Genomic DNA, 41,180 nt, shown 5'->3' on the forward strand with positions numbered 1-41,180 from the left:
TTCGCGCTGTTCGCCTTCTTCGAGCGCCGGCTGGCCGCCCAGGGCGGTTCCCCGCTGATCGACCTGTCCATGTTCAAGGAGCGCGCCTTCACCGCGGGCCTGCTCGCCCAGCTCGTCTTCTGGATCGGCCAGGCCTCCTTCTTCCTGGTGTTCGCGCTCTACGTGCAGGAAGGCCGCGGCCTCGACGCCCTCCAGGCCGGCCTGATCTTCATCCCGCTCGGCTTCGGCTACATGGCCACCTCCACCACCGCGCGCTGGTTCGCCATGCGGCTCGGCCGCCAGGTGATCGCCCTCGGCGGCGCCCTGCGGCTGGTCGGCCTGACGGCGCTGCTGCTGCTCGTCGCCCACTTCGGTGTCGGCGGACACATCGCCTGGCTGATCCCGGCCCTGGCGATCGACGGCGCCGGCATGGGTCTGGCGGTCGCCCCGCTGGCCTCCACCGTGCTCACCCGGATTCCCCCGAAGCACGCCGGTTCGGCCACCGGTGTCCTCACCACCGGGGTCCAGGTCGGAAACGCCCTGGGCGTATCGATCATCGGTGTGATCTTCTACCGCATCGTCAGCGACACCCACGGGCTCATCGGTTACGCGCACGCCTTGAACTGGAGCATTGCCTTCCTGCTCGGTGTCGCACTGGTCCTCATCGCACTGGTGCAGCTCCTGCCGAAGGTTCCCGGCGCGAAGTGAATCGGTACAGCAAGGTTCTGGGAAAGTTCAGGGAAAGAGGAATCAGCCGACATGCGTGACGACAACGCTCTGGTGGAACGCTACATGGCGATCTGGAATGAGCCCGACGAGGCGGTGCGCGCTTCGGAGATCGCCGAATTGTGGGCCCCGGAAGGCGTCCACCAGATCCTCGACTTCATCATGAAGGGCCACGCCACCATCGCGGGCCGGGTCGGGCGCGCTTACGTCCAGTGGGTCGAGCAGCAGAACCATCGGTTCCGCTCGGCGGGCGATGTCATGAGCTACGACAATGTGGTGACCTTCCACTGGGAGATGGTGCCGGCCGGGAAGGAAGAGGTCATCTCGGTGGGCTTCGACTTCCTGATCCTGGACGACGAGGGCCGTATTCTCGTCGACCACCAGTTCAACGAGCCGCCGGTGCTCTCCGCCCGCCTCAATGCCCTCGCCGACCGCTGCGTCGCCGTGTGGAACGAGCCGGACGCGGAGGCGCGCGGCAAGGAGATCGCCCAGCTGTGGGCGGCGGACCGGACGCTGGCGGCCGAGACTTCGGTCACCGAGGCGTACACCGCCGCGCAGGCCGAGGGCCTCGTCCTCAGCCGCAGCGGCAACGCGGACGGTCACCCGAACGCGGCCCGGTACTCCTGGCGGCAGGCGCCCGCCCTGGGTACCGGTCCGGCCTCGACCGGCTTCGACTTCCTCCTCCTGGACGACGACGGACACATCGTCCAGAACTACCGCTTCACGCACGCCCCCACCCCCAGCGCGCGGATCCTCGCGCCTGAGGCAGTCTGACCCCACGACCAACTGACCCACCCCCGCCCGGGAGGCGGCGCCCACCCCGGGGCGCCGCCTCCCGGCACGTCGTCACCCGGCCGGGCGGCGGGCCGGGACCACCGCCGGCGGTCCTCGCCGGGCGTACGGTCCCGGCTGCCGGCTCCCCGCCGGGCCCGCCGGCCGCCGCGCGTCAGTGCCCGTGAGGACGGAACCGTCCGCTCTGCGTGAACACCGAATACCTCAACCTCCCCATGGCTACTACTCCGTTATGCGCACTGTCGAACTTTCCCTCAGCCTCTACCAACTCCGTTTCGATGTCGGGCACGCCTATCTGTGGCGGGACGCCGACGACTCGCTCACGCTGATCGACACCGGCACGGTCGGCTCCGGCGAGGCGATCGCCGAGTCGATCAGGGGGCTCGGACTGGGGCCGGAGCAGCTGCGCCGGGTGGTGGTCACCCACGCCCACCAGGACCACACCGGGGCGCTGGCCGAAATCGCCGCCTGGGGTGGTGAGGTCACGGTGATGGCGCACCGGCTGGAGGCGCCGCTGATCCGGGGCGAATCCCCGGCGGCGGAGCCGGTCTTCGACCAGTCGCCCGACTGGGAGCGGGCGCTGTACGAGAACATGCCGCCGCTGCCGCCCGCGCCCCCCGCCCGGGTGGACCGGGAGTTGGCGGACGGGGACGTGCTGGACTTCGGCGGCGGGGCGCAAGTGATCGGGGTGCCGGGCCATACCGACGGCAGTATCGCCCTCTACCTGCCCGGCCCGGGTGTGGTGTTCACCGGGGACGCGGCGGCGAACGTCGAGGGGCGGACGATGCTGGGCGTGTTCAACGTGGCACGGGACCGGGCCGTGGCCTCACTGCGCAAGCTCGCCGACCTCGGCGCGGAAACCGCCTGCTTCGGCCACGGCGAGCCGCTCACCCGCGGCGCGTCGGCGGCGCTGCGCACCGCCGAGATCCCGGTGCGCGAGTCCTAGGAGGGTGCTGAAGATCTATGCCGGGCTCCCGACGCCCGGCACTGCCATCTGCCGCGTTGGCCGGGTGCCCGGACAGAAACGCACTGTCCGGGCACCCGTCCGCCTTGCGGCTGACCGCACCGGACGCCGCTCGCTGATCCGGCCAAGATCTTCAGCACCCTCCTAGGATCTGCCGTACCCGATGCACTGGACGCGGCTCGGCCGCCGACGCGCTGATCCACGCCGGGCAACTCCTCCGATCACCAAGCACTCGGACCGGCCGCCGGAGATCCACCTCGACCCGTCCGCGCCGCCCGAGGGGAATCCGTCGTCATGACCTCCCAGGTGGAGAACATCCTGGAGCTCGACGCCGTCCTCAGCTGACCCGGTGACCCCGGGGCGGGCGGGGTTGTCCGTATATCGGACCAGTTGAACCATACAGCGGTACGAACCGTGATGATGGAGTGAATGTCGTACTCCACCGTCACCCCATGGATCGACCAGTGAACGCAGTCATCCCGCCCGCCCTGGCGGAACAGTCCGAGGCCGAGGCGCTCCACGACCTGGAGACCTCCGCGCCCCAGCACGTACGCGCCGCGCTCGGCATGGAAGCCGTCCGCCTCGGCGGCGGGGTCGTCCTCTCCATGCGCGACGATCCGACCCGGTTCTGGAGCAAGGCGCTCGGATTCGGCTTCGACGAACCCGTCACCCTGGAGCTGATGGAGGAGGTGTGCGGCTTCTACCGGAAGCAGGGCACCCCACTGGCCGTGGTGCAGCTGGCGCCGTCCGTGCTGCCCGAGGACTGGGCGGAGATCTGCGCCAGGACCGGCCTGACGGCCGGCTCCGCATGGGTGAAACTCGCCTGTGCGACACGGGACGCGCTGGCCCGCGCCGACGCGCCCGGCCGCCCCGCCGACGGGCTCCGCGCCGCACCGGTGACCGCCGCGCACGCCGCCACCTGGGGGTCGGTGATGCTGCGGGCCTTCGGGATGCCGGCGGACGGCGGCCTGGCCGACATGGTGGTGTCCTCGGTCGGCGGCCCGGACTGGCGCCCCTTCGCCGCCTGGGACGGCGAGGAACTGGTCGGCACCGGCACTTTGCGCGTCAAGGGGGACGCGGGCCAGTTCGTCGCCGGAGCCACGCTGCCGCACGCCCGGGGCCGCGGCGGCCAGTCCGCGCTGCTGGCCGCCCGGGCCCGGGCGGCCGACGAGGCGGGCTGCCGCTGGCTGGTCGCCGAAACCGGTGCGGAGGAGCCGGGCACCCATAATTCGTCGCTGCACAACATGCTGCGGCTGGGTTTCGAGGTCCAGTACGAGCGGCGGAACTGGATCTGGCGGGCGGACGAGTAGGCGGGCGCACCGGCTCCGGCCCCCGCCCACCGGGCCCGGCCCTCCCGGCCGGGCGCGCCTTGGTCGCGGCGCCGCGGGATTCCTCCCCGGCCCGCCGGCGGGTGAGCGCTGCCCAACGCCGCCGCCCGGACGAGCAGGCCGCCGGCGGGCCCGGCGGCCTGCTCCGCCCGGCCCTCCCGGCGTGCACGGATCGCCCGGCCGGTGACCTCCTCCACCGCCGACCCGGCTATCTCCCGGTCCTTCACGTACGGCCCGCGCGGTGCGGCCCCCGCTGGCGGCGGGCGTCACCGACGGTGAGCCCGGTGTCGCCGATCAACCGGCCGCAGCCGGCCGCGCGGCGGCGGCAGCAGCGGCAGACGGACCTCGCCACCCGGTCGGCGGTCCCGGTACGCGCGACGGCCTCCCGGCTGCGCCCGGGCAGGGGCCGCCGCCCCGTGGCCCGGCCGGTCCGGCGGCCGGGCCGTATCTGGCGCAGAATGGGAAACGGCGGGGGTGAATCCGGCGAGACCGCAGCTGACCGCGGCGATCGATGGGACGCAGGTGATGGCCGAATCCACCGGACGAACCACGCGGTCCGCGGCGGATTCGCTGGGCCTGGTCGGGGCGGCGACCGCGTTGATCGACGCCGGGGGAGTCGTCCTCGGATGGACGGAAGCAGCCGAGCGGGCTGTGGGCTACAGCGCCGAAGAGGTGGTCGGCCGGTCGGCCGGCCGACTGCTGGCCGGCGGCGCGTCGGCCGCGGAGCCCGCCGCCTGGGCGAATCGCGCGCTGGCGCGGGAGGCGTGGTCGGGCACGGTCCGGATCCGCCGCAAGGACGGCACCGACGCCGAGATGACGCTGGAGGCGTCGCCGCTGGCCGGCGAGGGCAGGACGGACTGGTTCGTGACCCTCCGTGACCCCGCCGCCGCCCTGTTCTGGACCCCGGCCGAAGCGTCGGTGTCATCGGCGCTGCTCGCGCGCTCGCCGATCGGGCTGTCCATCTGGGACACCGACCTGCGCTGCATCTGGCTGAACACCGCGGCCGAGCACCAGGACGGCCTGCTGCGCAGGCAGCGGCTGGGACGCCTGATGGGCGACGTGCTGCCCGGCGAGGCCGGCCGGGACACCGTGGCCGCGATGCGGCAGGTGCTGGAGAGCGGTGAGCCGATCATCGAGCGGGAGTACACCTGGCAAGTGCCGGGCGAGGACGAGGAGCGGGTGCTGTCGGCGTCCTACTTCCGCCTCGACGGCGCGGACGGGAAGCCGATCGGTGTGGTCAACATGGCCACCGACATCGACAAGTCCCGGGCCCGCCAGCACCTGCTCATCCTCGGCCAGGCGGGCAACCGGATCGGCACCACCCTGGACGTGGTCAGGACCGCCCAGGAGCTGGCCGACGCCGCCGTACCGCTGCTCGCCGACTACGTGACGGTGGACCTCGCGGAGACGGTCCCGCTCGGCGAGGAGCCCCTGCAGCGGCTCCCGTCGTCGGGGTCGGGCATCCCGGTGTTCCGGCGGGCCGGCATGGCCTCCATCCATGAAGGCGTACCGGAGGCGCTGTGGCAGGTCGGCGAGGCGGTCTTCGTCCCCCCGTCCTCCCCCTTCGCCCATGTCCTCTTCTCGGGCGAGAGCCACTTCCAGCCGGTCACGGACACCTCTCCCGGCAGCTGGCTCGACCAGGACCCCGACCGGGCCCGGATCGTCAAGGAGACCGGGATGCATTCGCTGATCATCGTCCCGCTCAAGGCGCGCGGGACGATCCTCGGCGAAGCCGTCTTCCTCCGTACGGACAACCCGACGTCCTTCTCCGGTGACGATCTGCTGCTGATCGAGGAACTGGTCGGGCGGGCCGCGCTGAGCCTGGACAACGCGCGCCGCTTCACGCGTGAGCGCGCGGCCTCGATCGCGCTGCAGCGCAATCTGCTGCCGCACAACCTGTCCGGCGGCGGGGCGGTGGAGCTGGCCTCGCGCTATCTGCCGGCCGATACGCACGAGGGCGTCGGCGGTGACTGGTTCGACGCGTTTCCGCTGCCCGACGCCCGGGTCGGCCTGGTGGTCGGCGACGTCGTCGGGCACGGCATCAACGCGGCGGCGCTGATGGGACAGCTGCGCACGGTGATGCGCACCCTCGCCGACCAGGACCTGCCGCCGGAGGAACTGCTGGCCCGGCTGGACCGGCTGGTGATCCAGATGACCGAGCAGGAGGAGACCGCCGAGGGCTTCGGCGCCCCGGTGATGAGCTGCACCTGCGCCTACGCGGTCTACGACCCGCTCACCCGCCGCTGCACCATGGCCTCGGCCGGCCACCCGCCGCCCGCGGTCCTCTATCCCGACGGCCGTGTCGCCGTCCCCCCGGTGCCGCCCGGCGCGCCGATCGGCCTGGGCACGATGTCCTACGAGCGCTTCACGCTGGAGCTGCCGGAGAACAGCGTGATCGCGCTCTACACCGACGGCCTGATCGAGACCCGTACCGCCGACCTCGACGCCGGCATCGCGCGGCTGTCCGCGGCCCTCAACCTGCCCGGGACCCCGCTGGAGCAGCTCTGTTCCCATGTGATCGACACGATGGCACCGCCCGGGAAGCGCAGCGCGCTCGCCGGCGCCGGTGAGACGGCGGCCAGGGCCGCCGAGGACGACATCGCCCTGCTGCTGGCCCGCACCCGCGTCCGCACCCGGGACTGAGCCGCCGCCCGATCTGTACGACGTACCGGAAGCGGCCATAGGGATGACGTAGCGGGCGGGGCGGAGTGTCGGGAGAGCGGGCACGGCCGATCGCCGGACCGTAGGACTCCCCATGCCTTCGCGCGGCCCCGCCCCGGCGGCGGTCGCCCCAGTACGGAGTCCTCGTATGCGCCTGCTCGCACGCGGCCTGGCCGCGGCTGTCCTGCTGATCGTCCCGCTGGCCGTCGTCCCGTCGGCTTCGGCCGAACCGACGGCGGCAGTCCCCGTCTCGCTGCACCGCTCGGGGCGGGCGGTGCCCGGGCAGTACATCATCACGCTGCACAGGGACCTCGACCCGGGCTCCTTCGCCCGGCAGTCGAAGCTGTCGACGCTCTTCACGTACAGCAAGGTGTTCCGCGGTTTCGCCGCGACGCTGACCGCGGCTCAGCTGAATCTGGTGCGTACCTCCCCCGGCGTGGAGGCGGTCGAGGAGAACGCCACCACCAGCGCGTTCGGCACCGGGACGGGAACGCGGGACGGCGCGGACCGGGCGGTCGCCACCTCATGGGGCCTGGACCGGATCGACCAGCACACGCTGCCGCTCGACAACCGGTTCACCACCGCGGGGGACGGCCGGGGCGCCACGGCCTACATCGTGGACACCGGCATCGACTTCGCGCACAGCGAGTTCGGCGGCCGCGCGGTCACCGGCTACGACGCGGTCGGCGACGGCAGGAACGGCCAGGACTGCAACGGCCACGGCACGCACGTGGCCGGCACGGTCGGCGGGGCCGGCTACGGTGTCGCCCACCAGGCCACGCTGGTGAGCGTCCGCGTACTCGACTGCTCGGGCAACGGCACCCTCGCCGGGGTCATCGCCGGATTCGACTGGGTCGCCGCCCACGCCCAGCAGCCCGCCGTGCTGAACGCCTCGCTCGGCGGTGACGCCTCCCCGGCGCTCGACCAGGCCGCCGACAAGGTGTGGGACAGCGGGGTCGTCCCGGTGGTCGCGGCGGGCAATGACAGCAAGGACGCCTGCCGGGTCTCGCCGGCCGGCGCCGACGACGTGGTCACCGTCGGGGCGACCGACCGGAACGACCAGGAGGCCGGCTTCAGCAACTTCGGCCCGTGCCTGTCGATCTTCGCCCCGGGGACGGCCATCGTCTCGGCCAAGCTCGGCGGCGGCAGCCTCGCGCTGGACGGGACGTCGATGGCCAGCCCGCACGTCGCCGGCGTCGCCCTGCTCTACAAGGCCGCGAACCCGGCCGCGAGCCCGGAGGCCGTGTCGGCCTGGCTCACCGAGCAGTCCACCAAAGACGTGCTGACCGTCACCCAGGACTCACCCAACCGCCTGCTGTTCACCGGCGGCCTGTGACCGCTCCGTCTCCGGCCCGCCCTCCCGGCACCCCGCCTCCTCCTTCACCGGGCACCGCCCGTGACGGGGGAGGCGGCGTCGCCCCCGGCACCGGGACGGCTCACAGAACGCCGGCCAGTTCGTCCAGCATGCGGTCGATCGAGCCGACACTGACCGACAGATGGCCTTCGCCCGCTTCGAGATGGGCCACCGCGCCGGGGATGTTCGGCCCGAGCCACTGGCCGTGGGCGAACGGCACCATCAGATCCTCGCTGCCCTGCCAGACGAAGGCGGGCACCGTGATCTCGTCCAGCGAGAAGCCCCAGGGCTTGACGAAGGCGAGGTCGTCGTCCAGCCATCCGTCCACGCCGGTCCGCAGTCCCTCCGAGAAGCCCGCCGCGATGTCCTCGGCGAGTTCCCGGGTCAGCACCGCGCGGTCGACTTCGGGCAGCACGGTGTCCATGCCGGCGATCAGGCCGGCCGCGTCCGCGTCGCGCAGCCCGACCGCCTCCTTGTCCAGGTAGGGGCGCAGCGCCGCCTCGCCGTCCAGGGCGCGTCCGAACTCGACGACGTTCAACTCGCCCATGCCGGCCATGAAGTCCAGCTCCGGCAGCCCGAAGGGCGCCACCCCGGCGATGCTCAGCACCCCGGCCACCCGCTCGGCGAGCCGGGCCGCGGTGGCCAGCGCGTGCGGGCCGCCCCCGGACCAGCCGCCGACCAGGCAGCGGGGGGCGCCGAGATGGTCCAGCAGCGCCTCCACGTCCGCCGCCGCGTCGACGACGGCGCGGCCGGGCAGCCGGGTGGACGACCCGTATCCGGGCCGGGAGAAGGTGACGAACCGCAGCCCCCGCCGGTGGGCGGCGCGCTCCATCGACCGTACCGGGGGCACCGCGCCGGGAGTGCCGTGGTGGAAGATCATCGGGGTGCCGCCGGCGGGACCGGAGACCGCCATGTCCAGCAGGCGGCCGTCGGGCGTGGAGATCGTGGTCATACCGGATTATGCAACGGTCGGCGGCGGCGCGGGATCGGCGTGCTCGAAATGACCGAGGCGTGCGTAGCGCTCCGGCCGCCTCGCGCGCAGCCACACGGCGATGGCCAGGCCCAGGGCGAACATCAGCAGGATCGCCTCGGGCAGGTATCTGATGAAGGGCACCTTGCCGTCGCCCGCGAGGACCGCGCGGTTGTCGATCAGCAGATAGCACGCGCCGGTCATGGCCGCGGCGCCGATCAGGGGCGCGGTCAGCGTGGTGAACCAGTGGAAGCCGTCGCGGGCGGTGGTCAGGAAGTAGCGGATGATCGCGAACGAGGTGAGGGCCTGCACACCGAGGATGCCGAGCACCCCCATCAGCGGCGCCCAGGTGCCGAGTTTGAGCAGGGCGCCCTCGGTGCTGCTGTCGTAGAGGGTGAAGCCGAGCACGATCAGCCCGACCAGGACGGTGACGGTCATCGAGGCGGCGGCCGGGCTGTGGTGCCGGGAGGTGCGGGCCAGCGGCGCCGGGGCGACGCCTTCGCGGGCCAGCGAGAAGAGGTAGCGGGAACCGGTGTTGTAGAAGGCCATCGCACAGGCGAAGGGGCTGACGACGGCCAGCACCTGCATCATCACCACCAGCCAGTGACCGACGAAGGTCTGCGCCAGCGGATAGAAGGCGGAGTCGTACTTCCCGGCGAACTGGTCCTTCACGGCCTGGACGGACTGCGTCTGCCCCCAGCCGGAGACGAAGGCGTAGGACACGATCATGTACAGCACGCCGAGCCCGATCACCGAGCCGTAGGTCGCGGCCCTGGCGATACGGTGCGGGTCGCGCGACTCCTCGGCGTAGTTCGGCGCCATCTCGAAGCCGACCCAGGACCAGAAGGCGGCGAAGAGCGCCACACCGGCCGCCGCGGTGCCGAAGACATGCGCCGCGCCGCGATTGCCGAAGACCTCGGCGGGGTTCATCGGCGCGGCGGACAGCCCGTGCGCGCCGCCGTGGACGAAGACGCCCACCGACAGGATCAGCAGGGCGAGCACCTCGAGCACCAGGGAGACGCCCAGGATCCTGGTGGTCAGCTCGATGTGGAACCAGGCGAGCAGCGTCATGACGGCCAGCGCGGTGAACATGTAGACCCAGACCGGGATCCTCGCCCCGGTCCAGGACTCGACGCTGGTGGCGGCGAAGTAGCCCATCACCCCGATCACCGAGGCGGAGAAGAGCATGTAGCACAGCGCGATCAGCACACCGGAGCCGACGCCGGGAATCCGTCCCAGGCCGCGGGCCACGAAGGTGTAGAAGCCGCCGGCGGAGGTCACCCGCCGGCTCATCGCGATGTATCCGACCGAGAAGACGGTCAGCGCCACCGTCGCCAGCAGGAAGGCGGCCGGGGCGCCGTATCCCGAACCCTGCACGGCCACGGGTACGTTGAAGAGCATCGCCGTCATGGGTGCCGCGCCCGTGACGATGCAGAAGATGACGCCGGGCAGTCCGAGCGCGCCGCTGGCGAGCCGGTGCGGCGCCAGGGGCGGGTCGGCCGCCGCCGGAGTCAGACCCTCTTGCACTGCCATGGACGGCCCCTCTCCGTGGTCCGGTGTGGCTCTGCCGCATGCGTGTCCGCGCTTGGGAATGCTGGGCCCCGCAGATGACTCCTCTACGCGCCGGACGGTTAACTCTGCGTCAACTGCGCCGCGGGAGCGAACGTCTGCGTTAACTCGGCGGCGCGTGATGGACGCCGGGCCCCCGCCCCTCCTAAAGTCCTGGTCGGACAGGCGGAACGGGAGCATCACACGGATGGGTGGCAGGACGTGAGTGGGTACGGCGTCACCCTCGGCGGCCGGAGCCACCACTTCGCCGGCCTCGCCCGGCTGCTCGCCGCGGCCGGCCCGGAGCGCTCCGGCGACCGGCTGGCCGGGCTGGCCGCCGAGTCGGCGCAGCAGCGCGTCGCCGCCCGCAGGGCGCTCGCGGAGGTGCCGCTGGCGCGATTCCTCGCCGAGCCGGTCATCCCCTACGAGGAGGACGACGTCACCCGGCTGATCATCGACAGCCATGACGCGGTCGCCTTCGCGCCGGTCGCGGGGCTGTCGGTGGGGGAGTTCCGCGACTGGCTGCTGTCGGAGGCCGCCGACGCCGTCGCCCTGGCCGCGCTGGCCCCGGGTGTGACCCCCGAGATGGCCGCCGCCGTCTCCAAGCTGATGAGCAACTCCGACCTGGTCGCGGTGGCCCGCAAGGTGCGGGTCGTCACCGCCTTCCGGTCCACGGTCGGACTGCCCGGGCGGCTGTCGACGCGCCTTCAGCCCAACCACCCCACGGACGACCCGCCCGGCGTGGCGGCCTCCCTGCTGGACGGCCTGCTGCTCGGCTGCGGCGACGCCGTCATCGGCGTGAACCCGGCGACCGACAGTCCCCGGGCGGTACGCCACCTGCTGGAGTTGCTCGACGAGGTGATCGCCCGCTACGCCGTCCCCACCCAGTCGTGCGTGCTGTGCCATGTCACCACGAGCATCGACCTGATGGACCGCGGCGCCCCCCTCGACCTGGTCTTCCAGTCGATCGCCGGCACCCAGGCGGCGAACGCCTCCTTCGGGGTGACGCTGGCGATGCTGGACGAGGCGCAGGCGGCGGTCGGCGAGCTGGGCCGGGGCACGGTCGGCGCCAACGCGCTGTACTTCGAGACCGGCCAGGGCAGCGCGCTGTCGGCGGGCGCGCACCACGGCGTCGACCAGCAGACGGTGGAGGCCCGCGCGTACGCCGTCGCCCGGCGCTATGACCCGCTGCTGGTCAACACGGTGGTCGGCTTCATCGGCCCGGAGTATCTGTACGACGGCCGGCAGATCCTGCGCGCGGCCCTGGAGGACCATTTCTGCGGCAAGCTGCTCGGGCTGCCGATGGGCCTGGACATCTGCTACACCAACCACGCGGACGCCGATGACGACGACATCGCCACCATGCTGACCGTGCTGGGCGTGGCGGGGGCGTCCTTCGTGATCTGCACGCCGGGCGGCGACGACATCATGCTCAACTACCAATCGGCCTCGTACCACGACGCGTTGTATCTGCGGGAGGTCCTCGGCCTGCGTCCGGCACCGGAGTTCGAGGCGTGGCTGGAGGGCGCCGGGCTGCTGGACGAGCGGGGCGCGCCGCGTGATGTCGCCGGCACCGGGCACCCGTTGACGGCGATCGCGGGCCCGGACGGCGGGCGCGGCGGCCGTACGCCGGTGCGCCGGGACGCGGTTCGGGAGGTGGACACCGTGGCGGGGCCAGGGGCGCAGGCCGCGATGTGGGACACGCTGCGCGAACGCACCCAGGCCCGGATCGGTCTCGGCCGGGCCGGTCCGGCGCTGCCGATGGCCCCCCGGCTCGGGTTGCAGGCCGCGCACGCCGCCGCGCGGGACGCGGTGCACGCACCGTTCGACCCCGACACCGTGGCCGCCGCCCTCCCCGGCGTGCCGACCGTGCGGGTGCACAGCGCCGCCCCCGACCGGCTGACGTATCTGCAACGCCCGGACCTGGGGCGCCGGTTGGACGAGCACGGCCGGGCCGCGCTGGCGCCCGGCGACTGGGACGCGGTGTTCGTCGTCGCCGACGGCCTGTCCAGCCGCGCGGTCCACGAGCACGCCGCCGCGATGGTCGGCGCGACCACCGCGCTGCTGGCGGGCTGGCGCATCGCCCCGGTGGTGCTGGCCGAGCAGGCCCGGGTCGCCCTGGGCGACGAGATCGCCCACGCCCTGGGGGCCACGATGGCCGTCGTGCTCATCGGCGAGCGCCCCGGCATGTCGGCCGCCGACTCCCTGGGCGCCTATCTGACCTATGCTCCCGAGCCCGGCCGGACCACCGACGCCGAACGCAACTGCCTGTCCAACATCCGCCCGCCGCTGGGACTTTCGTACCGCGACGCGGCCGCCGGACTGGCCGCCCTGATGCGACGGGCCCGCGCGTCGGGCGTCACCGGAGTGGCGCTCAAGGACGAGTCGGGCGAGCCGGAGGCTCTGGCTCCGTAGCCCGGCGGCTGCCCCGGGCCAGGTCCGCCACGCACCGAGGCGTTCCCCCAACTCCCCTGATCCCAGACGCTGTTCAGTCGCACCGTCGCCGCCGATACATGCACTGTGAACTGAGCCGAACACCCGCGAAACACCGCCGCTGCATCGATTTCACACAGCCCGCATAACTTTTCGATCCGGTCGGCCCCGCCGCCCGCGCCTTCGCCCGCCGGGCCCGAGGCGGACGGCGGACGTGTCCCATTCGCCCAGCGTAAGGACCTCTCTTGCCCCAGCTCACCCGGCGTGCGAGACATGTCGCCGCGGCACTGGCCCTCGCCTGTCTGCCCTTCACCTTCGTCAACGCGAACGCCTCGGCCGCTCCGGCCGGCTCCACTGCGTCGACCTCCGGGCCCCAGTGGTCCGTCACCCGTGTGGCCGGCGGCTTCCGGGTCGCCCTCCACCTCGACCGGCGACTGCCCGTCACCGCGAGCGCGCCCACCCTCTCGGTCGACGGCGCGAACCTCGGCCCCGCCACCGAGTCCGCCGACGGCACCTCCCTGTCGCTGCTGACCACCGACCCGTCCGTGGCGCACGCCGCCACCGTGACCACCGACGCCTTCGGCTCCGTCCGCCGGCCGCCCGGCGCCGACCTCCGCACGACCGGCCGCGCCCGCGAACGACCCGGCGGTGCTGGCCTCCGACCCCGCCACCACCGGCCCCCACCATGTCTCCGAGGCGGTCTACGACTTCGGCGACCAGGCGATCCCGCTGCTCAACATCGGCGGGGTCCGCGGTGAGATGGAGGGCAAGATCTACCTGCCGGACGGCAAGGGCCCCAAGCCAGTGGTGATCTTCCTGCACGGCCGGCACTCCTCCTGCTACGGCCCGGGCAAGGCCAATCCGGCCGGCTGGCCGTGCACGGTCTCGCCGGACAGTACCGAACAGCGCTATCCGATACCGAGCTTCCTCGGCTACGACGCCCCGGCCCGCGCCCTGGCCAGCAACGGCTACGCGGTGGTCTCCGTCTCGGCCAACGCGATCAACGCCAACGACAACCAGCGGGCGGCCGACTACGGCGCCCAGGCACGCGGCGAACTCATCCTGGACACCCTGCGGATGCTGCGGACCGCCGACGCCGGCCGCGGCGTCGTCTACCACGACGCCTTCACCGACCAGGACGTCAGCCTCGCCCAGGCGCTGACCGGCGATGTGACGCCGGCCGACCTGGTCGGACGGCTCGACCTGAACGACGTCGGGATCATGGGCCACTCGCGCGGCGGTGAGGGCGTAACCGCCGCCTCGACCCTCAACGACGCGCTGCCGCTCGGGCAGCAGTTCGGCATCAAGGCGGTGCTGCCCCTCGCACCCGTCGACTACGACCGCATCTCCCTGCCGAACGTGGCGACGGCGACCGTCCTGCCGTACTGCGACGGCGACGTGGAGAAGCTGATGGGCCAGCACATCGTCGACGACTCGCGGCACGGCTTCGACGACAACGTGCTGCGCTCGGCGGTCCTGGTGATGGGCGCCAACCACGACTTCTTCAACACCGTCTGGACGCCCGGCGGCTGGCCCTCGGGCACCTCCGACGACTGGGTCTCGCTGGCCACCGGCGCGGACGACCCGGTCTGCGACCCGGGGTCGGCCACCACCACCCGGCTCACCGCGCCCCAGCAGGTCGCGGTGGAGACCGCCTATGTGTCCGGCTTCTTCCGCCTCACGCTCGGCGGCGAGCAGCGGTTCCAGCCGCTCTTCGACGGCTCGGATGTGATCCCCGCCTCCGCGTCGTTCGCCCACGTCAGCGTGACCGCGACCCAGCCCGCGGGCTCGCGGCGGGACATCGAGACCTTCGAGCGGCCCGACCCGGCCGTACGGACCTCCGGCGGCGTCACGGCCGGGGTGTGCGCCAGCATGGGCGGGGCCGGCGGTGTCACCGTGCCCGGGACGCTGCCGTACTGCTCCACCACCCTCAACGAGGCCGCCGTACCGCACTGGTCGCCCGCCCAGTGGGCGTGGGACGTCCCCTCCTCGCCCATGCTGCACATGACCTGGACCTCGCCGGGCGGGCAGGTGCGGGTCGCCGTCCCGCCCGCCGACCGCGACATCAGGCGCTTCCAGCAGCTGTCGGTGAAGATGGCCGCCGACGAGTCGGTGTCCACCGGCACCGACCTCACCGTCAGCGTCGTCGACGGCGAGGGCCGCAGCTGGTCGGCCCCGGTCTCCACGCTGAACCCGATGGCGGTCACCCGGATGCCGGGGGTCAGCTCGCCCTGGCTGCGCAAGGTGATCCTGCAACAGGTGACGATCCCGGCGGCGTCGCTCCGCCGGCTCGACCTGTCCGATGTGCGCGAGGTGCGGTTCACCGCGGCGAAGGGGGCCGACGCCAGTGTGTCCGGCGGCGTCTACCTCTCCGATCTGTCCGCCGAGAACCGGGCCGTCGGCGGCCGGGTTCCGGTCCGGCAGGCGACGGTCGACATCGTGCCGGCCCACGTCGAGGAGGGCTCCGGGCCCGGTACGACCCAGGTGGCCGCGGTGCTGTCCCGGCCGCTGGACCACCCGGTCACCGCCTACGTCAGCGCCTTCGGCTCCGCCACCGGCAAGGCCGGGTCCGCGACGCGGAAGGTGACCTTCGCCCCGGGACGCACCTGCGTCGCGGTGCCGGTCCCGACCTATGGCGACACTCTGCCCAGCGCCACCGCTTCCACGGCGTTCAAGGTCTCGGCGACCGACGTGGCCGGCGCCGTCATGGGCGACAGCGGCTTCGGCACCCTGACCGTCCGGGAGGACGACGGGGTCACCGGCGGTGTCCCGGCGCCTGAGGTCGGGGTGCCGCACGACGTCTGCGCCGAATACGCGGCCTCCCTGTCCCCGGGCCGGCTGCGCGTCAAGGGCGATGTCGCCGCCGGAAGGACCACCGTGCTGAGCGCCGGCGGCTACCGGCCGGGCGAGAGCGTCGAATTCCGGCTGCGCTCCGTCCCGCTCGGCCGCGTCCTCGCCGACTCCCGCGGCGGCGCCTCCCTCACGGTGACGATCCCGGCCGGCACCGCGGCCGGCCGGACCTCCCTGACGGCGGTGGGCGCCGGTTCCGGCGCCACCTCGGAGGCGCAGGTGCGGGTCCGGCAGCCACGCTGAGCGGTTCGCCCCGGCCCGGACTCGACGGATCGCGTACGAGTCCGGGCCGGGGCGCGCCCCTGGGCGCCCTCGACCCGGTCTCCAGGCGTAATCGACCCCGGACTCCCACGCTGGTGCCTCTCGGGTCGCACCGGAACCCGCGGCAGAAGGAGTGTTCGGATGTCAGGCTTGGCGGTGGCCGGCGGGGCCGCGGTCTGGGACCGGTTGCGCCGCGGGCTGCGCGGGCGGCTGGTCCTGCCGTCCGACACCGGCTACGACGTGGCCCGGCAGCTGTACATGAGCGAGTTCGACCGTGTGCGACCGTGCGCGGTCGTCCGCTGCGAGAGCGCCGAGGACGTACGGACGAGCCTGGCGTTCGCCGCCGATCACCGGCTCCCCGCGGTTCCGCGCAGCGGAGGGCACAGCACGGCCGGCTGGTCCACCACCCCGGGGCTGGTGGTGGACGTGTCCCGGCTGGACACGGTGGAGTTCGGCGCGGAGACGATCACGGTCGGCGCCGGGACGCAGTTCGTCGACCTGCTGGCGGCGACCGCGCCGCGCGGTCTGGCCGTCCCGGGAGGGATGAATCCGACTGTGGGGCTCGGCGGGTTCGTGCAGGGTGGCGGCTTCGGGCTGCTCACCCGGAGGTACGGAATGGCCTGCGACCGGGTGGTGTCGGCCGAAGTGGTGCTCGCGGACGGGCGGGTGGTGCGCTGCTCGCAGGACGAGCACCCGGACCTGTACTGGGCCGTCCGGGGCGGGGGCGGCGGCAACTTCGGCGTGGTGACCCGGTTCGAGCTGCGCCCGGCGCGGGTGTCGCGGATGGTCAACTACACCGTGACCTGGCCCTGGGACGGCGCGCTCAGGGCGCTGTCCGGATGGCAGCGGTGGGTGTCGCGCAGCGGCGGCGAGCTGGGCAGTTCGCTGCTGGTGGTCCTGCCCGACGCGGCGCCGGCTGCCACGCCCCTCGTCATGGTCATCGGCGGCTGGACCGGATCGGGCGAAGCTCTTGAGGCGAGCCTGGACGCGCTGGCCGCCGAGGTCGGATCGCCGCCGGCCGTCAGGGACGTACGGGATCTGACGTACCGGGAGGCGATGACCCAGTGGTACGAGTGCGCCGGCAAGACCCTGGCCGAGTCGCACACCGTCGGACACAACCCGGAGGCGACCCTGCCCCGGGGCGCCCATCAGCGGTCGCGCAACCGGCTGTTCGGCCGCGGGATCCCGGACTCGGGGCTGGCGAGCGTCCTGTCGGCCTTCGACGCCGACCGCAGGGCCGGGCACACCCGGGTACTGAACGGCTTCGCGCTCGGCGGCGAGGCCAATCGGCCGGCCCGTACGGACACGGCGTACGTCCACCGGGACACCGAGTTCCTCTTCGCGTTCGGCGACGCGATCCCGGGCGGCGCGCCCGACGAGGAGGAGAAGGCCGCGGGAGAGGCATGGACCGACCGGGTCTTCGCCGCGGCGGACCCGTACGCCAACGGCGAGAGCTACCACAACTACCTGGACCCGCGGCTGGCCGACTGGCGCCGGGCCTACTACGCCGAGAACTACGAGCGGCTGTCCCGGGTCAAGGACGCCTACGACCCGGCGCGCTTCTTCCGCTTCCCGCAGGCGATCGACTGACGCGCCGCCGTCCGGGCCCGTACCTGGTGAGCGTGCGGTCAGGGCGCGGTCAGGGCGCGGCGGGCGCCGCCCGCAGCAGGCCGGCCAGCCGGACCACCCGCTCGGCCTGGACCCGGGCCGCGGTCCGCGCGGTGTCGTCGACCGGGAAGTCGCCCTGGCCGGCGACATGCGAGGTGCCGTACGGATTGCCGTCCGTGAACTTCGACGGGTCGGTGTAGCCGGGGGTGACCAGCACACCGCCGAAGTGGTGCACGCTGTTGTACAGCGCCAGCAGGGTGGACTCCTGGCCGCCGTGGAGGGTGGCACTGGTGACGAAGCCGCTGTACACCTTGTCGGCCAGCAGTCCCCGGGCCCACAGCCCGCCCAGGGTGTCGATGAACTGCTTGAGCTGGGCGGCGACATTGCCGAAGCGGGTGGGGGTGCCGAAGATCACCGCGTCGGCCCAGACCACGTCGTCCGGGACCGCCCCGGCGACATCGGCCTCCGCGGTGATGTGCGCCCGCCAGCCGGGGCTGGCGTCGACGGCCGCGTCCGGGGCGAGTTCGGCGGCCCTGCGGAGCCGCACCTCGGCGCCCGCCTTCTCGGCCGCCTGGCCGATCTCCCGGGCCAGCTCGGCCGTGGTGCCCGTCGCGGAGTAGTAGACGACGACGACTTTGACTGCGGTGCTCATCCTGGGGGTCTCCCTCGGCTGGAGGCGCGGTGGCGATGTGCGGGGCGGTGCTGTGCTGGGCGGTGCGCGGCGGTCCCGGTCCGGCTACTGCCCCTGGGCCGGCCGGGCCGGGCCGCCGCCGAGCTGGTGGAAGGTCCGGTGGTAGTAGACGAGGGGGTCGCCCGCCGACTGACCGTCGTCGTAGGCCCGGCGGACCTCGGCCACGAGGATGACGTGGTCGCCGCCGTCGACCCGGGAGACGACCTGGCACTCCAGCCGGGCCAGCACCCCGGTCAGCAGCGGGACACCGCCGATCCCCGGCGCCCGCGTCAGCTCGACGCCGGCGAACTTGTCCGGGTCCTTGCGCGCGAAGCGCCGGGCCAGCGGCTCCTGGCCGCGGCGCAGCACATGGATGCCGAGCCACGGGGACCGCGCGAAGGCCGGAGCGCAGACGGCGTCGCGGTCGAGGCAGACCAGCACCATCGGCGGCACCATCGAGACGGCCGTGAAGGAGCTGGCGGTGAAGCCGTGGTGCCGGCCGGCCGGGTCCGTCGTCGTCACCACGGTGACGCCGCTCGCCCAGCGGCTCATGGACGCCTTGAACTCGTCCCGCTCGACGGGCTGGGGCGAGGCGAGCGCTGGCCTCATCGGACCCTCCGGTTGTCGGGCGACGGGTTTCCCTTCGGTGCACCCATGCTCGCCGCGCTGCCTGGAGTCGTACTCGACGATCGGCGGAGCGCGGCTCCGGGACGCGGGGCCGGCCTTCGTACCACGAACTGCGTCGGCCGTACATCGTGCCGAAACCAGCACGGCGTAGGGTCGGAGGGGGTCAGCGGGGACCCTTGTCGACGACGGGGGAGTTATGGCCATACGTCTGATGCTTGCCGAAGACATGCACTTGATCCGCGGCGCCCTGTCCGCGCTGCTCAGCCTGCAACCGGGCTTCGACGTGGTGGCCGAGGTGGAGCGCGGGGACGCCATCGTGGACGCCGCGCTGCAGCACCGGCCCGATGTGGCGATCATCGACGTCGACCTGCCGGGCATCGACGGGCTCACCGCGGCGGCCCACTTACGGGAGCGGCTGCCGACCTGCCGCTCCCTGATCCTGACCGGCCTGACCCAGCCGGGAATGGTGCGCCGGGCGCTGACCGCGCAGGTCGGCGGATTCATGATGAAGGACGCCTCGCCGGGCGAACTCGCCGCGGCGGTACGCAAAGTGGCGTCCGGCAGCCGCGCCATCGATCCGCAGCTGGCGATGCGCGCCTGGGAGGGCGGGGAGCAGCGGCTGACCCCGCGTGAGACGAAGGTGCTCCAGTTCGCCTCGGAGGGCTGCGAGGTCCCCGAGATCGCCGCGCGGCTGCACCTGTCCGCCGGCACGGTACGGAACTACCTCACCGCCGTCGTCGCCAAGCTCCACGCCCGGAACCGCCTGGACGCGGTGCGTGTCGCGCGAGAAGCGGGCCTGCTGAACTGATCGGCGGGTGCCGCGGCCCCGGGACCGCCACCGCGTCGCCGAACGGCCCCAGCGGACATTGCGCCACCAGCCGGAACCAGCCGTCCTCATCGATCGAGACGCTCAGCGTCCCGCCCACGGCGTGCATCCGGTCGGCGAGATTGCGCAGTCCCCGCCGCGGGCCGTCGTGCAGATCGCCGCTCGGCCCGGTGCCGTCGTTGGACACCTCCAGCCGCACCCGGCCGGCTTCCTGCGTCACGCTGATCCTGCAGTGCTCGGCGTCACTGTGCCGGAGCAGGTTGGTCACCGCTTCCCGCAGCACCGCGCCCAGCGCCGTGCTGAGCCGCGGGGGCAGGGGAGTGACGCGCAGGTCGAGGGTGGTGGCCACGCCCGCGGCGGCCAGGATGCCCCGGACGGAGCCGATCTCGGTGGCGAACAGGATCTGCGGGGAGCCGTGCGCGACCCCGCGCACCTCTGCCAGGAGCTGCCGGGACAGGGCGACGATGTCGGTCAACTCGGCCTGGGCGCTCTCATCGTCGTCGCCCACCAGCATCCGGGTGAGTTCGCTCTTGAGGGTGATCGCGGAGAGGTTGTATCCGATCAGGTCGTGCAGGTCGCGGGAGAAGCGCTTGCGCTCCTCGGCCACCGCCAGCCGGGCGGCCTGGGTGTCCCGGGTAGGCGGCCCGTCCTGCAACCGGTCGCCCAGCCGGGCGATGCCGTGCACCGCCAAGCCGGTGGTGCATGCCAGGACCAGCGTGCGGACCAGTTCGTCGCCGGTCTGGGTGAGCGCCGCGACGAGAGCCTGGAGGCCGACCACGGCCAGGAGGACGAGCCAGCGCGGCCGAATTCCGCCGGTGCGCAGCGCGGCCGCCGCCAGGAATCCGCAGACACCTCCCCAGGCGCTGCCGAAAAAGGGCAGCGGGCCGAAGGTCAGAATCAGTTGCAAGGCGAGCAGAGATCGGTGGTCACTCAGTTGGGCGAGTGCGCTCCTGGAGCGTAAACGGGCCATCTGGAGCGCGGCGGCGGCGCAGAATACCGGGAAGTAAAGGAACACCTTCGGGGTCGCGAAGTGTGCGCCGGGCGCATTCAGCAGGCACAGAGAATTGCAGCAGACGAGGAGGGCGAGAGCAGAGAAAGTGAGCAGAACCGCCGTACTGTCCCTGCCTGAAGTGAGAGCTGCGAGGGACGCGGTCCGGCTCCCTGTCTCGACCGCTCTCCCGACCGCTGTGTCTGGGTCGATCGTATCTGGGTCGATCCGGACCTGCCGCACCATGAGGCTCCCCCCGCTCCGTCAGTGCTGCGCCGAACAGCTTAACCGGAGAGAATTCCGCATCGCAACAACTCAAGCGGAGAGATTTCCGTATCGTCGCGGCTGTCCCGTTCGGGAGGTTTTGGCGGAATATCATGGCTGATGTCCGTATATTGTGGAGATTATGAATTATTCATGTTCTTTCTGTGCCGATCTCACTGGGTCCTGAATGGCGCGGATGGGATGCTGACGATCGATGCCATTCGACGCATTCCCCAATGAAGAATTCACCAGGGAGTTACGCAATGGAAATCGAAATGCTGGGATCTTTGAATGTCCGGGAGCGAGGGATGTCAATTGTTCCCAGCGCGGGAAAACCACGGCAGATTCTCGCACTGCTGGCGCTGCGGGCCAATCGCGTCGTACCCGTACCGGTCCTGCTCGAAGAGGTCTGGGGGGACGCGCCGCCGCGCAGCGCCGCCACCACCTTGCAGACGTACATCCTGCAGCTCCGGCGCAAGATCGCCGGCACCTCGCAGCCCGGTGGAACCCGGTACGCCAAGGAGGTGCTCGCCACCGCGTTCGGCGGATACCAGTTCGCGCTGACCCATCAGCGGTGCGACCTGTGGGAGTTCGAGCGGCTGGCGGACCAGGGATCGGCGGCTCTGGCCTGCGGTGACGCGGGTACGGCGTCGGACCTGCTGGCCCGGGCACTGCGGCTGTGGCGGGGGCCGGCCCTGGCGGACGTACCCGTCGGCCGGGTGCTGGAGATGGAGATCCTCGGCATGGAGGAGTCCCGGACCCGGGCACTCGATCTGCGGATCGAGGCCGATCTGCGACTGGGACGGCACGCCGAACTGCTCGGCGAGCTGCGGATGCTGATGGCCGGCCACCCGCTGAACGAGAACCTGTGCGCGCAGCTCATGCTCGCCCTCTACCGCGCGGGACAGGTCTGGCGGGCGCTGCAGCAGTTCCAGGAGCTGCGCGGCACGCTCATCGCCGAGCTGGGGGTCGAGCCCTCGCCGCGGCTCCAGCGGCTGCATCAGGCGGTGCTGGCCGGTGACCCCCGGCTGGAGGTCCCGGAGCGCGGGGACTTCCTCCAGCTCGCCGAGTAGCCGGGCCGCCGGGTGGTGACACCCGGCGATCCGGCCCGGTGGTCAGCCGCGGGCGGTGACGTCGACGCTGCGGACCTTCAGCACCTCCCCCTGCCCCCAGAGCCGGTCCGACGCCAGGCTCGCCGTGTCCACGAAGGTCTGCGGCCGGGGCTGCCCGCGCAGGGTGGAGTAGTAGAAGCCCGGGGTGGAGTCCAGCTTCACCAGGGCCCGTCCGTCCGGCCCGGTCGCGTCGAGCACCGTGAACATGCCCATTCCGCAGGTGAGCTGGCGCAGCGTCACCGGCTGCTCGGTGCCGCCGTGGTCCATCAGCATGTCCGCGCGGTCGAACACCCGGTAGCCGATCCGGGCGGTCGACATCACGGCCTTCCCGTTGAGCAGCCAGGTCACCCTGGTGCCGCCCTTGTCGATCCGCACCGCGTAGGCGTCCTGCTCGCCGGGGGTGCGCCGGGCTATCGGGACGGCGTAGGAGTAGGCGGCGTAGCTGCTGCCGGGGGTGCGCAGCCGCTCGTAGACCGCGTAGATCCGGGTGTCGGTCACCGACCAGTCGAAGACGGCGTTGGTCTCGAAGTCCGCGGTGACCATGTCGGCGGCGGCCAGCCGTACATCGGAGTGCGGGTCGGTCACGGCCGGGCCGAAAGGCTGCCGGTCCACCCCGTACGACCGGCCGGACATGGTGATCGAGCAGGTCAGCGAACCGGTGGCCGGGACGTCGAAGCCCGGCAGGCCGGTGCCGGCGATGTGCTGCGGGAAGGCCAGCCACTTGACATGGTCGGCGGTGCCGCCCGCCGCGGAGTCCTGGGCGGAGGTGGCGACGAAGGCCGGCCGGCCGGTGGCGGGATTGGTGCCGGTGGGCACCACGGTCAGCCCGGCGCCCGAGGTGCTCGGGATGCCGTCGCCGGCCGGCAGGCCGCCGCTGGACTGCGGCAGCCATGTGGTGGTGGTGTCGAAACCGGAGCGGAAGTCGTCGTGGAAGAGGGTCCGGTCCGAAGGGTGCGGGCCGGCCTCGGCCGGCGCGGCCGGCAGGAAGGCGACGGCGGCCAGCACCGCCAGCACGCGGATTCCGGCCGTGCGGGTACGTCTCACGGGATCTCCTTCATGTGATGCGGCGTGTCAGCCACTGGTACCGGTGGTGCGGACATCCACGGAGCCCACGCTCAGCGTGATCCCCTGGCCCCAGAGCCGGCTGCCGGGCAGACTCGCGGGGTCGGCGAAGCTCTGCGGAGCCGGTTCGCCCAGCCGCGGGTCGTAGTAGTAGCCCGGGGTCGAGTCCAGTTCCACCAGCCCCCGGCCGTCCGCCCCGGCGCCGTCCAGCTCGTCCCCGGTGCCCAGGCCGCAGATGGTCTCCCGCACTGCCAGCGGCTCCTCGGTGCCGCCGTGGTCGAGCACCATGTACCTGCGGTCGAACGCCCGGTAGCCGATCCGGTCGGTGGACAGCACCTGCCGGCCGTCGACGAACCAGGTCACCCGGGAGCCGCCTTGGTCGTAGCGGATCCGCAGGGTGTTGCGCCGGTGCGGGGTGCGGCGGGCGACCGGGATGACGTAGGAGTACGACGCCCAGGTGCTGCCGGGGGTGCGCAGCCGCTCGTAGACGGCGTAGACCTCGGTGTTGGTGACCGCGAGGTCGGCGATCGCGCTGCTGCCGAAGTCGGCGGCTATCAGCGAGGCGGAGGCCAGCCGCGGATCGGACTGCGGGTCGGCGACCCGGTCGCCGAAGGGCTGCTGGTCGACGCCGCTCGCCGTCGCGCTGACGGTGGCGGAGCAGTTGAGCGCGCCGGTGGCCGGGATGTCGAAGCCCGGCAGGCCGGTGGTGGCCACCCGGTTCTCGTAGGCCAGCCATTTGATGTGGTCCGCGTCGCTGCCGCCGCCGCCCGCCGTCTGCCGGCCGGTGCTGGCCGCGAAGGCCGGCCGTCCCGTACTGGGATTGGTGCCGGTGGGCCGTACGTACAGACCGCCCGCCGAGGTGGAGGTGACACCGTCACCGGCCACCAGCGTCGTACCGTTCGGGCCCGGGGTGGGCAGCAGCGCCCATGAGCCGACGGTGTCGAATCCGGACCGGAAGTCGTCGTGGAACAGTACCCGGGTGCCGCCCTCCGCCGCGGCACGGCCCTGTTCCCCCGGGACGAGAGCGACGGCGGCCAGTAGCGCGGCTGCCAGACCCACACCGATTCTGCGTTTGTCGCGCACGGGCATCTCCTGTGAAGTCCGCTGATGTGACCGGCCCATGCTGCCCGCGCCCACCATGAGTCCCGCTGGAGCGGCCGCTCGACGCCCGCTCGACCGGGGTTCGAGCCCGACCGCACAGCATGGGGCCCCGGTTCACCTGTCACCCGATGGTCTTCTGCAGAGAGGAAGGGGCCGGCATGGACGCGTTGCTCCACGTCAGCGAGGAGGTCGGCACGGCCGTCGCGGAACGTCGCCCGGTGGTCGCGCTGGAGTCCTCCCTCATCACCACGGACCCGTCGTCCGAGACCGCGTCGCTGATCGAGAAGGCGGTCCGCGACGCGGGGGCGGTCCCCGCGACGATCGGGATCGCCGACGGACGGCTGGTCGTCGGTCTGGAGCCCGAGCTGATCGAGCGTTTCTCGGCGGGCAAGGGCATCCCGAAGATCAGCGCCCGCGACATCGGCGCCTCGCTGGCCGGCGGCGGTCTGGGCGCCACCACGGTGGCGGGCACCATCGTCATCGCCGAGCGGGCCGGCATCGAGGTCTTCGCCACGGCGGGCATCGGCGGTGCGCACCGCGGCGCCCAGCGGACCTTCGACATCTCCCCCGATCTGCTCCAGTTCACCCGCAGCCGGGTCGCCGTGGTGTCGGCCGGCGCCAAGAGCGTGCTCGACGCGAAGCTGACCGCGGAGTATCTGGAGACGGCCGGTGTCCCCGTGCTCGGCTACGGCACCGACCGCCTCCCCGGCTTCGTCGTGCGGGAGATCGACGTACCGGTCACCCGGGTGGACGACCTGGGGACCGCGGCCCGCGCGGTACGCCTGCACTGGGAGGTCAACACCCGCGGGAGCGTGCTGCTGACCGCTCCGGTGGCGGCGGCGGACGCGCTGGACGGTGACGAGGTCGAGCGGGTCATCGAGGCCGCGATGGCGCAGGCCGAGGAGGCCGGTGTGACCGGCAACGCGGTCAGCCCCTTCTTGATGCGCGCGCTGGCCAGGGGCACGGCCGGCGGCGCCGCCAGGGCGGGCCGTTCCGCGCTGCTGAGCACGGCGCGGGTGGCCGGCGAGTTCGCGGTCGCCCTCAGCGCCACCTTGACGGAGGGCTGAGATGACCGGCGCGTTCCCGGGCGTGCTGTTCGACCTGGACGGGACGCTCGCCGACACCCCCGGCGCCATCGCGGAGATCACCGGCGGCATCCTGCGTGAGCGGGGACTGACCCCGGACCCCTCCGCCGTGCTGGCGAGCGTCGGCAAACCGCTCGACCACAACTTCGCGCTCTTCTTCGGGCTTCCCGTCGAACACCCCGACGTCGCCCGGGCGCTGGCCGCCTACCGGCAGGCGTTCGGCGAGCACGTACGGGCCAGGGGCCCGGCCCTGCTCTACCCCGGAGTCGCGGACGGCCTGGCGCGACTGGCCGCGGCCGGCTGCCAGCTCGGCATCGCCACCTCCAAGATCCAGATCGCCGGCGAGGAACTCGTCAGGCGGACGGGCATCGCCGACCGGTTCGCCGTGGTCGCCGGCCACGACACCACCTCCCGCGGCAAGCCGCACCCCGACATGGCGCTCTACGCCGCGGACAAGCTCGGCCTCCGGCCGGAGGAGTGCCTCGTGGTCGGCGACAGCGTCGCCGACGTCGAGATGGGCCGGGCGGCGGGCATGACCGTGTTCGGGGTGTCGTACGGCGTGGCGACGGCCGCCGAACTCGGCGGCGCGGGCGCCGCATTGGTGGCCGACTCCTTCGCCGACCTGGTCCCCGCGATCGTCGCCGGGACGGCCTGAAAGGACTTCGCAATGCCGAGTACCGACAACACCGCCCCGACGACCGAGGCCGGCCGCACCGACCCGGCCCACGTCATCTGGTCGGACGACTTCAGCGCCGGCTTCTCCGCCGGCGGTGAGCAGGACAAGTGGGCCTTCGTCCAGGGCGGCGGCTACACCGCCGACGACGGTGTCCTCACCTTCGGTCCCGACGGGCTGCGGATCGTCTCCCGCGGGACGCACCCCGGCACCGGTGAGCCGGCCTTCGCGCAGACCATCCCGCGCGAGGAGGACAATCTCAGCGGGCTGCCCGGCTCCGGCGACCACGCCAAGTGGATCGTGTACGCCAACCACAAGGCCGCCAGCGGCCTGCAGGGCTTCGACGCCCCGCCCGGCGCGGTGCTCTGCTGTGAGGCGACGGTCTCGGGCCGCACCTACGGCACCGCCGGCCACCCCTTCGGTGACGCGGTGGCCGACCCCGAGGACGATCTGCGGCTCGCTTCGGCGATGCTCAACACCATCGACCCGGAGACATCGACCGCGTTCGACTTCATCCTCACCAACAAGCGGCTCTACGCCTTCTACGGGCGGCCCAACTTCGCGCGGGCGGCCCTCGGCGACTACGCCTCCTTCGCCAACACCGTCCCGCTGCTGGACCGCGCCCCCGATCACCGCCACCACGTCAAGATCGCCTACGACCGCTCGGCCGGCGTCGTGCGCTGGCTGGTGGACGGTGCGGAGGCGCTGCGGGTCGACCGGATCGGCTACCGCCTGTCCCGCGACAGCCTCAACCTCGACGAGGGCGGCCAGGAGGTCCTGGTCGAACCGCGCCAGCTCAGCTTCGGCATGGGCCTGCTCTCCCTGCTGGACGGCTCGTGGCCGACCGGCCGGGGACTCGTGCGGCTGTCCACCGGCAACTCCTACTACCGGCCCGCCACCGGCGAGCCGGACCCGCAGTCCTTCGTCGACGAGCGCAGCCTCGACGCCAGCCGGCTGTTCGGCCAGGGCGCCGGACTGACGGTGAGCGGCTACACCGTCTCCGTCGGCCCCGCGAGGTGAGCCTGGACGCGGCCGCGCTGACCGGGGTGTGGCACCTGACGGCGTACACCGACGTCGACGCCGCGGGACAGACCTCCGACGGCCCGCTGGGCGACGAGCCGCGCGGGCTGCTCTTCTACAGCCCGCGCGGCTACATGTCGGTCAGCATGATGAGGACCCGGTCGGCCGCGGACGCCGAGAACTTCATGGGATACGCCGGCACCTGGCGGCTGGCCGGTGACCAGGTGATCCACGAGGTCGCCGTCAGCTCCCACCCCCACCTGGTGAGCACCCGCCAGGTCCGCGACGCGGTCCTGGCCGACGGGGTGCTCACCTTGCGCGGCACCTCGCTTCTGCACGGCCGCCGCCGGCAGCGCCTGCTGACCTGGCGCCGGCTTGTCGTACCGCACCCGCTCACGGAGGAGGACATCTGATGGTCCAGTACACCCCGGCACCGGAGGGCTGGTGGCGCGAGTTCGTCATGGCCGATCCGCCGCGCACCGCCAAGGCGGCCGTGGTCCGCAAGGACGGCAGCCCGCATGTGGTACCGGTCGGCGTTCTCCTCGACGGCGACGAGATCGTGTTCACCATCCAGATCGACAGCATCAAGGGGAAGTCGCTCCAGCGGGACGGCCGGATCGCGCTGTGCTGGGACGACGAGAACCCGCCGTTCAACTTCGTCATGATCCGCGGCCGCGCCACGCTCAGCCAGGACCAGGACGAACTGCGGATGTGGACCGCGCGGATCGGCGGCCGCTACCACGGTGCGGAGCGGATGAAGGAGTTCTCCGAGCGCTTCACCATCCCGGGCGGGGTCGTGGTCCGGGTCAAGCCCGAACAGGTGGTCGCCAAGGTCAACCTGTCCGGCGACTGAGCGGCGGCCCGCGCCGCAGCCGACGACTTCCGCACGCCGGCCCCCGCAGTCCGGGGGCCGGCGTGCGGCCACCCGTGCTCCGACCGAACGAGGAGAACCCCATGCCCACCTTCGCTTTCCGTGCCGGGCGCCGCCGGGCCGCCCTGACCCTCGCCCTGGCCGCCCTCATCGGCGCCGCGGCCGGCTCCGTCCAGCCGGCGGGCGCCGAGTCGCCGTCCGCCAGACCCGCCGCCCACCGGCCGACCGCCCATCCCGCCGCCGATCCGCTGTCCGCGCTGGACTTCCTGCTCGGCGACTACACCTGCGCGTACACCGACCTCACCGCCACGCCCCCGGTCGTCTCCACGCTGAGCTGGAGGACCCGCGCGGTGCTCGGCGGCCGCAAGGGCCCGGGCCGGCCGCCGGTGGCGGGCAAGTCGGCCTACTACGAGATGCGGCTCAGCGGCGCCGCCTTCGAAGGGCGCTGGGTCTTCGGCTGGAACCCCGTCGACGCCCGCTACTTCTCCTTCTACTACGACGACCAGGCCACCATCGGCCGCAGCACCTCGGCGGGATGGGGCGCCGACGGGCACCTCGAGTTCTCCGGCCCCTACAGTGCCTACGGCAGCGACCTGCTGAGCGAGGACGACATCACGGTGACCGACGCCCGGCACTTCACCGACCACGCCTTCATCCGGCCGGACGAGACCGTGCCGTGGATACCGCTCAGCAGCATCGAGTGCGCCCGCCACTGAACGCGGGGTGCGGGGGACGGCTGCCGGCCGTCCCCCGCTGTGTGCCGGACCGGACCGCGGGCGCCGGACCGCTCAGTCGGAGAACATGTCGTCGGCGACGGTGCGGCGGACCGTGGACCGCCGGTCGTCGACGTCCTGCCAGCGGTCGCCGTAGATGGAGCCGGTCATCGCCGGGAACCGCAGGAAGTCGTGCGGGAAGCCGGGGGCGATCCGGCTGGCCCGCTCCAGGCCGGACAGCTGGTCCGGGGTGAGCACGATGTCGGTACTGGCCAGGTTGTCGCGCAGCTGCTCCTCCCGGGTGGCGCCGATCAGCGGAACGACGGTGCCGGGACGGGAGCGCAGCCAGGCCAGGGCGGCCTGCGCGGGGGTGCAGCCGGCCTGCTCGGCGACCTTGACGGTCTCCCGGACGATGTCGTCGTCCGGGCCCACGGCCTGCGCCCAGGGCACGTGGTCCAGCCGGCCGGGCTCACCCTTGAGGTACTTGCCGGTCAGCCGGCCGTCGGCCAGCGGACCCCAGGCGAAGACCGGCAGGTCGAAGGCGTTCGCCATCGGGATCAGCTCGCGCTCGGGGGTGCGCTCCAGCAGGTTGTAGCGGATCTGCAGCCCGACGAAGGGCGACCAGCCGCGCAACTCGGCCAGGGTGTTGGCCTGGGCCACCTCCCACGCGGGCCAGTCGGAGACGCCCACGTAGAGCACCTTGCCGGCCCGCACCTGGTCGTCGAGGGCCCGCATGACCTCGGGCACCGGCGTCAGGGTGTCGCGGGCGTGCACCCACAGCACGTCCAGATAGTCGGTGCCGAGCCTGCGCAGGCTGGCGTTGAGGGACTCGACCAGGTTCTTGCGGTGGTTCCCGGCGCTGTTGGGGTCGCCCGGCCGGGTCTGCATGGTGTACTTCGTGGTCAGCACGAACTCGTCGCGCCGGCCGGCCAGCAGCTCACCGAGCGACGCTTCCGCGGAACCGTCGCCGTACTCGTCGGCGGTGTCGATGACATTGCCGTTCGCCCCGGCGTACAGGTCGAGCAGCCGGGCCTTGGTCTCCTTGGACAGGCCCCATTCGTCACCGAAGGTCATGGTGCCCAGCGCCAGTTGGGATATCCGCACGCCGGTCTTTCCGAGCAGGGTGTACCGCATGGGAGACGTCACCTCACCGTCGGCTGGGGACCCGGTACACGGCCACCGCGGGGATGGTCCGCTCGATCTTGGCCTGGTATTCGGTGAACACCGGGGCGAGCAGCTCGGCCGCGGCGAACAGCCGGTCGCGTTCGGCCCCTTCGACCGGGACCGCCGTGGCCGGATACGTCTCGGTGCCGATCTCCACGGTCACCGCGGGCTCGGCGATCACGTTGAGGTACCAGTCGGGGTGCTTGGGCGCCCCGGCGTTGGTGCCGAAGACGACCACGCGGTCCCCGTCGGCCATATACCAGACCGGGGTGGTGCGCGGCGTGCCGGACTTCCGCCCGGTGAAGGTGAGTAACGCCAGGGTGGCGCCCTCGAACTGGCCGCCGACCTTCCCGCCGTTCTCCCGGAATTCCTTGATGATCATCTGGTTCCAGTCCACCGGGGCGTTCTCCTCCGTGTCGGCCATGGGCGTCCGTCTTCCTCTCGTGGTGGCGGTCGAGGTGCCGATCAGGTGCTGATGGGATGTCACAAGGCGTCACGCCAGGGCGTCATGGATGCCGGGGCGCGGTAACTTTGGCCAACCCTCGACTTGTCGGCTAGCCTATCCGGAGATTTTTCCGTATTGCAAGGGAGAGCTCCGGCGGGCGCGTCCGCGTTCCCCGGCGGCCGCACAGGAGCAGGAGGGCGTCACACCGGTGGACCCACATCACGTCTCGACAGAACGCGCCGACGCCGCCCGCAACCGGTCGAAGATATTGCGGGCGGCGGCCAGGATCGCGGCGACCGAGGGCCCCTCGGGCCTCGCACTGGACGTCGTGGCCCGCCGGGCCGGGGTGGGCGTGGGCACGGTCTACCGCCGTTTCGGCGACCGGGCCGGCCTGGTCTTCGCCATGCTGGAGGAGCACGCCGCCGCCTTCCAGGAGCAGCTCACCAGCGGACCCCCGCCGCTCGGTCCCGGCGCGCCCCCGGCCGAGCGGCTGCGTGCCCTGCTGCACGTCCTGGTCGACGTGGTGGAGGAGCATCAGGACCTGCTGCTGGTCGCCGAGGCCAGCTCGCCCGCCGCCCGCTACGAGAGCCTGCCCTACGCGATCCAGCGCGCCCAGCTGGAGGCGCTGCTGACCGAGCTGGGCACACCGGGGGACCCCCGCTACCTCGCCGAGGCGCTGCTGGCGCCGCTCACCCCGAGCCTGGTGGCGTACCAGCGCCGGGTACGCGGTCTGACGGTGGGTCAGATCAAGGCCGGTCTCGACGACCTGCTGGAGCGCTGTGTGCGCCCGCCGCAGCCCGCCGCCGACTGACATCCGCGCTGCTCCATCGTCCTTCGAGCCGTCTTCCACCGGGCCGGGCGACCGTTGAGGCCACCCCAGGACCCTCACGAAGGAGGCAGCCAGGATGCTGGAGCAAGCACCGGCCGGGACCGGCGTAGCGGCCGCGGCGAAGGACGTGGCCGCCGTCGCCGAGCGATTCGCCGCCGAAGGCGACAGCCGGCGGCGGCTGCACCCAGAGGTGGCGGAGGCACTGCTCCGCGGCGGCTTCGCACGCCACTTCGTGCCCACCGACAGCGGCGGCGAGGCGGCCGGCTTCCAGGAGCTGACCGGCGCGGTCGCCACCATCGGCGAGGTGTGCGCGGCGACGGCGTGGTGCGCCTCGCTGGCGGCCAACCTGGCCCGGATGGCGGCGTTCCTGCCCGCCGAGGGCTACCGGGAGATCTGGGCCGGCGGACCCGACGTCCTGGTCGTCGGCTCGCTCGCCCCGGTCGGCCGGGCCCAGCCGGAAGCGGGCGGCTGGCGGCTGACCGGGCAGTGGCCGTACATCAGCGCGGTCGACTTCTCCGACTGGGCGCTGGTGTGCGCCATGGTCCCCACCGGCGGCGGCCGGCCGGAGGCGAAGTGCTTCGCGGTGCCGCGCTCGGCCTACTCCGTGGTGGAGACCTGGAACAGCGTCGGGATGCGCGCCACCGGCAGCAACCACCTCGTGGTGGACGACGTCTTCGTGCCGGCCGCGCGGACCTTCGACCGCGCCGACCTGCTCGCCGGCCGGCCGGTGGACGCGACCGCGGCCTGCCACACCGTGCCGCTGGAGGCCGCCAACGGCCTGTCCTTCGCCGCACCGGTGCTCGGCGCCGCGCGCGGCGCGCTGGCCGCCTGGTCCGAGCATATCGGCGCCAAGGTGCGCGCCGCCGCCTCCCGGCCCAACGCGCCCGGCCCCAGCCGTAATTGGTACGCCCTCGCGCTGGCCCGCTCCTCCGGCGAGATCGACGCCGCGCAGCTGCTGGTCCAACGGGTGGCCGAGGTCGCCGACCTCGGCGCGGCCGGAACTCCGATGACCACCACCCGCAACCTGCGCGACTGCGCCTTCGCCGTGGAGACGCTGGTGACGGCGGTCAACCGGCTCTACCAGACGGCCGGCACCACCGGCCAGGCGAGCGCCGGCCCGCTGGAGCGGGTCTGGCGGGACGTCAACTCCGCCTCCTCCCACGTCGCGCTCCAGTTCGAGCCCGCCGCGAACGCCTACGCGGGCCGGCGGCTGTGGGCTTCCTAGGAGCGCATCCCAGGTCACGGCCGCCGGCCCGCGCGGGCCGGTCCGCGCGCGGGCGGGGACGGGTGCGCCTCCTCGGAGGCGCACCCGTCAGGCGTAGCAGTCCGGCAGCCGTCCGTCGTTGAACTCCACCAGCTCGCCGAAGATCCGCACCACGTCCAGCGCGGAGCCCGGCGGAGCGCCGTCGAGTTCGGCGAAGGCGCGGTGCAGATTGCCGACCAGCCGCTCCGCGTCGAGCCAGTCCCGGTAGACGCCGGGACCGCCCTCCCGGGCGGTCGCCAGCGGGCTGAGACCGGCGGCGCGCCCCTCGGCGGCGGTGCGCTGGACCCAGCGCAGATAGCCGGCGGTCGCGTCCAGCACCTCCGGCCCGCACACCGGGCCGTGCCCGCCGACCACGGTCAGCGGCTCCAGCGCCCGCAGCCGCTCCACCGCCTCCAGCGAGCCCGCCACCGAACCCATCAGGACGAACGGGGTGCAGCCGGACATCAGTACGTCGCCGGCGAACAGCACCCGCTCCCCGGGGAGCCAGACCACCGTGTCATTGGTGGTGTGCGCGGGGCCGACGTGGATCAGCTCCGCGGTCCGCTCCCCGAGGTGCAAGGTGAGCCGCTCGCGATAGGTGACGTTCGGCAGGGTGACACCGACTCCGCCCCACTCGACGGCGGGGAACAGCCGGGTCAGTCCCATCCCGGCCGACTCCATCTCCGTACGGGCCAGTTCGTGGGCCACGACGGTGGCGCCCGCCCCGCCCACGATGGCGTTGCCGAACGTGTGGTCGCCGTGGAAGTGGGTGTTGACCACCAGCCTCGGCGCCGCGTCGGTGAGTCCGGCCACCGCGTCGCGCAGTGCCCGCGCCCTGGCCTCGGTGGCGACCGTGTCCACGACGGTCACCCGGTCCGGCTCCAGCAGCACCCCGGCGTTGTTGACGCACCAGCCGCCGACTGGCTGCACATAGGCGAACACGCCGTCGGCTATCTCCCGCATGCCGGGTCGGCCGGGCTCGATGGGCCGGGAACGCGTGGTCGGCATCGTCGTCATCAGGTCTCCGCCCCGGCCCGTTCGGCGCCCTCCACGGCCGCCTTGACGGTCCGCAGCGTCCGCAGGCTGTTGCCGCCGATCAGCTGCCGGACCCGGTCGCGCGCCCCGGCCACGCCGACGCCGGCGCCGAAGACCTCGCTGATCACGTCCGGGTCGAGGGCGATGTGATGCCGCGCGGTGACCTGCACCCCCTCCGCCACCGACTTCAGCCGCCACTCGCCGCCGTGGGCGAGCAGCCCGCGCGGCGTGGTGGTCTGCTTGTAGACGATCCGCTCGTCGCGGAAGCACAGCCGCACCGACCGCGTGGTGTGCGTCGAGCCGTCAGCGGCGGCGGTGTCCATCTCCATGATCTGCACCTCGGCGCCCGCGGTGGCGTCCGAGGCGGGCGCCGTCTCCAGGTCCAGCCGCGACACGTGCGGCAGCCGGGCCGGCCACCGGCCGGCCGCGTACAGGAAGTCGTAGACGTCCGCCGGAGCGCCGTCGATCAGCACCCGGTCGCTGAAGGAGAAGATCAGCTCGTCCTGGTCCTGGGCCCGCTCCGCCCATGACGTGACCGCGCCGATCTCCGCCTCGCTGTTGCGGTCGAGCGCCTCGCCGACGAACGCGCCCGCCCGCGGGTCGTTTCCCTCGGTGGCCCACTCGTGGTGCAGCACCAGCCGGCAGCCGCCGCCGGTGTCCTCGAACCGCCAGTGGCCCCGCATCCGGGCGATCGGCGGGCTCGGCTTCTCCTGCCGGAAGGTGATCAGGCCGGCCGCGGGATCCAGGGTGCGCTCCGAGGTCCAGCTGCGCACCTCGGATCCGACCAGCGCCCACAGCCTGATCCGCTGCCGCCCGGGGCCGCCCTCCAGCACGGTCGCAGCCAGGCACGGCGAGAACATCAGCGGCCAGCGGGTGACATCCGCGATCAGCCGGTACGCGCGGTCGCCCGGCGCGTTCAGCACCGCGATGTGATCCGCCGCGCGGGACTCCGCGGTCGTGGTCACTTCTGCCTCCATCAGTAGTTCCCCAGTCCGCCGCAGACGTTCAGCGCCTGCGCGGTGATGGCCGCCGCCGCGTCCGAGACCAGGTAGTCGACCAGGGCGGCCACCTCGCGCGGTTCGGTGTAGCGGCCGAGCGGGATCTTCGCCTCGAAGCGCTCCAGCACCTCCTGCTCGGTGGTGTCCCAGATGCGCGCGTAGTGCCGGCGGACGTCGCCGGCCATCGGCGTCTCCACGTACCCCGGGCAGACGGCGTTCACCGTGATCCCGGTGCGGGCCAGTTCCAGCCCGAGTGCCTTGGTGAAGCCGACCACGCCGTGCTTGGACGCCGAGTACGGGGCGCCGAACACCACACCCTGCTTGCCGCCGGTGGAGGCGATGCTGATCACGCGTCCCCGGTCGCGCTCGCGCATCAGGCCGGTGGTCAGCGCCTGCTTGGTCACCAGGAAGACGCTGTTGAGATTGGTGTTGATGACGTCGAACCACAGGTCGTCGGCGACCTCCGCGGTGACCCCGCCGCCGCTGCGCCCGGCGTTGTTCACCAGCACCTCGACGGGGCCGAACCGGTCGACCGCCGCCCGCACCCAGTCGCGTACCCCGGCCGGGTCGGTCACGTCGCAGGCCGCGCCGTCGACCGCGTGGCCGCGGTCCTGGAAGTCCTTGACCGTCTCGGCGACGGCGACCGCGTCCCGGGCGCACACGAAGACCGGGTGCCCCCGCTCGGCCAGCGCCTCGGTGACCGCCAGGCCGATGCCCCGGGTCGCCCCGGTCACCAGCGCCGTACCCCGCCCGGTGGCCGGTGCCGCGCTCACGCGGACCTCACCAGGGTGCCGTTGACGCGGTCCAGGAACTCGCGGGGTGTGGAGTCGATGCCGACCTCGTCGTCGGCCAGCGCGACGCCGAAGCGCTGGGTGACGACCGCCGCGGTCTCCAGCAGCGCGAGCGAGTCGTAGCCCAGGGTGGTGAACGGCAGGTCCAGGGCGTCCTCGCCCAGGGCGATCCGCTCGTCCTCCCCGGCGCACTCGGTGATGATCCGTTTCAGGTCGTCGAACGTCATGGGTGTCATGGCCTTTGACCCTCTCCTTCTCGGGACGGGCCGGCCGCCGAGGGCGGCGCGGCCTCGGGTGCGGTGATCACCAGGGCGGAGTTGAAGCCCCCGTGGCCGCGGGCGAGGACCAGCGCGGTTCGTACCCGGGCCGGGCGGGGTTCGCCGCGTACCAGGTCGATCCGGTGGCCCGGGACCGGCCGCTCGATGTTCGCGGTCGGCGGCAGCACGCTGTCGCGTACGGCCAGCAGGGCGGCGGCGACGTCCAGCGGCGGTCCGCCGCCGAACAGCCGGCCGGTCAGTGTCTTGGGCGCCGTCACCGGTACCCCGTAGGGGCCGAAGACGGCCTCGATCGCGGCCGCCTCGGCCGCGTCCAGCGCGGGTATCGCGGCCGCGTCCGCGAACACCACGTCCACGTCCGCCGGGGAGACCCCCGCGTCCGCCAGCGCGGCGCGGACGGCGCGTTCGAGCCCCGGCGGGCGCGGCGAGCCGGGCCTCGGGTCGAAGGTCGCCGCGTAGCCGGCGACCGAGCCGTAGACCCGCGGCGCGGCCCGCCGGGCCGCTCCGGCGGCCGGCTCCACCACCAGGATCGCGCCGCCCTCGCCGGGCACATGGCCGGTCGCGCGCACGTCGAACGGCAGGTAGGCGGCCGACGGGTCCGCGCTCTGCGAGATCCGGCCGCCCGACAGGTGCGAGACGAAGCCCCACGGGTCCAGCGAGGACTCCACCCCGCCGGCCACCACCAGGGCGCCCGAGGCGCGCAGCGTACGGCGCGCGTGGCCGATCGCGTCCAGCCCGCCGGCCTGTTCGGCGACGAGCACGCTGCTCGGGCCGCGCATACCGTGCCGGATGGAGATCTGGCCGGTGTTGACGGCGTAGAACCAGGCGAACGACTCGTACACGCTGACCTGTTGGGGCCCCTGGGTCCACAGCTTGCGGATCTCCCGGTGGGTGAACTCGAAGCCGCCGGTGGAGTTGGAGGTGGCCACGCTCATGTCGTACTCGGGCAGTTCGGCCGGGGTGACGCCCGCGTCGGCCAGCGCCCAGTCGGCGGCGGCCAGCGCCAGCCGGGTCACCCGGTCGGTCTGCGGCAGCAGCCGGCTGGGCAGGTGCTCGCCGGCGTCGAAACCGCTGATCCGGCCCACCAGCCGGGTCGGGTACGCCGACGCGTCGTAGTCGGCGATCGGACGGATACCGCTTTCGCCGCGCAGCGTCGCGGCCCACCACGCCTCGGTGCCCAGCCCGTTGGGGGCGGCCACCCCGATGCCGGTGATCACCGCCGCGGTGGTGCCCGCCGCCGGGGTGACGGCGCTGGCGGTTGCCGCCGCGCCGGTCATGAGGCCGCTCCGGGCCGGGCGAGGACCATCGCGCTCTGGAAGCCGCCGAAGCCGCTTCCCACGCTCAGCACGGCGTCGACCCGCCGCTCCCGTGCCTCGTTCGGCACGTAGTCCAGGTCGCACTCCGGGTCCGGCTCGTGCAGATTTGCGGTGGGCGGCACGGCGCCGTGCTCCATGGCGAGCGCGCAGGCGGCGATCTCGATGGACCCGATGGCGCCGAGCGAGTGTCCGACCATCGACTTGATGGAGCTGACCGGCACCCGGTAGGCGTGGTCGCCGAGGGTGTCCTTGAACGCGCCGGTCTCGTGGCGGTCGTTCTGCTTGGTGCCGGAGCCGTGCGCGTTGACGTAGTCGACCGCCTCCGCCGGCAGCCGGGCCTGGTCGAGGGCGCCGCGGATCGCGTCCGCCATCTCGCGGCCCTCCGGCTTGAGGCCGGTCATGTGGAAGGCGTTGCAGCGGGTCGCGTAGCCGGCGATGACACCGTAGACATGCGCGCCGCGGGCCCTGGCGTGCTCCAGCTCCTCCAGGACGAACATCGCGGCGCCCTCGGCGAGGACGAAGCCGTTGCGGGTGCGGTCGAAAGGCCGCGAGGCGTGCTCCGGGTCGTCGTTGCGCGGGGTGGTCGCCTTGATCGCGTCGAAGCAGGCCACCGCGATGGGGGAGATCGGGGTGTCGGCGCCGCCGGCGATCATCACATCCGCTGACCCCTCGGCGATCAGGTCCCGGGCGTGGCCCACCGAGTCCAGACCGGAGGTGCAGCCGGTGGAGACCACCGTCGCGGGCCCCTCGGCCCCGGCGGCCCAGGCGACCTCCACCGCCAGCGAGCTCGGCGTGAAGGCGTCGAACAGATGCGGCGAGAGATAGCCCGCGTCGACCTCCCACGTGCGGCCGCTGTCGCTGAGCACCTGGTACTCCGCCTCCAGCCGGGTGGTGCCGCCCACCGCGCTGCCCACGCTGACGCCGACCCGGTGCGGGTCGAGTTCGGCGAACTCCAGGCCGCTGTCGAGCAGGCACTCGCGGGTGCTGACCACGGCGAGCTGCGCGGCCCGATCCATCCGGCGGATCTCACGTGCGGTCAGCCCGTAGCGGTTAGGGTCGAAGTCGACTTCGGCGGCGACTTGGGACCGGAACCTCGAAGGATCGAAGAAGGAGATGGTGCGGGTGGCCGTTCGGCCGGAGACCATCAGGTCCCAGAACGCCTTCTTGCCGACTCCTCCCGGCGCGACGACGCCTATCCCGGTGATGGCAACGCTTCGTTTCACGTGGTCAGCCCTCTCTGACGGGCCCTGCATGGACGAACCGCGACGGCACTGTCGGGTGCCACGACTGTGTTCGGCGGGCCTCAAACCCTGCTTGAGGAACGCTGGCGCTGCGCTGGGCCGCGGTCCGGCGCCGCTCGACCCCCGATCCAGCGCCGGCCGGGATTCCCACCGGCGGCGTACCGGAACCAGCCACAGGAGTCCCGATGACCCTTTCGCCCGAATCGTCGTCCGCATCGTCGTCCGCATCGTCGCCCGAACCGTCGCCGGCGCCGTCGGGACGGGCGGCTGAACAGCCACCCGGCGCCGCCCGGCCGGGGGAGCGGAGCCCGGCCCGCCGGACGGTGCTGCTGTTACCGGGACAGGGCGCGCAGCGCGAACGGATGGCCGCCGGACTCTACGGCTCCGACGCGGTGTTCACCGCGCACATGGACGCCTTCTTCGCCGGGTACGGCCCGGACGGCGCCGCGTTGCGGGACGTGTGGCTCCGGCCGGCGCCCAACCCGAAGCTCGGGGACGCCCTGCTCACGCAGCCGCTGCTGTTCGCGGTGGGGCAGGCGCTGGGCCGCGCGGTCGCGGAGTGGGAGGGGGCGCCGCAGGTGTATCTGGGGCACAGCGTCGGCGAACTCGCCGCGGCCTGCCTGGCCGGGGTCTTCGGGCCCGACGAGGGAGGCGCCCTGATGGCCGCCCGCTCGAAGGCGCTGGGCACCGACGGCGCCGGGGGCATGCTGGCGGTCTCGGCGCCGGCCGACGCGATGGCGCCGTACGCCACCGGCGAGGTGGCCGTCGCCGCGGTGAACGGACCGCGGCAGACGGTGCTGGCCGGTCCGGACGGACCGCTCGACTGGACCCAACTGCGCCTGACCGAAGGGGGCTTCACCTTCATGCGGCTGCGCAGCTCGCACGCCTTCCACAGCCCGGTCCTGCGGCCGGCCGCCGACCGTTTCGCGGCCGTGCTCGGCCGGGTGGGGCTGCGCCCGCCGCAGGCCGAGCTGTACTCCAGCCGCACCGCGCGGCCGGTGCGCGCCGACGAGGCGGTGCGGCCGGAGTTCTGGGCCGGCCAACTCGCCCTGACGGTGCGGTACTGGCCCGCGCTGTCCGCCCTGCTCGACACGGAGGGGACGGAGCCGGGCCTGGTGCTGCTCGACGCGAGCGTGGACAACAGCCTGTCGGCGCCGGTCCGCCGGCATCCGGCGGTCCGCGGCGGCGCCACCGTCGTCGTACCGCTGCTGGCCCCCGGCACGGAGGGGACACCGGCCGAGCTGGCGGCTTTCGAAGCGGCCCGTGAGCAGGTGCTGCGGTCGCGGGAGGGATCCCCGGCTCAGGCCCCGGTGAGCTGAGAGTTCACATAGGTGATGAGTTCGCCCGGCGTGTTGAGTTCGTTGAGCTCCTCGTCGGGCACCGTCACCGGGTAGTCGTCCTGGACGCGCATCACGATCTCGTACACCAGCAGCGAGTCGTAGCCGAGGTCGTCGAACTTGCTGTCGAGCGCGGAGTCGCCGAGCGCGGCGGTCTCCGCCTCGTCGACCCCGCAGGCCGTGACGATCGCCTTGAAGTCGGTGAAAGTGAACGCTGCCATGAGGATTCCTTCCGGAACGACACGCGGGACGGCAGGGCCACCGTCGGGGACCGGCCTCGAGCAGCGGTCGAACAGCGCTGGTCACCGGCGGCTCCGGCCCTGCTCGACGCGACTTCGAGGCGGGAGCGCGACCGTGGGCGGTCGAATGCCGTAACGGCGCCGTCCGCACCTGTCCGGGAGACACGACCATGCCGCAGCAGATCAAGGTCGCTGAGGGCGGCCACAGCGCGATCCTCGGGGTCGGCGGATACCGGCCGCGCCGGGCGGTGGCGAACGACGAACTGTGCCGCCGCATCGATTCCACCGACGAGTGGATCGTGAGCCACAGCGGCATCCGCGAGCGCCGCTTCGCCGCCCCCGACGAGACGCTGCCCGCCATGGCCTCGGCCGCGGCGGGCAAGGCGCTGGCCCATGCCGGGGTGCAGCCGTCGGCGGTCGACCTGCTGCTGGTGGCGAGCATGTCTAATCTGGTGCAGACCCCGCCGCTGGCCGCCGTGGTGGCGCACGACATCGGCGCCCGGCAGGCCGCCGCGATGGACCTGTCGGCCGCCTGCGCGGGCTTCTGCCACGCCCTGGCGGTCGCCTCGGACGCGGTACGGGCGGGCAGCGCCCGCCATGTGCTGGTCATCGGGGCCGAGCGGATGACGGACATCGTGGACCCCGCCGACCGTACGATCGCCTTCCTCTTCGCCGACGGCGCCGGCGCCGTGGTGGTCGGCCCCAGCGACACACCCGGTATCGGGCCGGTGGTCCGCCGGGCCGACGGGGCCTTCGCGGGCGCGCTGCGGATGACGGCCGGCTGGGACTCCTTCGCCGCCGACCCGGCGGCGGCCGGCCGGCCCTGGATGCGGATGGACGGCCGGCGGGTGTTCCGCTGGGCGATGGACGAGGTGGCGCCGGCCGCCCGGCGCGCGCTCACCGTGGCGGGGATACCGGCCGCGGAGCTGGGCGTCTTCGTTCCGCACCAGGCGAATCTGCGGATGATCGACCTGATGGCCGAGCGGCTCGGCCTGACCGACCGGACCGAGGTGGCCCGCGATGTCGTGGTCAGCGGCAACACCTCGGCGGCCTCGGTCCCGCTCGCCCTGGAGGCGATGCTCGACTCGGGCCGGGCGCGCGGCGGGCAGAGCGCGCTGCTGCTCGGTTTCGGCGCGGGACTCAACTTCGCCGGACAGGTCGTGCTGCTGCCGTAGCGGTCCGGGCCGCCGCCTCCGGTGTGAGCACCGCTCCATCCGCGTTCGAGGCGTCCCGGTCAGGATCGTGGCCCCTCCCCGCGCCGCGCGGAGCAGCCAGGGAAAGAACAGGAAAGGCAGGAAAGAGATGTCGATGGACCCGGCGAACCGGACGCCGTCACCGGACCTGTACGCGGAGATCCTGCACTTCTACGCCCGCCAGATGCACCTGATGGACGGCGGCGACTTCGCGGGGTTCGCCAAGACCTTCGCCGAGGACGGCGTGTTCACCCTCGCCGGCGGCCGGGGTGTGCTGGAGGGCCGCGAGGCCATCCGGGCCGCTTCGGAGGCCGCCGAGGCGCGCTACCGGGGCGGCCAGCCCCGTCACTGGTTCGACATGATGATCGCCGACCGGGCCGCCGACGGCACCGTCGCCACCACCTATTACGCCCTGGTCACCGTGACCGGCCGGGACGGCTCGGTCGTGCTGGAGCCGAGTTGCGTGGTGCGCGACACCCTCGCGGAGCGGGACGGCGAACTCCTCAACCTGACCCGGACCATCGGTCGTGACGACGTCGACCGGCCGCCGGCCGGCTGAGACCGGACAGGGGTGGGTCCCGCGCCGGC

Annotated in this window: 39 protein-coding genes and 1 pseudogene (1 of these 40 only partly in view); 24 read left to right on the forward strand and 16 right to left on the reverse strand. The window is 72.9% G+C overall.

The window, feature by feature from the left end:
• The 6 genes from ACFO3J_RS08960 to ACFO3J_RS08985 all read left to right on the forward strand — a co-directional run.
• Positions 1–687, forward strand: partial view of an MFS transporter gene (locus tag ACFO3J_RS08960; protein ID WP_386427885.1) — the end only. Its footprint begins 768 nt before the window's first position; only the last 687 of its 1,455 coding nucleotides appear in the window; its start codon lies off the left edge, out of view; it ends in the stop codon at positions 685–687.
• 51 nt (positions 688–738) lie between these two features.
• On the forward strand, positions 739–1,479 hold the full coding sequence (locus ACFO3J_RS08965) for a hypothetical protein (RefSeq protein ID WP_386427887.1): 741 nt from the start codon (positions 739–741) through the stop codon (positions 1,477–1,479).
• Positions 1,480–1,729: 250 nt separating this feature from the next.
• Positions 1,730–2,443: an MBL fold metallo-hydrolase gene (locus ACFO3J_RS08970; RefSeq protein WP_386427889.1), complete on the forward strand. Its 714-nt coding sequence runs from the start codon at positions 1,730–1,732 to the stop codon at positions 2,441–2,443.
• A 470-nt stretch (positions 2,444–2,913) separates the two neighbouring features.
• Entirely contained in the window at positions 2,914–3,771 is an 858-nt protein-coding gene (locus ACFO3J_RS08975) for a GNAT family N-acetyltransferase (RefSeq protein ID WP_386427890.1), read from the forward strand.
• Positions 3,772–4,314: 543 nt separating this feature from the next.
• On the forward strand, positions 4,315–6,432 hold the full coding sequence (locus tag ACFO3J_RS08980; RefSeq protein WP_386427891.1) for a SpoIIE family protein phosphatase: 2,118 nt from the start codon (positions 4,315–4,317) through the stop codon (positions 6,430–6,432).
• Positions 6,433–6,598: 166 nt separating this feature from the next.
• Positions 6,599–7,786 (forward strand): S8 family peptidase, encoded by a 1,188-nt coding sequence (locus ACFO3J_RS08985; RefSeq protein ID WP_386427892.1) that lies wholly within the window; start codon positions 6,599–6,601, stop codon positions 7,784–7,786.
• A 100-nt stretch (positions 7,787–7,886) separates the two neighbouring features.
• Here the strand turns inward: ACFO3J_RS08985 and ACFO3J_RS08990 are convergent, their stop codons facing one another.
• Positions 7,887–8,756 (reverse strand): alpha/beta fold hydrolase, encoded by an 870-nt coding sequence (locus ACFO3J_RS08990; protein ID WP_386427894.1) that lies wholly within the window; start codon positions 8,754–8,756, stop codon positions 7,887–7,889.
• Between the two features lie 6 nt (positions 8,757–8,762).
• Entirely contained in the window at positions 8,763–10,307 is a 1,545-nt protein-coding gene (locus ACFO3J_RS08995; protein WP_386427895.1) for an APC family permease, read from the reverse strand.
• 237 nt (positions 10,308–10,544) lie between these two features.
• Here ACFO3J_RS08995 and eutB point away from each other — a divergent pair.
• From eutB to ACFO3J_RS09020, 5 genes and pseudogenes are all read left to right on the forward strand, one after another.
• Positions 10,545–11,918: pseudogene (gene eutB, locus ACFO3J_RS09000) on the forward strand (ethanolamine ammonia-lyase subunit EutB); the annotation flags it as partial.
• Between the two features lie 96 nt (positions 11,919–12,014).
• Complete coding sequence (gene eutC, locus ACFO3J_RS09005; protein WP_386428288.1) at positions 12,015–12,737, forward strand: ethanolamine ammonia-lyase subunit EutC; 723 nt, start codon at positions 12,015–12,017, stop codon at positions 12,735–12,737.
• Positions 12,738–13,000: 263 nt separating this feature from the next.
• On the forward strand, positions 13,001–13,513 hold the full coding sequence (locus tag ACFO3J_RS09010; protein ID WP_386427896.1) for a hypothetical protein: 513 nt from the start codon (positions 13,001–13,003) through the stop codon (positions 13,511–13,513).
• A complete protein-coding gene (locus ACFO3J_RS09015; protein WP_386427897.1) occupies positions 13,404–15,848 on the forward strand; it encodes a hypothetical protein in 2,445 nt (814 codons plus the stop codon). Before ACFO3J_RS09010 ends, ACFO3J_RS09015 begins: the two co-directional genes overlap by 110 nt.
• 159 nt (positions 15,849–16,007) lie before the next feature.
• The gene (locus tag ACFO3J_RS09020; RefSeq protein ID WP_386427899.1) at positions 16,008–17,456 is read left to right on the forward strand and encodes an FAD-binding oxidoreductase; all 1,449 of its coding nucleotides are present in this window, start codon (positions 16,008–16,010) and stop codon (positions 17,454–17,456) included.
• Between the two features lie 49 nt (positions 17,457–17,505).
• Here the strand turns inward: ACFO3J_RS09020 and wrbA are convergent, their stop codons facing one another.
• The gene (gene wrbA / locus ACFO3J_RS09025; protein WP_386427901.1) at positions 17,506–18,126 is read right to left on the reverse strand and encodes an NAD(P)H:quinone oxidoreductase; all 621 of its coding nucleotides are present in this window, start codon (positions 18,124–18,126) and stop codon (positions 17,506–17,508) included.
• Between the two features lie 84 nt (positions 18,127–18,210).
• Complete coding sequence (locus ACFO3J_RS09030) at positions 18,211–18,753, reverse strand: flavin reductase family protein (RefSeq protein ID WP_386427902.1); 543 nt, start codon at positions 18,751–18,753, stop codon at positions 18,211–18,213.
• 214 nt (positions 18,754–18,967) lie between these two features.
• Here ACFO3J_RS09030 and ACFO3J_RS09035 point away from each other — a divergent pair, with 214 nt between their 5' ends.
• Complete coding sequence (locus ACFO3J_RS09035) at positions 18,968–19,579, forward strand: response regulator transcription factor (protein WP_386427904.1); 612 nt, start codon at positions 18,968–18,970, stop codon at positions 19,577–19,579.
• Here ACFO3J_RS09035 and ACFO3J_RS09040 read toward each other — a convergent pair.
• Positions 19,497–20,504, reverse strand: coding sequence for a sensor histidine kinase (locus ACFO3J_RS09040; protein ID WP_386427906.1), 1,008 nt, complete (start codon positions 20,502–20,504; stop codon positions 19,497–19,499). The genes ACFO3J_RS09035 and ACFO3J_RS09040 overlap by 83 nt on opposite strands.
• 608 nt (positions 20,505–21,112) lie before the next feature.
• Here ACFO3J_RS09040 and ACFO3J_RS09045 point away from each other — a divergent pair.
• A complete protein-coding gene (locus ACFO3J_RS09045) occupies positions 21,113–21,922 on the forward strand; it encodes an AfsR/SARP family transcriptional regulator (protein WP_386427907.1) in 810 nt (269 codons plus the stop codon).
• Between the two features lie 42 nt (positions 21,923–21,964).
• Here the strand turns inward: ACFO3J_RS09045 and ACFO3J_RS09050 are convergent, their stop codons facing one another.
• Positions 21,965–23,005 carry a DUF6081 family protein gene (locus ACFO3J_RS09050; protein ID WP_386427909.1) on the reverse strand — a complete coding sequence of 347 codons (1,041 nt, stop codon included), beginning with the start codon at positions 23,003–23,005 and terminating at the stop codon, positions 21,965–21,967.
• A 27-nt stretch (positions 23,006–23,032) separates the two neighbouring features.
• The gene (locus ACFO3J_RS09055; protein WP_386427911.1) at positions 23,033–24,106 is read right to left on the reverse strand and encodes a DUF6081 family protein; all 1,074 of its coding nucleotides are present in this window, start codon (positions 24,104–24,106) and stop codon (positions 23,033–23,035) included.
• Positions 24,107–24,282: 176 nt separating this feature from the next.
• Here ACFO3J_RS09055 and ACFO3J_RS09060 point away from each other — a divergent pair, with 176 nt between their 5' ends.
• The 6 genes from ACFO3J_RS09060 (at position 24,283) to ACFO3J_RS09085 (ending at position 28,489) form a co-directional block, all read left to right on the forward strand.
• On the forward strand, positions 24,283–25,191 hold the full coding sequence (locus tag ACFO3J_RS09060) for a pseudouridine-5'-phosphate glycosidase (RefSeq protein ID WP_386427912.1): 909 nt from the start codon (positions 24,283–24,285) through the stop codon (positions 25,189–25,191).
• Position 25,192: 1 nt separating this feature from the next.
• Positions 25,193–25,864 carry an HAD family hydrolase gene (locus tag ACFO3J_RS09065; RefSeq protein WP_386427914.1) on the forward strand — a complete coding sequence of 224 codons (672 nt, stop codon included), beginning with the start codon at positions 25,193–25,195 and terminating at the stop codon, positions 25,862–25,864.
• Between the two features lie 12 nt (positions 25,865–25,876).
• Positions 25,877–26,902, forward strand: a complete 1,026-nt coding sequence (locus tag ACFO3J_RS09070; RefSeq protein WP_386427915.1) for a DUF6081 family protein — start codon at positions 25,877–25,879, stop codon at positions 26,900–26,902.
• Complete coding sequence (locus ACFO3J_RS09075; protein WP_386427917.1) at positions 26,899–27,315, forward strand: lipocalin-like domain-containing protein; 417 nt, start codon at positions 26,899–26,901, stop codon at positions 27,313–27,315. The genes ACFO3J_RS09070 and ACFO3J_RS09075 overlap by 4 nt, the downstream gene beginning before the upstream one ends.
• Positions 27,315–27,755, forward strand: a complete 441-nt coding sequence (locus tag ACFO3J_RS09080; RefSeq protein ID WP_386427919.1) for a PPOX class F420-dependent oxidoreductase — start codon at positions 27,315–27,317, stop codon at positions 27,753–27,755. Before ACFO3J_RS09075 ends, ACFO3J_RS09080 begins: the two co-directional genes overlap by 1 nt.
• 101 nt (positions 27,756–27,856) lie before the next feature.
• Positions 27,857–28,489, forward strand: a complete 633-nt coding sequence (locus tag ACFO3J_RS09085; RefSeq protein ID WP_386427920.1) for a hypothetical protein — start codon at positions 27,857–27,859, stop codon at positions 28,487–28,489.
• Positions 28,490–28,561: 72 nt separating this feature from the next.
• On the opposite strand, the gene ACFO3J_RS09090 is transcribed toward ACFO3J_RS09085, so the two are convergent.
• Both ACFO3J_RS09090 and ACFO3J_RS09095 read right to left on the reverse strand, forming a co-directional pair.
• The gene (locus tag ACFO3J_RS09090) at positions 28,562–29,620 is read right to left on the reverse strand and encodes an aldo/keto reductase (protein WP_386427922.1); all 1,059 of its coding nucleotides are present in this window, start codon (positions 29,618–29,620) and stop codon (positions 28,562–28,564) included.
• A gap of 13 nt (positions 29,621–29,633) precedes the next feature.
• The gene (locus ACFO3J_RS09095) at positions 29,634–30,074 is read right to left on the reverse strand and encodes a nitroreductase family deazaflavin-dependent oxidoreductase (protein WP_386427924.1); all 441 of its coding nucleotides are present in this window, start codon (positions 30,072–30,074) and stop codon (positions 29,634–29,636) included.
• Positions 30,075–30,303: 229 nt separating this feature from the next.
• Here ACFO3J_RS09095 and ACFO3J_RS09100 point away from each other — a divergent pair, with 229 nt between their 5' ends.
• Both ACFO3J_RS09100 and ACFO3J_RS09105 read left to right on the forward strand, forming a co-directional pair.
• Positions 30,304–30,906 (forward strand): TetR/AcrR family transcriptional regulator, encoded by a 603-nt coding sequence (locus ACFO3J_RS09100; protein WP_386427925.1) that lies wholly within the window; start codon positions 30,304–30,306, stop codon positions 30,904–30,906.
• 94 nt (positions 30,907–31,000) lie between these two features.
• Positions 31,001–32,149 carry an acyl-CoA dehydrogenase family protein gene (locus ACFO3J_RS09105; RefSeq protein ID WP_386427927.1) on the forward strand — a complete coding sequence of 383 codons (1,149 nt, stop codon included), beginning with the start codon at positions 31,001–31,003 and terminating at the stop codon, positions 32,147–32,149.
• An 87-nt stretch (positions 32,150–32,236) separates the two neighbouring features.
• On the opposite strand, the gene ACFO3J_RS09110 is transcribed toward ACFO3J_RS09105, so the two are convergent.
• From ACFO3J_RS09110 to ACFO3J_RS09135, 6 genes are read right to left on the reverse strand one after another with little or no spacing between them, the layout of a single operon-like run.
• A complete protein-coding gene (locus ACFO3J_RS09110; RefSeq protein ID WP_386427928.1) occupies positions 32,237–33,184 on the reverse strand; it encodes an MBL fold metallo-hydrolase in 948 nt (315 codons plus the stop codon).
• Positions 33,184–34,179 (reverse strand): aromatase/cyclase, encoded by a 996-nt coding sequence (locus ACFO3J_RS09115; RefSeq protein WP_386427929.1) that lies wholly within the window; start codon positions 34,177–34,179, stop codon positions 33,184–33,186. Before ACFO3J_RS09115 ends, ACFO3J_RS09110 begins: the two co-directional genes overlap by 1 nt.
• Positions 34,179–34,973, reverse strand: a complete 795-nt coding sequence (gene fabG / locus ACFO3J_RS09120; RefSeq protein ID WP_386427931.1) for a 3-oxoacyl-ACP reductase FabG — start codon at positions 34,971–34,973, stop codon at positions 34,179–34,181. Before fabG ends, ACFO3J_RS09115 begins: the two co-directional genes overlap by 1 nt.
• Positions 34,970–35,227, reverse strand: a complete 258-nt coding sequence (locus tag ACFO3J_RS09125; protein WP_386427933.1) for an acyl carrier protein — start codon at positions 35,225–35,227, stop codon at positions 34,970–34,972. The genes fabG and ACFO3J_RS09125 overlap by 4 nt, the downstream gene beginning before the upstream one ends.
• Positions 35,224–36,543, reverse strand: coding sequence for a ketosynthase chain-length factor (locus ACFO3J_RS09130; protein WP_386427934.1), 1,320 nt, complete (start codon positions 36,541–36,543; stop codon positions 35,224–35,226). Before ACFO3J_RS09130 ends, ACFO3J_RS09125 begins: the two co-directional genes overlap by 4 nt.
• Complete coding sequence (locus ACFO3J_RS09135) at positions 36,540–37,835, reverse strand: beta-ketoacyl-[acyl-carrier-protein] synthase family protein (RefSeq protein WP_386427935.1); 1,296 nt, start codon at positions 37,833–37,835, stop codon at positions 36,540–36,542. The genes ACFO3J_RS09130 and ACFO3J_RS09135 overlap by 4 nt, the downstream gene beginning before the upstream one ends.
• Before the next feature lie 350 nt (positions 37,836–38,185).
• Between ACFO3J_RS09135 and ACFO3J_RS09140 the strand changes: the two genes are divergently transcribed.
• Positions 38,186–39,142 carry an acyltransferase domain-containing protein gene (locus tag ACFO3J_RS09140; RefSeq protein WP_386427937.1) on the forward strand — a complete coding sequence of 319 codons (957 nt, stop codon included), beginning with the start codon at positions 38,186–38,188 and terminating at the stop codon, positions 39,140–39,142.
• On the opposite strand, the gene ACFO3J_RS09145 is transcribed toward ACFO3J_RS09140, so the two are convergent.
• Entirely contained in the window at positions 39,124–39,381 is a 258-nt protein-coding gene (locus ACFO3J_RS09145) for a phosphopantetheine-binding protein (RefSeq protein WP_386427938.1), read from the reverse strand. The two genes, ACFO3J_RS09140 and ACFO3J_RS09145, sit on opposite strands and share 19 nt — an antisense overlap.
• 188 nt (positions 39,382–39,569) lie before the next feature.
• On the opposite strand from ACFO3J_RS09145, the gene ACFO3J_RS09150 reads away from it, so the two are divergent.
• Positions 39,570–40,574, forward strand: coding sequence for a beta-ketoacyl-ACP synthase 3 (locus ACFO3J_RS09150; RefSeq protein ID WP_386427939.1), 1,005 nt, complete (start codon positions 39,570–39,572; stop codon positions 40,572–40,574).
• Positions 40,575–40,707: 133 nt separating this feature from the next.
• Entirely contained in the window at positions 40,708–41,151 is a 444-nt protein-coding gene (locus tag ACFO3J_RS09155) for a nuclear transport factor 2 family protein (protein ID WP_386427941.1), read from the forward strand.
• The last annotated feature ends 29 nt before the right edge of the window (positions 41,152–41,180 follow it).

Source organism: Streptomyces polygonati (genome assembly GCF_042650325.1).
GTDB classification, from domain to species: Bacteria; Actinomycetota; Actinomycetes; order Streptomycetales; family Streptomycetaceae; genus Actinacidiphila; species Actinacidiphila polygonati.

Coding starts and splice junctions, on each gene's coding strand:
- ACFO3J_RS09045 (WP_386427907.1), top strand. CDS start 21,113: ATGGAAATCGAAATGCTGGGATCTTTGAATGTCCGGGAGCGAGGGATG.
- ACFO3J_RS09030 (WP_386427902.1), bottom strand. CDS start 18,753: ATGAGGCCAGCGCTCGCCTCGCCCCAGCCCGTCGAGCGGGACGAGTTC.
- ACFO3J_RS09130 (WP_386427934.1), bottom strand. CDS start 36,543: ATGACCGGCGCGGCGGCAACCGCCAGCGCCGTCACCCCGGCGGCGGGC.
- ACFO3J_RS09135 (WP_386427935.1), bottom strand. CDS start 37,835: ATGCAGGGCCCGTCAGAGAGGGCTGACCACGTGAAACGAAGCGTTGCC.
- ACFO3J_RS09080 (WP_386427919.1), top strand. CDS start 27,315: ATGGTCCAGTACACCCCGGCACCGGAGGGCTGGTGGCGCGAGTTCGTC.
- ACFO3J_RS09020 (WP_386427899.1), top strand. CDS start 16,008: ATGTCAGGCTTGGCGGTGGCCGGCGGGGCCGCGGTCTGGGACCGGTTG.
- ACFO3J_RS08970 (WP_386427889.1), top strand. CDS start 1,730: ATGCGCACTGTCGAACTTTCCCTCAGCCTCTACCAACTCCGTTTCGAT.
- ACFO3J_RS09140 (WP_386427937.1), top strand. CDS start 38,186: ATGGCCGCCGGACTCTACGGCTCCGACGCGGTGTTCACCGCGCACATG.
- ACFO3J_RS09060 (WP_386427912.1), top strand. CDS start 24,283: ATGGACGCGTTGCTCCACGTCAGCGAGGAGGTCGGCACGGCCGTCGCG.
- ACFO3J_RS09065 (WP_386427914.1), top strand. CDS start 25,193: ATGACCGGCGCGTTCCCGGGCGTGCTGTTCGACCTGGACGGGACGCTC.
- ACFO3J_RS09035 (WP_386427904.1), top strand. CDS start 18,968: ATGGCCATACGTCTGATGCTTGCCGAAGACATGCACTTGATCCGCGGC.
- ACFO3J_RS09115 (WP_386427929.1), bottom strand. CDS start 34,179: ATGGAGGCAGAAGTGACCACGACCGCGGAGTCCCGCGCGGCGGATCAC.
- ACFO3J_RS09110 (WP_386427928.1), bottom strand. CDS start 33,184: ATGACGACGATGCCGACCACGCGTTCCCGGCCCATCGAGCCCGGCCGA.
- ACFO3J_RS09090 (WP_386427922.1), bottom strand. CDS start 29,620: ATGCGGTACACCCTGCTCGGAAAGACCGGCGTGCGGATATCCCAACTG.
- ACFO3J_RS08975 (WP_386427890.1), top strand. CDS start 2,914: ATGGATCGACCAGTGAACGCAGTCATCCCGCCCGCCCTGGCGGAACAG.
- ACFO3J_RS08985 (WP_386427892.1), top strand. CDS start 6,599: ATGCGCCTGCTCGCACGCGGCCTGGCCGCGGCTGTCCTGCTGATCGTC.
- ACFO3J_RS09150 (WP_386427939.1), top strand. CDS start 39,570: ATGCCGCAGCAGATCAAGGTCGCTGAGGGCGGCCACAGCGCGATCCTC.
- ACFO3J_RS09125 (WP_386427933.1), bottom strand. CDS start 35,227: ATGACACCCATGACGTTCGACGACCTGAAACGGATCATCACCGAGTGC.
- ACFO3J_RS09070 (WP_386427915.1), top strand. CDS start 25,877: ATGCCGAGTACCGACAACACCGCCCCGACGACCGAGGCCGGCCGCACC.
- ACFO3J_RS08990 (WP_386427894.1), bottom strand. CDS start 8,756: ATGACCACGATCTCCACGCCCGACGGCCGCCTGCTGGACATGGCGGTC.
- ACFO3J_RS09155 (WP_386427941.1), top strand. CDS start 40,708: ATGGACCCGGCGAACCGGACGCCGTCACCGGACCTGTACGCGGAGATC.
- ACFO3J_RS09145 (WP_386427938.1), bottom strand. CDS start 39,381: ATGGCAGCGTTCACTTTCACCGACTTCAAGGCGATCGTCACGGCCTGC.
- ACFO3J_RS09095 (WP_386427924.1), bottom strand. CDS start 30,074: ATGGCCGACACGGAGGAGAACGCCCCGGTGGACTGGAACCAGATGATC.
- ACFO3J_RS08980 (WP_386427891.1), top strand. CDS start 4,315: ATGGCCGAATCCACCGGACGAACCACGCGGTCCGCGGCGGATTCGCTG.
- ACFO3J_RS09105 (WP_386427927.1), top strand. CDS start 31,001: ATGCTGGAGCAAGCACCGGCCGGGACCGGCGTAGCGGCCGCGGCGAAG.
- wrbA (WP_386427901.1), bottom strand. CDS start 18,126: ATGAGCACCGCAGTCAAAGTCGTCGTCGTCTACTACTCCGCGACGGGC.
- ACFO3J_RS08965 (WP_386427887.1), top strand. CDS start 739: ATGCGTGACGACAACGCTCTGGTGGAACGCTACATGGCGATCTGGAAT.
- eutC (WP_386428288.1), top strand. CDS start 12,015: ATGTGGGACACGCTGCGCGAACGCACCCAGGCCCGGATCGGTCTCGGC.
- ACFO3J_RS09085 (WP_386427920.1), top strand. CDS start 27,857: ATGCCCACCTTCGCTTTCCGTGCCGGGCGCCGCCGGGCCGCCCTGACC.
- ACFO3J_RS08995 (WP_386427895.1), bottom strand. CDS start 10,307: ATGGCAGTGCAAGAGGGTCTGACTCCGGCGGCGGCCGACCCGCCCCTG.